This is a genomic window from Halomonas colorata, assembly GCF_014897985.1.
Lineage (GTDB): Bacteria > Pseudomonadota > Gammaproteobacteria > Pseudomonadales > Halomonadaceae > Vreelandella > Vreelandella colorata.
Genome location: NZ_JABUZA010000012.1, coordinates 1 through 57,671, shown reverse-complemented (window position 1 = coordinate 57,671; position 57,671 = coordinate 1). Strand labels below are relative to the sequence as shown.

At 54.7% G+C, this 57,671-nt stretch carries 44 protein-coding genes and 1 pseudogene; 20 read left to right on the top strand and 25 right to left on the bottom strand.

Annotation, left to right across the window (positions count from 1 at the left end):
* Nucleotides 1-44 precede the first annotated feature (44 nt).
* Both INT33_RS08465 and INT33_RS08460 read right to left on the bottom strand, forming a co-directional pair.
* Nucleotides 45-908 carry a DNA/RNA non-specific endonuclease gene (locus INT33_RS08465; RefSeq protein WP_193091639.1) on the bottom strand — a complete coding sequence of 288 codons (864 nt, stop codon included), beginning with the start codon at nucleotides 906-908 and terminating at the stop codon, nucleotides 45-47.
* 202 nt (nucleotides 909-1,110) lie between these two features.
* The gene (locus INT33_RS08460; RefSeq protein ID WP_018918618.1) at nucleotides 1,111-1,386 is read right to left on the bottom strand and encodes an Lrp/AsnC family transcriptional regulator; all 276 of its coding nucleotides are present in this window, start codon (nucleotides 1,384-1,386) and stop codon (nucleotides 1,111-1,113) included.
* A gap of 242 nt (nucleotides 1,387-1,628) precedes the next feature.
* Between INT33_RS08460 and INT33_RS08455 the strand changes: the two genes are divergently transcribed.
* Nucleotides 1,629-1,943, top strand: coding sequence for a high-potential iron-sulfur protein (locus tag INT33_RS08455; RefSeq protein ID WP_193091638.1), 315 nt, complete (start codon nucleotides 1,629-1,631; stop codon nucleotides 1,941-1,943).
* 88 nt (nucleotides 1,944-2,031) lie between these two features.
* Here INT33_RS08455 and INT33_RS08450 read toward each other — a convergent pair whose 3' ends face one another.
* The 5 genes from INT33_RS08450 to INT33_RS08430 form a co-directional block, all read right to left on the bottom strand.
* Nucleotides 2,032-3,594, bottom strand: a complete 1,563-nt coding sequence (locus INT33_RS08450) for a SpoVR family protein (RefSeq protein ID WP_193091637.1) — start codon at nucleotides 3,592-3,594, stop codon at nucleotides 2,032-2,034.
* A 21-nt stretch (nucleotides 3,595-3,615) separates the two neighbouring features.
* Nucleotides 3,616-4,905 (bottom strand): YeaH/YhbH family protein, encoded by a 1,290-nt coding sequence (locus tag INT33_RS08445; RefSeq protein ID WP_193091636.1) that lies wholly within the window; start codon nucleotides 4,903-4,905, stop codon nucleotides 3,616-3,618.
* A 32-nt stretch (nucleotides 4,906-4,937) separates the two neighbouring features.
* Nucleotides 4,938-6,860, bottom strand: a complete 1,923-nt coding sequence (locus tag INT33_RS08440) for a PrkA family serine protein kinase (protein ID WP_193091635.1) — start codon at nucleotides 6,858-6,860, stop codon at nucleotides 4,938-4,940.
* A gap of 361 nt (nucleotides 6,861-7,221) precedes the next feature.
* Nucleotides 7,222-8,277, bottom strand: a complete 1,056-nt coding sequence (locus INT33_RS08435; protein WP_193091634.1) for a threonine aldolase family protein — start codon at nucleotides 8,275-8,277, stop codon at nucleotides 7,222-7,224.
* A 160-nt stretch (nucleotides 8,278-8,437) separates the two neighbouring features.
* On the bottom strand, nucleotides 8,438-10,459 hold the full coding sequence (locus tag INT33_RS08430; RefSeq protein ID WP_193091633.1) for an NADPH-dependent 2,4-dienoyl-CoA reductase: 2,022 nt from the start codon (nucleotides 10,457-10,459) through the stop codon (nucleotides 8,438-8,440).
* 123 nt (nucleotides 10,460-10,582) lie between these two features.
* On the opposite strand from INT33_RS08430, the gene INT33_RS08425 reads away from it, so the two are divergent.
* Both INT33_RS08425 and INT33_RS08420 read left to right on the top strand, forming a co-directional pair.
* A complete protein-coding gene (locus INT33_RS08425) occupies nucleotides 10,583-11,500 on the top strand; it encodes a DMT family transporter (protein WP_193091632.1) in 918 nt (305 codons plus the stop codon).
* A gap of 41 nt (nucleotides 11,501-11,541) precedes the next feature.
* Nucleotides 11,542-13,110, top strand: coding sequence for a bifunctional GNAT family N-acetyltransferase/carbon-nitrogen hydrolase family protein (locus INT33_RS08420; protein ID WP_193091631.1), 1,569 nt, complete (start codon nucleotides 11,542-11,544; stop codon nucleotides 13,108-13,110).
* A 116-nt stretch (nucleotides 13,111-13,226) separates the two neighbouring features.
* On the opposite strand, the gene INT33_RS08415 is transcribed toward INT33_RS08420, so the two are convergent.
* From INT33_RS08415 to INT33_RS08400, 4 genes are all read right to left on the bottom strand, one after another.
* Nucleotides 13,227-13,526, bottom strand: a complete 300-nt coding sequence (locus INT33_RS08415; RefSeq protein WP_193091630.1) for an MGMT family protein — start codon at nucleotides 13,524-13,526, stop codon at nucleotides 13,227-13,229.
* 42 nt (nucleotides 13,527-13,568) lie between these two features.
* Nucleotides 13,569-14,177 (bottom strand): FMN-dependent NADH-azoreductase, encoded by a 609-nt coding sequence (locus tag INT33_RS08410; RefSeq protein ID WP_193091629.1) that lies wholly within the window; start codon nucleotides 14,175-14,177, stop codon nucleotides 13,569-13,571.
* 163 nt (nucleotides 14,178-14,340) lie between these two features.
* On the bottom strand, nucleotides 14,341-15,792 hold the full coding sequence (locus INT33_RS08405) for an alanine/glycine:cation symporter family protein (RefSeq protein WP_193091628.1): 1,452 nt from the start codon (nucleotides 15,790-15,792) through the stop codon (nucleotides 14,341-14,343).
* 102 nt (nucleotides 15,793-15,894) lie between these two features.
* Nucleotides 15,895-16,758, bottom strand: coding sequence for a LysR substrate-binding domain-containing protein (locus INT33_RS08400; protein WP_193091627.1), 864 nt, complete (start codon nucleotides 16,756-16,758; stop codon nucleotides 15,895-15,897).
* 126 nt (nucleotides 16,759-16,884) lie between these two features.
* Here INT33_RS08400 and INT33_RS08395 point away from each other — a divergent pair, with 126 nt between their 5' ends.
* The 3 genes from INT33_RS08395 (at nucleotide 16,885) to INT33_RS08385 (ending at nucleotide 19,841) form a co-directional block, all read left to right on the top strand.
* Nucleotides 16,885-18,057 carry a TauD/TfdA family dioxygenase gene (locus tag INT33_RS08395; protein ID WP_226940120.1) on the top strand — a complete coding sequence of 391 codons (1,173 nt, stop codon included), beginning with the start codon at nucleotides 16,885-16,887 and terminating at the stop codon, nucleotides 18,055-18,057.
* A gap of 43 nt (nucleotides 18,058-18,100) precedes the next feature.
* Nucleotides 18,101-19,039: an ABC transporter substrate-binding protein gene (locus INT33_RS08390; RefSeq protein WP_193091626.1), complete on the top strand. Its 939-nt coding sequence runs from the start codon at nucleotides 18,101-18,103 to the stop codon at nucleotides 19,037-19,039.
* A gap of 118 nt (nucleotides 19,040-19,157) precedes the next feature.
* Entirely contained in the window at nucleotides 19,158-19,841 is a 684-nt protein-coding gene (locus INT33_RS08385) for a TVP38/TMEM64 family protein (RefSeq protein ID WP_193091625.1), read from the top strand.
* Between the two features lie 2 nt (nucleotides 19,842-19,843).
* Here the strand turns inward: INT33_RS08385 and INT33_RS08380 are convergent, their stop codons facing one another.
* Nucleotides 19,844-22,102 (bottom strand): glycosyltransferase, encoded by a 2,259-nt coding sequence (locus tag INT33_RS08380; RefSeq protein ID WP_193091624.1) that lies wholly within the window; start codon nucleotides 22,100-22,102, stop codon nucleotides 19,844-19,846.
* A 52-nt stretch (nucleotides 22,103-22,154) separates the two neighbouring features.
* Entirely contained in the window at nucleotides 22,155-22,583 is a 429-nt protein-coding gene (locus tag INT33_RS08375) for a secondary thiamine-phosphate synthase enzyme YjbQ (RefSeq protein ID WP_193091623.1), read from the bottom strand.
* Between the two features lie 156 nt (nucleotides 22,584-22,739).
* Between INT33_RS08375 and INT33_RS08370 the strand changes: the two are divergent.
* Nucleotides 22,740-22,913: pseudogene (locus INT33_RS08370) on the top strand (lipocalin family protein); the annotation flags it as partial.
* Here INT33_RS08370 and INT33_RS08365 read toward each other — a convergent pair.
* On the bottom strand, nucleotides 22,910-23,845 hold the full coding sequence (locus INT33_RS08365; protein WP_193091622.1) for a LysR family transcriptional regulator: 936 nt from the start codon (nucleotides 23,843-23,845) through the stop codon (nucleotides 22,910-22,912). The pseudogene INT33_RS08370 and the gene INT33_RS08365 sit on opposite strands and share 4 nt — an antisense overlap.
* Nucleotides 23,846-23,996: 151 nt before the next feature.
* Here INT33_RS08365 and INT33_RS08360 point away from each other — a divergent pair, with 151 nt between their 5' ends.
* Nucleotides 23,997-25,070 carry a tartrate dehydrogenase gene (locus tag INT33_RS08360; RefSeq protein ID WP_193091621.1) on the top strand — a complete coding sequence of 358 codons (1,074 nt, stop codon included), beginning with the start codon at nucleotides 23,997-23,999 and terminating at the stop codon, nucleotides 25,068-25,070.
* Nucleotides 25,071-25,291: 221 nt separating this feature from the next.
* Complete coding sequence (locus tag INT33_RS08355) at nucleotides 25,292-26,320, top strand: SMP-30/gluconolactonase/LRE family protein (RefSeq protein ID WP_193091620.1); 1,029 nt, start codon at nucleotides 25,292-25,294, stop codon at nucleotides 26,318-26,320.
* 68 nt (nucleotides 26,321-26,388) lie between these two features.
* Here the strand turns inward: INT33_RS08355 and wrbA are convergent, their stop codons facing one another.
* Nucleotides 26,389-26,988 (bottom strand): NAD(P)H:quinone oxidoreductase, encoded by a 600-nt coding sequence (gene wrbA / locus INT33_RS08350; RefSeq protein WP_193091619.1) that lies wholly within the window; start codon nucleotides 26,986-26,988, stop codon nucleotides 26,389-26,391.
* Between the two features lie 249 nt (nucleotides 26,989-27,237).
* Between wrbA and INT33_RS08345 the strand changes: the two genes are divergently transcribed.
* The 7 genes from INT33_RS08345 to INT33_RS08315 all read left to right on the top strand — a co-directional run bounded on the left by INT33_RS08345 (nucleotide 27,238) and on the right by INT33_RS08315 (nucleotide 33,208).
* Complete coding sequence (locus INT33_RS08345) at nucleotides 27,238-27,678, top strand: hemerythrin domain-containing protein (protein ID WP_192538772.1); 441 nt, start codon at nucleotides 27,238-27,240, stop codon at nucleotides 27,676-27,678.
* Nucleotides 27,679-27,857: 179 nt separating this feature from the next.
* On the top strand, nucleotides 27,858-28,844 hold the full coding sequence (locus INT33_RS08340; RefSeq protein WP_193091618.1) for a succinylglutamate desuccinylase: 987 nt from the start codon (nucleotides 27,858-27,860) through the stop codon (nucleotides 28,842-28,844).
* Between the two features lie 219 nt (nucleotides 28,845-29,063).
* Entirely contained in the window at nucleotides 29,064-29,834 is a 771-nt protein-coding gene (locus INT33_RS08335; protein WP_407648051.1) for an ABC transporter ATP-binding protein, read from the top strand.
* Nucleotides 29,835-29,848: 14 nt separating this feature from the next.
* Entirely contained in the window at nucleotides 29,849-30,550 is a 702-nt protein-coding gene (locus INT33_RS08330; protein ID WP_018918638.1) for an ABC transporter permease, read from the top strand.
* A 1-nt stretch (nucleotide 30,551) separates the two neighbouring features.
* Nucleotides 30,552-31,283 carry an ABC transporter permease gene (locus tag INT33_RS08325; RefSeq protein WP_192538774.1) on the top strand — a complete coding sequence of 244 codons (732 nt, stop codon included), beginning with the start codon at nucleotides 30,552-30,554 and terminating at the stop codon, nucleotides 31,281-31,283.
* 132 nt (nucleotides 31,284-31,415) lie between these two features.
* A complete protein-coding gene (locus INT33_RS08320; RefSeq protein WP_193091617.1) occupies nucleotides 31,416-32,186 on the top strand; it encodes a transporter substrate-binding domain-containing protein in 771 nt (256 codons plus the stop codon).
* Between the two features lie 236 nt (nucleotides 32,187-32,422).
* On the top strand, nucleotides 32,423-33,208 hold the full coding sequence (locus tag INT33_RS08315; protein WP_193091616.1) for a TraX family protein: 786 nt from the start codon (nucleotides 32,423-32,425) through the stop codon (nucleotides 33,206-33,208).
* On the opposite strand, the gene INT33_RS08310 is transcribed toward INT33_RS08315, so the two are convergent.
* The 3 genes from INT33_RS08310 to purE all read right to left on the bottom strand — a co-directional run bounded on the left by INT33_RS08310 (nucleotide 33,205) and on the right by purE (nucleotide 36,610).
* On the bottom strand, nucleotides 33,205-34,812 hold the full coding sequence (locus tag INT33_RS08310) for a sensor domain-containing diguanylate cyclase (RefSeq protein WP_193091615.1): 1,608 nt from the start codon (nucleotides 34,810-34,812) through the stop codon (nucleotides 33,205-33,207). The genes INT33_RS08315 and INT33_RS08310 overlap by 4 nt on opposite strands.
* Before the next feature lie 149 nt (nucleotides 34,813-34,961).
* Entirely contained in the window at nucleotides 34,962-36,083 is a 1,122-nt protein-coding gene (locus INT33_RS08305) for a 5-(carboxyamino)imidazole ribonucleotide synthase (RefSeq protein ID WP_193091614.1), read from the bottom strand.
* Nucleotides 36,084-36,094: 11 nt separating this feature from the next.
* The gene (purE, locus tag INT33_RS08300; protein ID WP_192538779.1) at nucleotides 36,095-36,610 is read right to left on the bottom strand and encodes a 5-(carboxyamino)imidazole ribonucleotide mutase; all 516 of its coding nucleotides are present in this window, start codon (nucleotides 36,608-36,610) and stop codon (nucleotides 36,095-36,097) included.
* Nucleotides 36,611-36,822: 212 nt separating this feature from the next.
* Here purE and INT33_RS08295 point away from each other — a divergent pair, with 212 nt between their 5' ends.
* Nucleotides 36,823-37,095 (top strand): XRE family transcriptional regulator, encoded by a 273-nt coding sequence (locus tag INT33_RS08295; RefSeq protein WP_018918645.1) that lies wholly within the window; start codon nucleotides 36,823-36,825, stop codon nucleotides 37,093-37,095.
* An 82-nt stretch (nucleotides 37,096-37,177) separates the two neighbouring features.
* On the opposite strand, the gene INT33_RS08290 is transcribed toward INT33_RS08295, so the two are convergent.
* The 4 genes from INT33_RS08290 to ilvD all read right to left on the bottom strand — a co-directional run bounded on the left by INT33_RS08290 (nucleotide 37,178) and on the right by ilvD (nucleotide 44,205).
* Nucleotides 37,178-37,357: a hypothetical protein gene (locus INT33_RS08290; protein ID WP_193091613.1), complete on the bottom strand. Its 180-nt coding sequence runs from the start codon at nucleotides 37,355-37,357 to the stop codon at nucleotides 37,178-37,180.
* 109 nt (nucleotides 37,358-37,466) lie between these two features.
* A complete protein-coding gene (gene chrA, locus INT33_RS08285; RefSeq protein ID WP_192538780.1) occupies nucleotides 37,467-38,660 on the bottom strand; it encodes a chromate efflux transporter in 1,194 nt (397 codons plus the stop codon).
* Nucleotides 38,661-38,775: 115 nt separating this feature from the next.
* Nucleotides 38,776-42,318 carry a DUF4214 domain-containing protein gene (locus INT33_RS08280; RefSeq protein WP_193091612.1) on the bottom strand — a complete coding sequence of 1,181 codons (3,543 nt, stop codon included), beginning with the start codon at nucleotides 42,316-42,318 and terminating at the stop codon, nucleotides 38,776-38,778.
* A gap of 201 nt (nucleotides 42,319-42,519) precedes the next feature.
* Nucleotides 42,520-44,205, bottom strand: coding sequence for a dihydroxy-acid dehydratase (ilvD, locus tag INT33_RS08275; RefSeq protein WP_193091611.1), 1,686 nt, complete (start codon nucleotides 44,203-44,205; stop codon nucleotides 42,520-42,522).
* Between the two features lie 173 nt (nucleotides 44,206-44,378).
* Between ilvD and recC the strand changes: the two genes are divergently transcribed.
* Nucleotides 44,379-48,002: an exodeoxyribonuclease V subunit gamma gene (gene recC / locus INT33_RS08270; RefSeq protein WP_193091610.1), complete on the top strand. Its 3,624-nt coding sequence runs from the start codon at nucleotides 44,379-44,381 to the stop codon at nucleotides 48,000-48,002.
* Between the two features lie 29 nt (nucleotides 48,003-48,031).
* On the opposite strand, the gene pncB is transcribed toward recC, so the two are convergent.
* A complete protein-coding gene (pncB, locus tag INT33_RS08265) occupies nucleotides 48,032-49,210 on the bottom strand; it encodes a nicotinate phosphoribosyltransferase (RefSeq protein ID WP_192538784.1) in 1,179 nt (392 codons plus the stop codon).
* Nucleotides 49,211-49,456: 246 nt separating this feature from the next.
* On the opposite strand from pncB, the gene recB reads away from it, so the two are divergent.
* Both recB and recD read left to right on the top strand, forming a co-directional pair.
* Complete coding sequence (recB, locus tag INT33_RS08260) at nucleotides 49,457-53,218, top strand: exodeoxyribonuclease V subunit beta (protein ID WP_193091609.1); 3,762 nt, start codon at nucleotides 49,457-49,459, stop codon at nucleotides 53,216-53,218.
* Nucleotides 53,215-55,560: an exodeoxyribonuclease V subunit alpha gene (gene recD, locus INT33_RS08255; protein WP_193091608.1), complete on the top strand. Its 2,346-nt coding sequence runs from the start codon at nucleotides 53,215-53,217 to the stop codon at nucleotides 55,558-55,560. Before recB ends, recD begins: the two co-directional genes overlap by 4 nt.
* Before the next feature lie 131 nt (nucleotides 55,561-55,691).
* Here recD and INT33_RS21450 read toward each other — a convergent pair whose 3' ends face one another.
* Both INT33_RS21450 and INT33_RS08245 read right to left on the bottom strand, forming a co-directional pair.
* Nucleotides 55,692-56,843, bottom strand: coding sequence for an SH3 domain-containing protein (locus tag INT33_RS21450; RefSeq protein ID WP_193091607.1), 1,152 nt, complete (start codon nucleotides 56,841-56,843; stop codon nucleotides 55,692-55,694).
* A 237-nt stretch (nucleotides 56,844-57,080) separates the two neighbouring features.
* Nucleotides 57,081-57,620, bottom strand: a complete 540-nt coding sequence (locus tag INT33_RS08245; protein WP_226940119.1) for a hypothetical protein — start codon at nucleotides 57,618-57,620, stop codon at nucleotides 57,081-57,083.
* Nucleotides 57,621-57,671: the final 51 nt, after the last annotated feature.

Below are 57,671 nucleotides of genomic sequence, written 5' to 3'. Positions count from 1 at the left end.
AAGATCTTACTCCCGGTCATACGCTATTGCTTCTTTATTCAAGCTTACTGAAACCGCCCTGGGCGCCGGACTATCTCTTCTAACGCCCACCCTTGGGTATGCAGCTCACCTTCCAGTACAGCTTCTATCTCCGGCGCTAAGTCCGGAAAAAAGTTAAGCCCCGTACGCGTCTCTATTTCATCAATCGTCACCAGATAACCATCCAGCGGCTCATTGCCACGCACGTCCTGCGGCATAATAAACGCCAACGCCAACGGTGCTTCGTTATGTGGAGCAACGATAATTTTATAGAACGCCTCAGGCACTTCGACAAAGCCTACCCGGTTAAACACGTTATCCATAAAGTGCTCGGGAAAGATGGGGCCGGTAATAACCTGCAAACGGTCAAAGCGCGGTGCGAAGTGATCCATGACAGACTCTTCCAGACGCTGCCAGAGCTGACGATTGAGATTAGGTCGCTGCGGCGTCATGTTGCTCATTAAAAACGTATCTGTTTGAGCCTCACGCCCATGCACCGCCGCTATCGCGTAGTTGGGCGCCATATGCCCACGGTCATAGCCACTGCCTGAATAGCTATCCGTTTTAACTGGCCAAAGCGTTCGCCAATCGGCCTGAAAATTCGGCCGAGGGCCAATGCTCGTATCGTCATCAACGGCCGTTAGCTGATAGCTTACCCATAGCGGGTTGACACGCACATCGGACCACCCTACTAAGTAGCCGTTATTACTCAGTACGCGGTGAAACGTTGTAAATTGAAAGCCATCCCAGGTCGGCACACCCATCCAGGTATACTCATCCTGATACTGGCGCTCCTGAAACTCCCATAAGCCAGCCCCGGCGACAACAAACAGCACGGCAACGCCCAAACGTCGGCCTTGACGACGCAAGTGCAGAAGTGATCTTCCCAAGCTCCCCTACTCCCTACTCTTTAATTTTTCTATTCGCCTCGCCATTTAGCGCAACGATGACCGCAGCCAGCGCTCAAGGGCGTCATTCTTATAACGTCGGCATATGCAAAAGGGCATGCGCCGACCAAGGTGTGTCGACGCTTAAGCCCTCGCGAGTAAAGCCTCAACACACCCTAAATGTTATAAAGCGCTTAGTATCTGGTTACCAGCCCAGTGAAAACATGGTTTCCAGGTCATGGCGTGAGTGTACCTGCATGGCATTGAGCGTCTCTGTATCGCTAATGCCTTCAACTTCATTAAGGCGCTCGGTAACAAGCTCAGCGAGGCTTTCAAAATCCCGGGTGCGGGCAATCGCCACAAGATCGTAACGCCCGCAGGTCGAGTACACTTCGCTGATGCCTTCCACGTCCGCCAAACGCTCAGCCACTGCTTTGACCTGGCCTTTTTCGGTATTAATTAAAATAACTGCGTTTTGCATGGCGTCCTCACTAAGAATGTAAGTGATACGAAAAAGAGAGTGGAGTATAACAGGCCTAATGTAATCCGCAGCTCGGGCGGGCTATTCGACGAGTCGCGTATGACGTTACCATTGGCTAGCATGGCAGGGATAATCTCGCGGTAATAGCTGTCATAGGGAGGCTCAGCTAAAAAAGCTAACAAGAGGTGGCTTATCACCCGTTCCCCGTGACCTATTTGTGAGTGTGATCTACAGGAGAAATCATGGCTAACCAGAGCCGTCGTCATTTTATACGTAGCAGTGTGTTGGGTTTGATAAGCCTACCCTTGGGTATCGGTATTCTATCGAAAACGGCATTTGCTCAGACATTGCCGCGTCTTGACCCTTCCGCGCCCAGCGCCCAAGCGCTGAATTATGTCGAAGATGCCAGCAATGCCAGCGATCATCCCGCTTATGAAGCCGGTGAGCGTTGTGATAACTGCATGTTCTACACCGCCGACACCCAGGGCTGCCAACTTTTCCCTGAACATAGCGTTGCCCCAGGCGGCTGGTGTCAATCCTGGGTCGCTCAAGGCTAACGAACGCACCTGGAAATAACATAAGAACTGACTTAACAACGATGGATAGCTTAAGCACAGCCCTGCCCAATGCAGGGCTTGGTACCCATTAAGGTTTGTCTTTGCTTTCCTCTTCTACCGGCCAACGATAGCGATGCGTTACGCGCCCTTCGTCCATGGAAATCAATCGTACAGGAAAACCCCAAAGCTCATGCAAATGCCGGATTACAGGGTAAACGCTGCGACCGAGCGGGCGGCGGCTATCCTGTATATGGTGCAGCGTTAAGGAGCGATCACCCCGAATAGCCGCCTCAACCACCTGAATATTTGGCTCTTTGACTGACAGCGCATACTGAGAGGAAAGCGCGTCACGTACCCGGCGATAGCCCTGCTCGTTGTGAATAGCACCAACGACAAGCGTCTCGGCCTGGTCATCATCCACAATTAAAAACAGCTTAAGATCGCGCATTACTTTGGGGGATAAATACTGCTGAATAAACGATTCATCTTTGAAATTGCACATGGCAAATTCAAGCGTGCTTCGCCAGGGCGTACCGGCAATATCCGGAAACCACTGCCGGTCCTCCTCCGTCGGCGCCTCACAGATCCGTTTGATATCCATAAAAATGGCAAACCCCAACGCGTAGGGGTTAATCCCGTTGTAATAGGGGCTATCAAAATCGGGCTGGTTAATCACCGCCGCATGGGACTGCAAGAACTCCAGCATTAATCCTTCATCAACATCGCCCTCGTCATACAGGCGGTTCATCAGCGTGTAATGCCAGAAGCACGCCCAGCCCTCATTCATTACCTGGGTTTGGCGCTGGGGGTAAAAATACTGCGCTAGCTTGCGCACAATGCGCACCATCTCACGCTGCCAGGGAGCCAGTAGCGGCGCGTTTTTTTCAATAAAATACAGCAGGTTTTCCTGAGGTTCCGGCGGATAATTTCCACCGCTATGTAACCCCAGAGGGTCATCATCGCTATGCAGGCTACCGGGTAGCGGCGTTGCATTGCCGGGCAGTTCAGGAATCGTGCGCCACAGCATATTCACCTGCGTCTGCAGGTAGGCCTCGCGCTCATCCTGGCGCTTGGCTTCCTCTTCTGCGGAGATAGGCGAAGGACGCTTATAGCGGTCAACGCCGTAGTTTTGCAGCGCATGGCACGCATCCAACAGTTGCTCAACGGCATGCACGCCATGGCGCTCTTCGCACTGGGCAATGTATTGCCGTGCAAATACCAAGTAGTCAACGATAGACTCGGCATCGGTCCAGGTACGAAACAGGTAATTACCCTTGAAGAAGGAGTTATGCCCGTAGCACGCATGGGCCATCACCAACACCTGCATCATTAAGGTATTTTCTTCCATCAAGTAGGCGATACAGGGGTTGGAATTGATTACAAGCTCATAGGCCAGGCCCATCTGGCCACGCTTATAGGCCTGCTCGACGGCCAGGAACTGTTTACCAAACGACCAATGGTGATAGCCCACCGGCATGCCCACACTGGCGTAGGCATCCATCATTTGCTCAGTGGTAATCACTTCAATTTGATTGGGATAGGTGTTCAGACGGTACTCATCGGCAAGCGCGGCGAGCTTATCGTTAAAGCGCTCCAAGTCGTTGAAGTTCCAGTCAGAACCCGTCGCTATTGGCTTTTGGGACGCACTCATGGCGCACTCCTCAATACGCGGTTAACGCGCCTGATTTAAGCGGCGTTTAAACAGCTCACGAAACACGGGATAAATATCGCCGGCTCCGACAATTTGTTGCATCGCAAAGCGCTCTGGAAAGTGTTCCGCTACGCTCTGATACTCATGCCAAAGAGATTGATGGTCATGGGGGGTGATCTCCACATAGGCGTAGTACTGCAACTGCGGCATCAATTGTTTAATCAGCAAATCGCGGCAGGTATTGGAGTCATCGTCCCAATTATCTCCATCAGAGGCCTGCGCCACGTAAAGATTCCACTTCTCGGCAGGATAACGCGCCTGGATAATTTTATTCACCAGCGTCAGCGCGCTTGAGACAATCGTGCCTCCCGTTTCACGGGAATAGAAGAACTCCTCCTCGCTGACCTCTCTTGCGGCGGTATGGTGGCGCACAAACACCAGCTCCACTCTTTCATAATGTTTTTCCAGAAACAGGTACAGCAACAGGAAAAAGCGCTTGGCGATGTCTTTATGGTTTTGCGTCATTGAGCCGGATACGTCCATGACACAAAACATCACCGCCTGGCTTGAAGGTTGCGGTTGAGCGCTTAACTGGTGATAACGCAAATCGTAGGTATCAATAAACGGCACGGCCTCAATGCGCTTCTCCAAGCGCTCGATCTCGGCTTTCAGCTCGACAATACGCGCCGGATTACGCAGCACGGTGTCTTTACGTTCTTCTTCCTCCAAAGCTTGCTGGGCCTCTTTTAGTGCCCGTTTGATCGGTGCCCGCATGGCAATACGCCGTGCATAGGCTTCACGCATGGAGCGGGTAATACTGATACGCGCGGGCACGCCATCCCGGGAAAGCCCAGCACGCACCATTTTGATTTCTTCCAGCGATTTAAGCGGCTTGCGCTGTAAATGGGGAAGCTCCAAACCATCAAAGACAAACTCTAAAAACTCTTCCCGGCTAAGCGTAAACGCAAATTCGTCATCCCCCTCGCCCTGATTGGAAGCACTACCTTCACCAGCGCCGCCCCCGCCACCCTGCCCGCCAGGGCGACGAATTTTATCGCCTGGCAAAAACTCTTTATTACCCGGCGCGACAATATTGCGCGCCCCGCCAGGGCCATGCTGAAACACCGGCTCAGAGATATCCTTGGCTGGAATAGAGATTTTTTCACCACGCTCCATATCCGTAATCGAGCGCCGGTTAACCGCTTCCTCAACCGAGCGCTTGATATGCTTGCGATAGCGCTCCAAAAAGCGCTGCCGGTTAACCGCGCTTTTATGCTTTGCATTCGGCCTTCGATCAATAAAGTAGGTCATACGACCTCCCTAACCGCCAAGAGTCTTTGCTACTACTGAGACTTGCGTACGCGTAGATACCACTCGGAAAGCAAGCGTACCTGTTTCTCGGTATAGCCACGCTCGACCATGCGCTCTACAAAGTCTTCATGCTTATTCTGATCCGATTTAGACGCTTTGGCGTTAAACGAGATCACTGGCAGAAGCTCTTCGGTATTGGCAAACATCTTATGCTCAATCACGCCTTTGAGCTTCTCATAGGACTGCCAGCTAGGGTTCATGCCGTTATTCTGGGCACGCGCACGCAGTACAAAGTTGACCACTTCATGCCGGAAGTCTTTAGGGTTGGAGATACCCGCGGGCTTCTCGATTTTTTCAAGCTCTTCGTTGAGCGACTGACGGTTTAGCAGCTCGCCGGTTTCAGGGTCGCGGTACTCCTGATCCTGAATCCAGAAATCAGCGTAAGTGACATAGCGGTCAAAAATGTTCTGACCGTATTCACTATAGGATTCAAGGTAGGCCGTTTGAATCTCTTTACCGATAAACTCCACGTAGCGCGGCGCCAAAAACTCTTTAATAAAGCCCAGGTAGCGTTCGAACACTTCCGAGGGCAGTTGTTCGCGTTCAAGCGCTTGCTCAAGCACGTACAGCAGGTGTACCGGGTTGGCTGAGACTTCGGTACCGTCGAAGTTGAATACCTTTGAGAGAATCTTGAAGGCAAACCGGGTGGAAAGCCCCTGCATGCCTTCATCTACACCGGCGGCATCACGGTATTCCTGAATCGACTTGGCACGCGGGTCGGTATCCTTGAGGTTTTCACCGTCATAGACGCGCATTTTAGAGTAAATGCTCGAGTTCTCCGGCACTTTCAAGCGTGAGAGCACCGAGAACTGGGCCAGCATGCGCAGGGTATCCGGCGCACACGGGGCGGCATTGAGTGAAGAGTCTTCAAGGAGTTTCTGGTAGATCTTGATCTCTTCGGACACCCGCAGGCAGTAAGGCACCTTGACGATATATACCCGGTCTAAAAACGCCTCGTTGTTGCGGTTGTTACGAAACGCCTGCCATTCGGATTCATTGGAGTGGGCCAGAATCACGCCGTCAAACGGGATGGCGCCCATGCCTTCCGTCGGGTTGTAGTTGCCTTCCTGAGTCGCCGTTAACAGCGGATGAAGCACCTTGATCGGCGCTTTAAACATTTCAACGAACTCCATCAGCCCCTGGTTGGCGCGGCAAAGCCCGCCCGAGAAGCTGTAGGCGTCCGGATCATCCTGGGAATAAAGCTCAAGCTGGCGGATATCGACCTTACCTACCAAAGAAGAGATATCCTGGTTGTTCTCATCGCCCGGCTCCGTTTTAGAAATGGCAATTTGATGCAGCCGAGAGGGGTAAAGACGTACAACGCGGAATTGGGAAATATCCCCGCCGTACTCTTTTAAACGCTTGGCCGCCCATGGCGACATCACGCTTTTGAGATAGCGCGGTGCAATCCCATACTCTTTTTCAAGCAGCTCGCCGTCCTCTTCAGGCGAAAACAGTCCAAGCGGCGATTCATAAACCGGCGAGCCCTTAATAGCGTAAAAAGGGATGCGCTCCATCAGCAGTTTCAACCGTTCAGCAAGCGATGACTTACCGCCACCGACAGGCCCCAGCAGATAGAGAATCTGCTTGCGCTCTTCAAGCCCTTGGGCTGCATGACGGAAGTAGGCCACGATCTGCTCAATGGCGTCCTCCATACCGTGAAATTCCGCAAATACCGGATAGCGGCGTATCACTTTATTGGAAAAGATACGTGATAGACGGGGGTCTTTGGCGGTATCGATAACGCTAGGTTCGCCAATGGCTTCCAGCATGCGCTCGGAAGCGCTGGCATAGACCTTAGGGTCACGACGACACAGCGCCAGGTACTCTTCCAGGCTCATGTCTTCTTGCTGAACGCGGGCAAAACGGTCTTGAACGTGATCAAAGATGCTCATGGAACTCTCCTATGGCCATCCCCGGACAATCACCACCCAGACGAGTATTTTTGTTGTGGTGTGCCGAACGAGGTGTCGCTCTATTAGCGTAGCCAGCATTAGCAAAATGTGATGACTAAAACTTCAACGCAAGGCCACAACGTTCGTTCAAACAGTACCTCAAAGCCTAGTAATAAAACGATAGCATATTGATGCAAAAGACTTTTAAGACCCAAGCAGCCAATCTATAGCGTTTAACGCTTAAATTGTGATTAAGGCCTTACTTGAGTGAAAAACGCTACAAAAACGCCGCTACGAGAGTAGCGGCGTAAAAACCATAAGCGTAAAGACCCTGAGGGATAAGCACTTAGGAGCGCAGCGCTTATGAAGGGCTTTCTCCAAGCGCCACTTTGATGTCAGCGATCAGCAAATCGAGTAATTCAACGGTCGTGTTCCAGGCACACACAAAGCGTGCACCGCCCGCGCCGATAAAGGTATAAAAGGTCCACCCCTTAGCCTTCAACGCGCCGATCGCCTGGGCAGGCAATTCGACAAATACGCTGTTTGCCTGGGTGGGAAACATGAGCGATACGCCAGGCAGCGACTGCAAGCCTTCCGCTAAATACTGCGCCATTGCGTTGGCATGCTGAGCATTGGTGAGCCAAGCCCCGCTTTCCAGCAACCCAAGCCAGGGGGCTGAGATATAGCGCATCTTGGACGCCAGCTGACCGGCCTGCTTGCAGCGATACGAGAAATCTTCCGCCAATTCGCGGTTAAAAAACAAAATGGCCTCACCCATTGCCAGGCCATTTTTAGTGCCCGAAAAACATAGCGCATCGACGCCCACCTGCCAGGTTAGCTCGGCTGGCGTAGCATTTAGGCCGGCACAGGCGTTGGCAAAGCGCGCGCCGTCCATATGCAGGCGTAAATCATGCTTATCGGCAATCGCACGAATGGCCAGCAGCTCTTCGCGGGTATACACCGTACCGACTTCCGTCGCCTGGGTCAGCGAAACCACTTTAGGTTTGGGGTAGTGAATGTCGCTACGCCGTGTCACTAACGCTTCAATACCTTCAGGCGTCAGCTTGCCATTCGCCCCTGGCGAGGTCAGCAGTTTGGCTCCGTTGGAGAAGAACTCGGGACCGCCACACTCGTCCGTTTCAATATGCGCCAGCTCATGGCAGATCACGCTGTGGTAGCTACGCCCCATTGCCGACAGCGCCAGCGAATTGGCGGCGGTTCCGTTGAATACAAAAAACACATCACAGTCGTAGTCGAACATTTCGCGAAAGCGGTTCGCGGCACGCTCGGTCCAACGGTCATTGCCATACGCCAAATCATCGGCTTGATTTGCTTCCAGCAAATACTCCATGGCCTCCGGGCAGATACCGGAGGTGTTATCACTGGCTAAAAAACGGGGAGTACACTCCGAAGTCATGACGATTATCCTTTTCCCTGACATTGTCTTTTGCAAACACAGTTACGGCGCCAGCTGGGTGCCACTAGCGCCTTTAACATCACGTTATGCTTAATAAGGTGATGGATCAGCCAGTCTATCGCCATTCATGGATAAGCGTCATCCGCCATTATCAACGCGCCTATAGCTGGGCGGCCAAGCGCACCCCCTGGTCAATGGCGCGCTTGGCATCCAGTTCAGCCGCCTCATCGGCACCGCCAATGACATGCACTCGCTTACCCGACGCTTCTAACGGATCAATTAAATGGCGCACCGACTCCTGACCGGCACACACCACAATGCTGTCCACCTCCAGCACGCTGTCCTCATCATTGCGGCGGATATGCAGCCCGGCATCATCAATTTTGACGTACTCGCAGCCGGTTAGAGTGGTCACGCCCCGCGCTTTGAGCGAAGCCCGGTGCACCCAGCCGGTCGTTTTGCCCAGGTACTTGCCCGGCTTGGAGGTTTTGCGCTGTAACATAACAATCTCACGCGATACGGGCGGCGCTATAGTGGCCTTTAAACCACCACGTTCGCTAACGGCCAAATCAACGCCCCACTCGTCGCACCAGGTATCAATATCCAGCGCAGGGTGTTCCTGGTGAGCTAAAAGCTCAGAGACATCAAAACCGATCCCGCCGGCGCCAATTACTGCCACACGGCGGCCTACCTGCTGAGGAGATTCAATCGCTTCGGCATAGCTCATCACGCTTTGGTGTTCAGCGCCTGGCAGCGTCAGCGTTCTTGGGCGCACCCCGCTGGCCATAACAATGTGATCAAACTCGGCCAAGGCGTCTGGCGTAGCACGGGTACTTAAACGTACATCCACCGCGTACTTTTCCAACATCACGCGGTAATAGCGCAGGGTTTCGTTAAACTCCTCTTTGCCAGGAATCTTGCGGGCATAGTTAAACTGCCCCCCAAGCTCCGCACGCTGCTCAAACAGCACAACGTGATGGCCACGGCTGGCCGCGGTAACCGCCGTGGCAAGTCCTGCTGGCCCACCACCGACCACCGCAATTTTTTGGGGTATCGCGGCAGGTTCAATCACCAGCTCGGTTTCATGACAGGCGCGTGGGTTAACCAAGCAGGAGGTTAATTTGCCCGCAAAGGTGTGATCCAGACAGGCCTGGTTACAGGCAATACAGGTATTGATTTCATCAGCCTGTCCCGCTTCGGCTTTGCGCACCCACTCGGGGTCAGCCAGAAACGGGCGCGCCATGGACACCATGTCGGCATGGCCTTCGGCCAGCACCTGCTCGGCAATCTCCGGCATATTTATACGGTTGGTGGTGATCAGCGGGATCGAAAGCGCCGCTTTAATCCGCCGGGTCACTTCCGTAAACGCCGCGCGGGGTACGCTGGTCACAATGGTGGGTACCCTGGCTTCATGCCAGCCAATCCCGGTATTGATGATGTCGGCACCCGCCGCTTCAACCGCCTGACCAAGCGTGACGATCTCTTGCCACGTGCTGCCCTCCTCCACCAAATCAATCATCGACAGGCGGAAAATAACCACAAAGCGCTCACCCACCGCCGCTCGAATACGCCTAACAATTTCCAGCGGAAAGCGAATGCGGTTCTCAAATGGGCCGCCCCAGTCATCTTCGCGCTGATTGGTGCGCTGGCAGATAAACTGGTTAATCAGATAGCCTTCCGAGCCCATGATCTCGACACCGTCATAGCCCGCCTGCTGAGCAAGGCATGCACAGCGTACGTAATCAGCAATTTGCTGCTCAACGTCTGCGTGGCTTAGCTTCCGCGGCGTAAACGGGTTAATCGGCGCCTGAATGGCCGAGGGCGCCACCAACTCAGGTGAGTAGGCGTAGCGGCCCGCATGGAGAATCTGCATGCACAGGTGCCCGCCTTGCGCATGAACGGCATTTACCACTTGGCGATGTTCCGCCAGATGAGCTTCATCGGTTAGCGCATGGGCGCCCTGAAACACCGCTCCTTCGGCATTGGGCGCAATACCCCCAGTGACAATCAAACTTACCCCCGCCCGTGCCCGCTCAGCGTAAAAAGCCGCCAGGCGGGCAAAGCCATTGGGCGCCTCTTCCAGATTGGTATGCATGGAACCCATCAGAATGCGATTGGGCAGCGTTAAATGACCAATCGTAATCGGCTGGAAAAGATGCGGGTAAGCGGGCACACGGGTCATCACGGTTCTCCTTGGTATTATTCAAACAAGCGTATGACATCCTAGCCATCACGTACAGTCTTAGCGCTTGCTCCCAACGCTAAAGCACGTAACATTATCCGGCTAACGATAAGGGAAACCGCCATGCCGCTGATTTACTTTTTACCCCCACTTGCCACCGTACTGATCTGGTCAGGCAATATGACCATCAACCAGTTAACGGTGGGCGCCATTGCGCCCAGCAGTATCGCTTTTTTACGCTGGCTGCTGGCGCTTATCGTGATGACCCCATTTGTACTGCCAGCGGTCATTCGCCATCGCGATGAGATATGCCGCAACTGGCCCAAGCTGGCTTTGCTGGGTCTTTTAGGCATGGGGTTGTGGCAGGGCCTGGGGTATGTCGCCGCTGAAACCACCACCGCTACCAATATGGGAATTCTAGCCGCCATGGTGCCGCTGCTAACGGTGTTGCTCAGCGCGCTCATTTTACGCGAGCCACCAACGCGTGGGGGCGTCGCCGGCGGGGTGCTCGCGTTTATTGGCGTTACCGTTTTGCTGGGGCGCGGCAATCCCATATCACTTTTACATCTGGAAGTAGCCCAGGGAGATGCGTTGATGGTCATCGCCGCCATCTGCTATGCCCTGTATGGCGTAATGCTAAAGCGCTGGGCAATGAACTTACCGCCCTGGGTCATGCTCTATGCCCAGGTATGTTTTGCGGTACTGTTTTTGCTGCCCCCTTATTTGCTAGGGCCCATGACACCGGTAGACGACCAGAATATCTGGCTGATCTTATACGCAGGCATTCCCGCCTCCGTCATTACCACGTTTTTGTGGATGCGGGCCGTACGTCAGATTGGCGCCAACCAAGCGAGCATTTTCATCAACCTGATGCCGCTCTTTAGTGCCCTCATCGCCATGTTCATGCTGGGCGAACAGATAGCCAGCTTCCACTTTACCGGTGGGCTTCTAATTTTAGCCGGCGTCGTCATGGCGCAAACGCTGACCCGGCCATTGGTGCGTGGAGTAGCAGCAAAAAAGCCGAGCAGTGCCCGGCAATGATATAATAGGTTGTTTTCTTTTTACTGCAGGAACCCCCTGATATGTCCCTAGAAGAACTGCATCTAAATCTCCGCAACCTTACGAGCGACGATTACGATCAGCTCAAGGCATTGATGGACGCGGTCTACCACGATATCGGCGGAGCTTGGCCCAAGCACACTATTGATAAGCTGATCCAGGCGTTCCCTGACGGCCAGATTGCTATCGAAGATGATGGCGTGCTGGTCGGCGTGGCGCTCACCGTACAGGTGGATTACGACGAGTTTTCCAACCCGCACAAGTACGACGACCTGATTGGCCATCGCGAAATCATCCTCAATGATGAGAATGGTGATGCCATGTATGGGCTGGACGTGCTGATCCACCCCGACTACCGGGGTTACCGCCTGGGGCGGCGCCTTTACGAAGCCCGTAAAGAGCTGTGCCGCTCGCATAACCTGCGCGCCATTCTGGCGGGTGGGCGGATCCCCGAATACTGCCAGCATGCCGATGAGCTGACGCCCGCGCAGTACATCGAAAAAGTCTCCCGCAAAGAGATCTATGATCCGATTCTGTCGTTCCAGCTGGCTAACGACTTTCAGGTAAAACGCCTGCTACGCAAATACCTGCCGGAAGATGAGCAGTCCCGCGGCTATGCCACTTTGCTTGAGTGGAACAACATTCTGTTCGAGCCTGCCGAAAACGTGCTGGATACGCGCCCCACTCAGGTGCGCGTGGGTGCGGTGCAGTGGCAGATGCGCGAGTTCGACTCTGTGGAGGCCGCCCTCAAGCAGATCGAATACTTTGTCGATGCCCTTTCAGACTATCAAAGTGACTTTGCCGTTTTCCCCGAGCTCTTTTATGCGCCGCTGATGGGCCTTCAAGACCGGGCAGCCCAGCAGGATCAAATGGGTGCGATTCGCTTTTTGGCGGGCTTTACCGAGCGTTTTAAAGCAGAGCTTTCACGCATGGCCGTTTCCTACAATATCAATATTGTGGGTGGCTCGATGATTGAAGTCGGCGAAGATGACCGGCTGTATAACGTGGCTTACTTGTTCCACCGTGATGGCGATGTGGAAAAGCAGGCGAAGCTGCATATTACCCCACAAGAGCGCCGTGACTGGGTAATTGAAGGCGGCGATAGCCTGCAGGTCTTTGACACCGATGCTGGCCGTGTCGGCATTCTGATTTGCTACGACGTGGAGTTCCCGGAGCTTGGGCGCCTGCTGGCCGACCAGGATATGGACATTCTGTTTGTGCCCTTCTGGACGGACACCAAAAATGGTTACCTGCGCGTGCGTCACTGCAGCCAGGCCCGAGCCATTGAAAACGAGTGCTACGTAGTACTCTGCGGTAGCGTCGGCAACCTGCCATCAATCGAAAACCTGGATATCCAGTACGCGCAGTCAGCGGTGTTCTCACCCTCCGACTTCGCCTTCCCTCACGATGCGGTGCTCGCGGAAACCACGCCCAATACCGAGATGATTTTCTTCTCGGATTTGGATCTGACCCGACTGACCGTGGTTCGCGCCGAAGGCTCGGTGACCAATCTCAAAGACCGCCGTAAGGATCTGTTTGATCTGCGCTGGCGCGACTGGTCGCTCAAGTCCGGCGGCTCTACTGAAGGATAAACCGTAACCCGCCTCAGCAACACGCAACCAACGTAAAACGCCGCCCTATGACCTCATGAGGTCATAGGGCGGCGCTTTTGTATGCAAAGCAGCATTTATGTAGAGCAGCGTTAGCGTTAATCAGGCCAAACCAAATGGGCGGGTACTCGCCCTTTGGCATCAAACGCCACGCCTTCGTCACGCAGCTTTTGGTGCTGGCGGGCAGCGCCGCCGTGATCGGCAAGTTTTAACGATGACGCAATCACCCGATGCCAAGGCAACTGATGTCCAGCCGGCAAATGGCGCATAGCCGAGCCCACCATGCGCGGCGTAGCGCCTTCGGTCATGGCGGCAATCCGCCCGTAGGTGGTCACCCGCCCTGCCGGAATCTGATCGACAATCGTGTAAATCTGCTCAAGCAGTTCAGGGCGTGCCATTGTTAGGATCTCCGTTTCAACTTCAGGCCTTACGCCTCGGCCTTATAACGCGTCCACCTGCTGATCAATCGCCTGGAACGCTTCTTTAAGGGCAGCGCCACGCTTTGCTTCGCCCATGTTTAAACCTTCAGCGTAGACCACGTCGACATCCTTGATGCCCATCAGGCCCAACATGCTTTTTAGATGCGGCGTTTGGCTATCAAGCTCTGTACCGGCGTACATGCCACCGCGAGCCGCCAGAATGAGCGCACGCTTACCTTCAAGCAAGCCCTGAGGGCCATTTTCCGTGTAGCGGAAGGTTTCGCCAGCGCGCAGCACACGGTCAAACCAGGCTTTTAACTGCGAAGGAATGCCCAGGTTATACATCGGCACAGCAATCACCAGCACGTCGCTCGCACGCAGCTCCGCAATCAACTCATCAGAACGTGTAGCCAGCACCTTTTGCTCTTCGCTGCGCTCATCCGCCGGGGTTTGCCATGCGCCCAGCTCAGCGATATCCAGGTGGGGCAGCGCGTTGGTAATCACATTACGCGCAGTTACTTCAATCCCTTCGCGGGCCGCGGCACGCGTTTCAAAATGGCTTGCCAAGGCGTTGGACTGACCATTTTCGCCAAGTACAGAAGAGGTTATCAGCAGGGCACGAGTCGTCATGTAAATGCTCCAAAGACATAATAAATAAGAGGATTGGAGCTATTTTACGGTGATTCTGATTAATCAAAAGCGCAATGATCTGCGCGTTATATTCGATAAAATCGAATCGTTATACCACTCATAAAAAACCCCGCACGAGGCGGGGTCTTTAACTGGCTGGCTGCTACTGTTTTTTAGGCCACGCCTTGGGGTCGACCTTGTTGGCCAGCTTAGGGAACTTGCTGGGATCGAAGGTGGGCTCTTTACCCGCTTTTAACTGCTGCTCATAATCGCGGAACAGAGCGAAGGCAACGGGCGACAGCATCAAGATAGCCACCAGGTTAATAATCGCCATCATGCCCATGGAGAGATCGGCAAAGTTCCAGATCGCACCCAGGCTCGCCACCGAACCCACCATAATCATTGCCAATACCGCCAAGCGGTAAATAAACACGGCAACCGGCGCACGCCGACCGGCCAGATACTCAATGTTGGATTCACCATAAGAGTAATTGGCGATCACCGACGTGAAGGCGAACAGTAAAATCGCGACCGCAACGAACATCGCGCCCCAATCACCCACGTGGCTTGAGAGCGCCATCTGGGTCAACTGAATGCCGTTAGTCTCCTCGCCCGCCAACAGCTCCGGGCCTGCCATAATGATAATCGCCGCTGTCGCAGTACAAATCACCAGCGTATCCAGAAATACGCCCAGCATCTGGATAAAGCCCTGCGCCGCCGGGTGGTTTGGGCGTGTGCTCGCCGTGGCCGCCGCATTAGGCGCCGATCCCATACCCGCTTCGTTGGAGAACAAGCCGCGCTGAATACCATTCATGATCGCTTGCGAAATGGCATAGCCCACGGCGCCGCCAGCAGCCTGTTCAATACCAAAGGCGCTGCGGATAATCGTCATGATGGCGGCGGGGAAATCACCGATATTAAGCGCTACCACTACCAGCGCGAGGATCAAATACAGCAGCGCCATCAGCGGCACGACCAGCTCAGCAACCTTGGCGATGGACTTCAAACCACCGAAGATAATCGGCGTAACAACGACCACCAAGACTAACCCCATGGCCCAGGTGGGAACGGCAAATGCCTGCTCCATGGCCTGGGCGATGGAGTTGGCCTGTACGCTGTTAAACGCCAATCCAAACGCCACAATCAAACAGATAGAGAACAACACGGCCAGCCAGCGCAAACCCAGTCCACGTTCAATATAACGCGCTGGCCCGCCGCGGAACGTATTATCGCCATGGTCGGTTTTATAAGCCTGGGCCAGGGTGGACTCGATAAAGCTGGTCGCCATACCCACCATGGCCGTCATCCACATCCAGAAAATCGCGCCGGGGCCGCCAAAGTAAATCGCCACGGCCACGCCCGCCAAGTTACCGGTACCTACCCGGGCGGCCAAGCTGGTGGATAATGCCTGGAAAGAAGAGATGCCATCACCGGCGTCCCGGGAAGTGCGCAGCAGTTTGAACATATGACCGAAAAAACGCACCTGAACACCGCGCGTCATTATCGTAAAGTAAAGGCCTGCACCGATCAGTAGATAAATCAGCACACTGCCCCATAGCAGACCGTTGCCGCGATCAACGATCGCCGTCAACAGTTGAGGAAACGAAAAATCCATACCACACGCCTTTTTAAAATCATTTGAGGCGCTTCATTCTTCATGCCTGCACCAAAATGGCAAGAAAATTGGCGTATTTATTCCGACATTGCTCCCATAAACTTAAATTTCGCTTATTAACCATTGCCAAACCAAGGCGGCTTCCTCGCCTACCTGGCGGCGGCTTGGGCGCACCAGCCAAAAACGCTCATCGCTTGATACGCCTACTGAAAAAGGCATGACCAGGTCATTGCGCTTCCCTAACAAACGGCGATGGATTAACGCCACACCCGCCCCTTGGCTGGCTAACGCCAATGTCATCACCTGGTTGTCACAGGTGAGCGAGTGGCACTGCGCTTCCAGATGAGCAACCCTTGCCGCCTGAAGCCAGCCCGACCAACCGACCCCAAAACCTACGGTGTGAAGCAGCGTATGCCCACCTAAATCGTCAGGGGTTGTTAAGGTTTCGGCCAATGCGGGCGAACAGACAGGCAATAGCTGATCGTCACCCAAGGGGTGCATTTCTACGCCACTCCACTCGCCGCGCCCATAACGAATTTCAATATCCGCGCCCTCCGGCCTATAGTCATCGGGCCAGATAGCGCTGACCAAACGAAGGGATATTTGCGGGTACCGCTGATGAAAAGCCGCCAAGCGCGGAGCCAGCCACGATTGCTGAAAGATTGGCGTGGCACGTAGCGTTACCGGCTGCTCACTGGTCATGCCGAACACTTCGGATGTGCCTTCGCTAATACGCGAGAAAGCATCATGGATACTGGGTAGCCAAGCCTGTCCCACAGGCGTCAGGGTTAAGCTTCGCGCATGGCGTATAAAGAGTTTTTGCCCCAGGCGCTCCTCAAGCAGACGCACACGCTGGCTAATCGCTGCCTGGGTAACCGCTAATTCGTTTCCCGCAGCGGTAAAACTTAGCGTTCGTGCCGCCGATTCAAACGCCTGTAGCCATAATAAAGGTGGTAGCTGGCTCATGATAAACCTACCTATAAGTAAAACGGTGTCTTAGGGGCCAGATTAATCGTTTGTTTAACCCATGGCGACTGCGCATCCTAAGTGGCGGAATTTAAAACTTATTTCTAGCCACTTAACGAGGTAATAATGACAAGCGCCGTGTTTGCAGCAGAGAAGCGCCAAGTCCCTCAAATGGGCGAACTGACATCTTATGAGTCTGGCCCGCTAATCAGCGAGGCAACCTTGGCTGCAGATGGCGTATCGCTAACGTGGCAAACCGGTGACCGGACCACGCTACCGCTCCTTTGGCTTCGTGACCACTGCGCCTGTTCCGAATGCCGCCATCCACAAACCCGTGAACGGCTTTACCTTCCCCTGGCAGATATTGATGAACTTCCAGGTATTACCCTGGCAGAGGGACATCTGTATTTACAGTGGACAGACGGTCACGTCAGCGCTTTTCATAGCGGCTGGCTTCATCAACGCCGTCCAGAAGCGCGCCTGACATCCGCCGTTCCTGCGCCCATGCCCTGGGTCGATAACTTTTTCCCTGAGCGAATTCGCCATGCTGACTTTCTCACCCCAGAGGGTGAGAAAGCCTGGCTCACCGCCATGCTGCGCGACGGCTTGGCGCTGGTTGATGAAGCGCCGCTGATCGAAGAAGAGGTCAGCCGTTTAGCCGAGCGCATCGGGCCGCTGCGCTCAACCAATTTTGGTGCCCGTTTTGATGTACGCTCCAAACCCAACCCCAATAACGCGGCCTATACGGCGGTTGGCTTGCCTCTACATATCGACCTGCCTAATTGGCGCCAGCCGCCCGACATTCAGCTACTTTACTGCCTGCAAAACGAAGCCAGCGGTGGCGAATCACTGTTTGCCGACGGCATCCGGGTTATTAACGCGTTACGTCAGCAAGACCCCGAAGCGTTGGCGATTCTGAGCGAGACACCGATTGATTTTCGCTTTCAGGATGAAACTCACGATATTGCCTTTAAAGCGCCTGTGGTTACTCTCGACGGCCACGGCCACTTGGTAGAAATGCGCCTGAATAATTGGATACGGGACGCCCTCCACCTGCCCGCCGCACAGATGGACGCGTGGTATCGTGCCTATCGCCTGCTATGGCAACTGTTTCATAGCCAAGCACACCAGCTAGAGTTCGCGCTTCAGTCAGGGCAGATGATAGCCTTCGATAACCGCCGTGTTCTGCACGGGCGGCGTGAGTTCGACCCCAATAGCGGCGCCCGCCATCTTCAAGGCACCTATTTAGACCGCGACATGCTTGCCTCGCGCCTGCGTGTTTTGGCGCGCCATGCATAATTCGCCCCGCGCGATATAAATAAAAAACCTGCAAGGAGATCTTATGAATACCCGTCTACGCCTTTCAGTCAGCGCCGCCCTGACGGCCTCTGCGCTAGTAGCCACCGCCGCGCAAGGCGATGACCAGACGCTTGATTTCGGCGTTCCCGCCTGGCCCGGCATTACCGTTAAAACCGAAATCGCCGAACAGCTGTTAAACCCACTGGGGTATGAAACCCGCACCCAGGAAATTGGCCTGCAAGTGATTTATCAGGGCATGGAAAGCGGTGATATTGATGTCTTTTTAGGTGCCTGGCTGCCCGCGCAACGGGAAATGTTCACCCCGCGTAAAGAGTCGGGTGTGCTGATTGACGTGGCCAATAATGTCGATGGGGCACAAATGACGCTGGCCGTACCGGCGGATGTGTATAACAGCGGTATTCAGAGCTTTGCAGACCTGGATGAGCACCGTGACCAGTTCAATGGCCGAATCTATGGCTTTGGCGCAGGATCTGCTGCCAGTGAAATTCTTAACGAGGCCATTGATAGCGATGCCTGGGGTCTGGGTGACTGGAATCTGGTCGATACCAGCGAAGTTGCCATGCTGTCTGCGGCGCGTGACGCCATTTCCCGCGAAGAGGCAATCGTTTGGGTCGGCTGGACACCGCACTGGATGAATCTGGAGCTGCCCATGCGTTACCTGGATGACCCTGACAATCTGTTTGGCGAAAACAACGGTGAGAGCGATGTCCTCACCCTACTGCGCACCGATTATGCGGAGGCTAACCCCAATCTCACTATATTTTTTGAGCAGTTCAGTTTTACCGCGGATGAGCAGAGCTGGATGATTCAAGCATTTGGGCAGGAAGAGCGAGCGCTTTCAGAGGTTGCCACCCAATGGATTAACGAACACCCCGAGCGTATTGAAGCCATGCTCGCCGATGTCATGACCAGCGACGGCGATCCCGCCTGGCCAATAATTGAAGCGCAGCTTGAGCGTTAAATACTAACGCAAGATGCCTTGAATGAGCGCTGACAACGCCTCTTCATCCCACCGGCGGGCTCGCGTATGCTATGGCTTTCTTATTCGCCAGCGCCTTTTTTTACCGGTGGGAGACAGGATGTCACGTACATTATTGAAAGGGCTTGGCCTGCTGGTGGGTTTGCTGGCGCTCGCCATCATGTGGAGCTGGTTGCAGCAGACAGGTTTACTTACTCAGGCGCACCTTGCCGAACTGGCCGACCTCGTTAGCCAGTGGCAAACCGAGCCTTGGATGTTTGCCGCGGTGATTGCCGTTTACACCGGCACGCAGCTCATCATGTTCCCGCTCAGCCTACTGGTGGTCGTTACCGGGTTGCTGTTCGGGCCTGCGTGGGGGTTGGCGTATGCCACACTGGGCACGCTCAGTTCTTCGGTTGTTTCTTACTGGGTAGGCCATTGGCTGGGGCGCGAAGCGCTAATGCGCTATGGCGGCCGCCATCTGCGTGGGCTTTCGGGCTATCTATCCGGGCGCGGCATTCGCACCATGACGGTGATTAATCTCCTGCCGCTGGCACCGTTTACGTTAACCAATATGTTAGCGGGTGCGTTTCATCTCAACTTTCGGGATTACATGATTGGCTCAACCCTGGGGATTGTGCCAGGGCTTGCGGCGGTCATTCTGCTGGGCAGCCAGCTTGGCGCACTCTTTACCGCCACCTCGCCACAAGAGCTTATAATCGCTGGGCTTGGGCTGGTAGCGGGCATTGGTTTACTGTTTGTCCTCAAGCGCTATGCGGCCCGGCGAACGCCTGAGCCTAAATAGGCTTACCGAGACGCCGCATGATATTTGGCCAGTACATCTGCGTAAAAACCGCCCACCGTGGTGGCAAAGTTTTTGATATCGAAATCGGCGGCAAACTCGCGCGCCTGATTCCCAAGGGTCTGTCTTAGCGCTTCATCACCAGTCAGCTCGAGAATACGCCATCCCCATGCTTGGCGATTCTGGGGCGTTTTATAACCATTAAAACCTTCCCGCACCACGTCATCGATGCCGCTGGAACGCACGGCAACAACCGGCATACCGGCCGCCATTGCTTCAAGGATGACCATTCCCTGGGTTTCCGAGGTGGAGGCAAATACAAACACATCCCCCAGATGATAATAAAGCGCCATCTCCTCAGGGGGTACAGCGCCCGCCAGCGTAACGTCATCAACCAATCCCAAGCGTTCTATCTGCTGTTGTATCGTCTGGCGATCCGGTCCTTCACCTATCAGGAGTAGGTGTAAATCGTCATGGCCCTGCTGCTTGAGCTCCGCTAGCGCATCCAGCATAAAACCAATATTTTTTTCCTGGCTGATACGCGAAACGCTGACCAGTATTTTTTGCGCCGGCTGAATACCCAGCTGCTCACGCAGGGTGGCTAACGAAGATTCATCCACCTGCTGAAAACGAGCAAAGTCGATGCCCGTCGGCTGCACGAGTGTGGGCGTTTTAACCCCAATCATGCGCAAGTACTCTTCGGCTGAATAGGTAGGCACGATGACCCCCTGGCAGCCGTTTGAAAAACGCTTGATCAAATAGTGCGAGATCAAGTTACGAAACAAGATGCTGGGCAGGGGCACAAAATGCGCATAGTGCTCCAGGCGGGTGTGATAGGTGTACACCACCGGCACTTTTAACCGCCGCCCCATTAATAACCCCATTGACCCCAACCAAAACGGGTGATGGACATGGATGATATCTGGCTTAAAGGCACGCATGTAGCGGCGAAAACGAGCATTAAACGGGTTAGTTAAACGAAACTCACGCTTTTCACCAAAGGCCATCAACGTAGGAATGCGTTTGATTGCCGCATCGTCCTGCCATGCTTCGCGATAACGCGGTACATAAAGCTGAAGCGTATGGCCCAGCTCGCTCAGCCCACGGCGCAGGCGGTCAACCGACACTGATACGCCCGATACAAAAGGAAAATAGTTGTTGGATACCATAGCCACTCTTAGCGGCTTTCCCAAGTAAGGCGTTGGATCAATATCAAAGTCAGGATAGTAGTGCCGCTCTTCAAAAATCAGCTGATACAGCCGCATAGCCAGAAGGGTTAAAAGGCCTACGATCAATAAAAACCGCGGATAGCTGATATAGAAAAACGCATAAATAGTGGAGCCGATACTGCTTAGCATCCGCCACCAGCCGGGCAGATTCACGTTTAAGCGTATGGGAGTGACCGTGACATTTTCGCCGTTAACATCCACCACCACATAGTGGTGAAAACTGCTTTCGGCATTCATTAAAATGCCCCCCGCCCCACCGGTGGTGATGTAATTGACGCCATTAACGGTTTGATCAGAAAAAAGCGACAAGTTCGCTGAAAACACCGTATCCACCGCATAGCTTTCGGCGAGCCGCATAATGCCGTCGCTCAAAGCGGCATCGTTTAAATAGTTATCTGATTCAAATGGTGGCGCCTCATTAATCACGTTATGCAGCGGAAGGCCGACAAAAACAAACCGGTGCTGGACCTCTGACGCCGCAAGCTCACGCTCCAGCCAGTCCAACTGCCACGATGTTGACGACTTGCCGGTGCCGTCCAGAAAAATGAAGTGGCTGTTACCCGCCACAAACGAGTAAAAATGCGGGCCAAAATGCTCATAGAAAAGATAGCTGCCAAAATCACTGTCTTCGTTATCCCCATAGGTGAGCAGATAGGGGATATTGAGCTCCTCCATACTATCGTAAATGGCTTGGTAGCTCTCCTGCTGGCCACTGCTAACGGCGTTGCCCGCAGAAACCAGAAAGTCGATACCGCCCTGATTAATCTGGGGCACGATTTCATTGCGAAACACGCTCACCGAGTTGTTGATATTACCTACCACGGCAAATCGGTAGGCATCGCGTTCAGAAAGCGTGTCGCGGATGTCCGCAACCTCCAGGGTATGTACCGATTCAAACGTAGGCTCGGCCATGTAAAGCCATACCTGGTGAGTAACCAGAACAGCTACCAACGCCAGATTAAGCACAAAGAAAAGCCGTATCCAGCGCTTATGAGAACGTTGGAAAGCACGCAGGAAAGAGCGTTGAGAGGACATCTAGAACGGCTTACTCATGTGAATTAGACAAATAATATAACGGTATATGCATTTAGCGTGTTTCGCAGCCGTTGAGTGTCGCTAACAAGCGTCGAGGACCGCCGTGGTCGCGATGCTCGCCTAACCAAAGGCCTTGCCATGTACCCAGTGCTAACCGCCCATCGCGCACGGCAAGCGTTACCTGGGTGCCCAACAAACTGGCGGCCACATGCGCAGGCATATCATCGGGGCCTTCCAGCGTGTGTCGAAAGTAGCTCAGCCCTTCGGGTATCAGATTACCCATAAAAGCATTTAAATCATGCCGTACATCCGGGTCGGTATTTTCATTAAGAGTAAGCGACGCCGAAGTATGCATGAGCTGCAGGTGCAAAAGTCCCACGCAGCATTCCGACAAGCAAGGCAGTGCACGAGCCACCTCATCGGTAATCAAGTGAAATCCCCGTGCCAACTCAGCCAAGTGAATTTCCTGCTGATGCCACATAAAATACTCCTTTATTCGGCGCGCCTTTATTTTAAGGTCATGCTCACCGTAGCCGATTTATTAGCGCTTATCGTTTGGCCACGCGGATAAGATACCCATTTTATCCAATGGTTTCCGCCGTTAGGCGATGACTTCGTACATTAGCTAGATGATAACTATCAATGGGCACTGGTGGCAGGTCCTGATCGTGATTACCTATGGATTCTTTCGCGCACGCCCACGTTGGATAGCGACACTGAGCAACGCCTTCGTCAACGGGCTGCCGAGCTCGACTTCCCGACCGATGAGCTGATTAGGGTAGCTCATGGTGAAGAGTGTCCCCGCCATTAACGAAGCCTTTGTACCGCAGGTAGCGGTGGCACCCGCCCGGTAATCTCACGCTGCACGTAGTCGATAAACGCGCGTAACCGGGCAGGCACATGGCGGCGCTGCTCAAACACCGCGTAGAAATCCGCCCGCACGCCTTGCCATTGCGTCAATAACGGCTGCAGCGCTCCACTGGCAAGGTGCTCGTTCACATCCCACCAGGAACGCAGCATAACACCATGACCATCCAGCGCCATGCGGGTAATTACCTCACCATCATTACTGGCAAGCCGCCCACTGACTTTCACCGACTGAACGTGCTCCGGGTCATCGCAACGCTCAAAACGCCACAGCGGAAAATCCGTATCGTTTTCACGAATCAGCAAGCAGGTCTGGCGTGAAAGTTCCGCAGGTGTCGTCAATGCCGGCATTTGGGCAATATAGGCAGGTGCGGCACACAGCACCCGACGATTGGGCAAAATAGGCTTGGCGATTAAACGTGAATCGGGCGGCTCGCCAATCCGGATGCCCACATCAAAGCCGTGGTCGCTTAGGTTCAAAGGAAAATTGGTGAGCTCTAACCACCCTTCTACCTCGGCGTGGGCTTCGCAAAACGTGGATAGCAGCGGCGCGATATGCCGCCTCCCAAAGCCGAAGGTCGCATTGACCCGCAGCCGCCCACTGAGCCCATGGCGGTGCGTATCGGTAAGTGAATTTTCAAGCTCCCCCAGCTCATCCAAAATCAGCGCCCCGCGGGATAAATAGCGCTCGCCTTCCGCTGTCAGCGTTAGCCGCCGGGTGGTCCGTGCGGCAAGCTCTACGCCTAACCTTGCCTCTAACTGCTTGAGCCGTTTGCTTACCGCCGACAGCGAAAGCCCCAGCTCGCGTGCCGTTGTGGTTAAGCTTCCCGCACGGGCCAACGTCTGAAAAAACGCAAGGTCGTCTAATGCCGACATGGATTCTCTACTTTTAGGCAACAATAGTTTGCATAGTAGCCTGATTATTATCTTTCCCAAAGCCGCTACACTTTCCTAGCAACTGTTATTAAGAGCTGTTCTTAGCAACGATTTTTTAATAACGAGTCTTAACAACAAACCAGGAGTCCATATGGCCCACCGCATTGCAGTTATCGCTGGCGACGGCATTGGTACTGAAGTCATGCCCGAAGGTATCCGTGCCTTAGAGGCCGCCGCCAAACGCTTTAATATCGACCTTGAGTTCACGACGTTTGAGTTTGGCAGCTGCGACTACTACCTTGAGCATGGTCAGATGATGCCAGACGACTGGTTTGAACAGCTCAAAGATTTCGATGCACTGTTTTATGGTGCCGTGGGCTGGCCTGAAAAAGTCCCTGACCACATTTCCTTATGGGGATCGCTGCTCCAGTTCCGCCGCCGGTTCGATCAATACATTAATTTGCGCCCCTGCAAACTAATGCCCGGCATTAAAAGCCCCTTGGCCGGCCGTGAACCAGGCGATATCGACTTTTACGTGGTACGCGAGAATACCGAAGGCGAGTACTCAAGCATTGGCGGCAAGATGTTTGAAGGCACCGAGCGCGAAATCGTCATTCAGGAAACCGTGATGAGCCGCATAGGCGTTGACCGGGTGCTGAAGTACGCGTTTGACCTGGCACAAACCCGCCCGCGTAAAAAGCTCACCTCAGCGACCAAGTCCAACGGCATCTCCATCACCATGCCCTACTGGGATGAGCGGGTCTTGGAAATGGCCAAGCAGTACCCGGACATCAGCGTAGATAAATTCCATATCGATATTCTAACCGCCAACTTCGTGCTGCATCCGGACTGGTTCGACGTGGTCGTGGGTAGCAACCTGTTTGGCGACATTCTGTCCGACCTGGGTCCGGCGTGTACTGGCACCATCGGCATTGCCCCTTCGGCCAATATTAATCCGGAAGGCAAATTTCCCAGCCTGTTCGAGCCGGTACACGGCAGCGCCCCGGATATTGCAGGCAAGGGTATCGCCAACCCGATTGGCCAGATCTGGTCTGGCGCCATGATGCTAGAACATCTTGGCTATAAAGAAGCCGCTGATGCGATGGTCACGGCGATTGAAAACGTGCTTAGCGAAAGCGACAGCCAAGTGGTCACCCGCGATGTTGGCGGCCAGGGCACTACTGAAAGCCTGGGTCGCGCGATTGCTGACACCATTGCCAAGTAACGTTTATTCAGCCTAAAACCAGCTGCCCGAATGAAACATGTCGGGCAGCCGTATGCATGACTTATAGCAGCTTATGTTCTACCTTTTGTTTGAGACTGTACTTAAGATCGTATTTAAGACCGTACTTGAGACCGTACTTGAGACCGTACTTAAGACAGTATTTGAAACAGTTTCGGATTCGCTTCGCCAATAGCGCTAATAACAAAAGCTAGGACAATCCCATGAAACTTGGACGTCGCCAGTTCCTCTCGGCAACGGCTGCTTTAGCCGCTGTCGGCACCTCATCTCCGCTCTTTGCTTTCCAAACCTCACAGGGCGCCGTCCCTGATCGCTACCCTATTGATGCCTGGAAAGTCGAAGATCCACGATTCAATGATTACATGATTTTCAACAGCCCCTTGGAACGCCACTGGAGCGGTGGGCTATGGACTGAAGGACCGGCATGGAATGCCGTGGGACGCTACGTTGTCTTCAGTGATATCCCACGAGCCCTACAAATGCGCTGGGACGAAGCGACTGATCAGGTCAGCGTTTTAAGACACAATGTCGGGTACTCCAACGGCAACACGTTTGATCATCAAGGGCGTTTAATCTCCTGCGAGCACTACCCATCACGCGTGCTGCGCTACGAATGGGATGGCAGCACCACGGTGCTGGCCGAGCGCTATCAGGGTAAACCCCTGAACGCCCCTAACGATTTAGTGGCGCTGCCTTCGGGTGGCGTGATCTTCACCGATCCGGGATATGGCGCTCATTTTGACTACGAGGGTAAAAAGCGCGCTCTGGAGCTCGAAACAGCGATCTATTACGTCGACGATAGCCTTGATGAACCTATCAAGCTCACCGAAGATATCCACAAACCCAACGGAATCGTGCTGACACCGGATGGCCGTAGTTTCTATGCCAGCGATAGTGCCCCGACCCATTTTGAAGAGCCCGCCAGAATCATTCGCTGGACGCTTAGCGAGGACGGACGAAGCGTCAGCGACCGACAGGTAGTCGTCACCAGCGAAGATACGATTTTCGACGGCATGGCCTGCGACATCGACGGTAATATCTGGTCGAGTGCCAACGGTGGAGAAGGCATTGATGGCGTAGTGGTATTCTCGCCGGAAGGCGAGCTTTTGGGCCGCGTTTTATTACCCGAGGTTTGTTCCAACGTGTGCTTCGCCGGCCAGGGGCGTAACCGCCTGTTTATGACAGCTAGCCAATCCATTTACACCATTTACACGGCGACTCGCGGAGCGTAGCTATTGATAAAGCCTCACTGAATTTCATCAGTGAGGCTTGCGTTTTTCAGGCTAGGCTAAAGTAGCGGTTAACCCGCCAGCTTCGCGGCAATTTTTGCAACGTGCTCGCCCTGAAAACGGGCGAGTTTCAGCTCTCGCTCGCTGGGCTGGCGAGAGCCGTCGCTACCGGCAAGCGTTGCCGCGCCGTAGGGATTGCCGCCACTTACTTCTGAAATATCGAACTGCTCTTCAATGCCGTAGCCGATCGGCACGATCACCATGCCGTGATGGGCAAGCGTCGTCCAAGTAGACGTGACCGTCATCTCTTCGCCACCGCCGGTTCCGGTAGACGTAAACACGCTAGCCACTTTGCCACGCAGCGCGCCGCTTGCCCATAAGCCACCCGTTTGATCAAGGAAGGTTCGCATTTGGCCCGTCATATTGCCAAAACGGGTGGGGGTGCCAAAAATAATGGCGTCGTAATCGGCAAGTTCCTGAGGAGTTGCTTCCGGTGTATCGTAATCCTGCTTGCCCCCTGCGTTTTTGAAGGCTTCTTCCGGCATAGTTTCAGGTACGCGTTTGACGCTTACCTCCACCCCACTTACCTGCTTCGCCCCTTCAGCAACGGCTTTGGCCAAGGTATCAACATGGCCATACATGGAATAGTAAAGTACCAATACCTTTGTCATTGCTTACTCCTTTGAACTGTGTTTTTAACAACCAGGTTTTAGCTGCGTTAATGGCATCCCACAGGGGAATGACTACACCATAGCCTAGCGCGCTATAAGCAAAAGCGAATGTTTTCATCGGCTACTTTCGGTTTTCTCCACGGCTTTTACCTTGCGCAGATACACCGCGGTGACTAGCTTTTAACAGTTGAATTTAACAAATGAGTTTTTAACAAATGATTGTGCCGCGAACGACAAGGACCCCGTCAAATGACTATATTTGAAGCGCTACGCAAAGATCATGATCTACAGCGTGACCTGATGGAACGCTTAGTCAACACTCACGGTGACAGTGAAGAGCGCGATACGCTTTATCAGCAGGTTAAGCATGAGCTACAGCATCATGCTATCGCTGAAGAACGCGCGTTTTATATTCCGTTAATGGAATTGGACTTAACCCAGGAAAAAGCCCGCCACAGCGTCGCCGAGCACCATGAAATTGACGAGCTTCTTGAGCAGTTAGATAGCACCGACTATAGCGCGTCAAGCTGGCTGACCTATGCCAAGCAGCTACAGCATCTGGTCACTCACCATCTGGATGAAGAAGAGCAGGAAGTCTTCCAACTGGCAGGTCGTGGCCTGAAAGCGCCACAAAAAACCTCGCTTGCCGGTGAGTACGAAGAAGAAATGCAGCGTCTGCGTCAAGCCTAAGCTTTACAGAGAAGTTAGCCCCGCCCTTGTTAAACGCTCGCCTTTTGGCGAGCGTTTTAGGTTATCGTCTTACACGAGGGCACCCGCCATTTTCATAACCACGACGCCAATACTTGCTCCCACTCTTGAGCATGTTAAACATGACAAGTGAATTTTTAACTAATAACATGAGGCTGATGATGCTGGAGCACTGGCTTGACTGGACCCTGGATGACCGTCTGCCCACACGGCGAAGCGGCCGATTTGCCAGTGGCTCTTATACGTTTCACGCCCCTGGGGTGATGGAGCTTACCCCGAAGACGCCTCAACCCGATGCCCACTGCTGTATTTTTTCAGCCGCCATTCACGGCAATGAAACGGCCCCAGTCGAGCTGATAGGTGCTTGGCTGAGCGCTTTGGAAGCTGGAAGTATCACGCTTGGAGCGCCAGTACTGGTAATTCTGGGCAACATTCCTGCATTACGTGTCCAGCAGCGCTTTATCGAAACCAATCTTAACCGGCTCTTTAACCGCGATTTAAGCGACAGCGGTGTAGAACCTGACCGTGCCCGCGAACTAATGGCCGCCGTGGATAGGTTTTATACAGACCACGCCCAACGTCCCAAACTGCATTACGATTTGCATACCGCGATTCGTGACAGCCTTTTTCCACGTTTTGTCGTAGAACCATTTTCAAAAACAGCCACTACGGCCGATCAATGGCATTGGCTTGCCGCAGCTGGCATGCAGGCGGTACTTCATCAACATCAGACAAGCTGGACATTTTCTCACTACAGCAAGCACTATCATCAAGCGCAGGCGTTTACCTTTGAGCTGGGCCGGGTAGCGCCTTTCGGGCAAAATGATATGGCACCGCTTGCGCCCATGCAGGCGCTGTTAACCGCACTAAGTCAAGGTCAAACGCCCCCACGGCAGGTTCCGAACAAGATGACGTTTTTCCAGGTCCAGCATGAACTTATGCGTCAGGCGGAAGACTTTACTCTTTACTTTGCAAGCGACACGCCCAATTTCAGCTGCTTTGAGCCGGGGACCCGCCTGGCGTGGGATAGCGTAGCGGGCGATTTCATCGTGGGTGACACACCACTTTACGTGGTGTTCCCTAATGCTAATGTCGCTATCGGCGCTCGGGCGGCGCTTTTAGTATCACCGTCCCAAACAGTAAATTAGGCGGCAAAATCATCAATAGTTATTTAATAACAACAACCTAGGGGCGAATCAAAGCCATAATGCGGATAACTTGCGGCAGACTTCCTACATTTATCGTATAAGGAAAGCACGCAATTTCTGCTGGGCCTGATAGAATCGCCACTTTTTTCGCGCCAGCCGCATTCGACAACATACGCAAAATAAACGTGTTGCTACCGCGGCGACTTTGTACTGGAGCCTATGTTTATGGCCGCTACTCCCCTGGAAGTGCGTAATATTAAAAAGCGCTTCGGCGATACAGAAGTTTTAAAAGGCCTCTCACTTGAAGCTCAAAAAGGTGATGTGATCACGCTGATTGGCGCTTCAGGGTCAGGCAAGAGTACCTTTTTGCGTTGCATGAACCTGCTCGAGCAACCCGATGAAGGCGAGATTATCCTTCACGGCGACCCAATCCGCTTTAAGCAAACCCGGCATGGGCGTGAACCCGCCGATTGGAAGCAGGTCGTGCAAATGCGCGCCAAGCTTTCGATGGTGTTTCAGAACTTCAATCTGTGGGCGCATATGACGCTGCTTGAAAACATTATCGAAGCACCGGTTCATGTACTAGGCATCCCCAAGAAAGAAGCCATCGAACAAGCCAACGCCTTGCTTGAACGTGTGGGATTAACCGCTCGCGCCAATGCCTACCCTGTACAAATGTCGGGCGGCCAACAGCAGCGCGGCGCGATAGCCCGGGCGCTGGCCATGAATCCAGAAGTCATGCTGTTTGATGAACCGACCTCTGCGCTTGACCCTGAATTGGTCGGCGACGTGCTGAAAGTCATGCGCGATCTGGCCAATGAAGGGCGCACCATGGTGGTGGTCACCCACGAGATGAGCTTTGCCCGGGACGTTTCAAGCCAAGTGATCTACCTTCATCAAGGGCTGGTGGAAGAGGCCGGTAAGCCTGATGAGGTATTGGGCAACCCGCAGTCGTCTCGGCTTAAACAGTTTCTTACCCCCCACTACTGATCTGCGAGGCGACCATGCTGGATTTGCAAGGGTACGGCCCGCGTTTGATCGAAGGCGCTGGGGTTACCGTCCAACTAGCCGTTTTATCGCTTCTGTTAGCCGTTGCGCTAGGCTTGTTGACCGCCACAGCCAAGATGTCGCGTAACTGGTTTTTACATCGCACGGCCACGCTCTACACCACGCTCATTCGTGGTGTGCCTGACCTTGTGCTGATGATGCTGCTGTTTTACGGCGGCCAGATAGGCGTTAACGCCATTAGCGACATTCTTTATTACGATTTTGAGATTGATCTTTATATCAATTTCAACGCCTTCGCCGCAGGCGTGCTGACCATCGGGTTTATTTTCGGTGCTTATATGGGAGAAACCTTCCGTGGCGCCTTCATGGCCGTGGATAACGGCCAGATAGAAGCAGGTAAAGCCTACGGCATGAGCAGCGGCCTAGTTTTTCGACGCATTCGGTTTCCGCAGATGATGCGTCATGCCCTGCCTGGGCTTTCCAACAACTGGATGGTCCTGCTGAAAACCACCGCGCTTGTGTCGGTGATCGGCCTGACCGATATGGTTCGCGTGGCAGCAGAAGCCTCTCGCGCCACCCACGAGCCGTTTGTGTTTTTAATTCCTGTAGCGGTTGCCTACCTGTTGATTGCCAGCGTCTCCGAGTGGATTTTTGCCCGGTTACAAAAGCGCTACGACATCGGCTTCGGGGAGCATTGAAATGCCAGATATTTCCGCTTGGTTCAACGATCTTTTATCCGGCAATCTGATTTTCACGCCGACCACACTGGGCTATTACTGGACAGGGCTTGTGACCACCTCACAGCTGGTGTTCCTGTCGTTAGTGATCGGGCTGGCACTGGCGGTGCCGCTTGCCATCATGCGCAGCTCGCGGCGTAAATGGATCAGCCTGCCGGTGTATGTGTACACCTACGTGTTTCGCGGCACGCCGCTGCTGATCCAGCTGTACATTATTTACTACGGCGTGGTGTTTTTTGACGGTATTCAGGAAAGCTTTTTCTGGCCGATTTTCCGCGAGGCGTTCTATCCCGCGCTGATCGCCTTTACGCTTAATACCGCCGCCTACACGACCGAGATTTTCCGGGGTGCCATCAAGGCAACGTCCAAGGGCGAAATCGAAGCAGCGCGTGCTTACGGTATGTCTCAGGGGCTAATGATGCGGCGTATTATTATCCCCAGCGCCTTTCGCCGTGCCCTGCCCGCTTACGGCAATGAAGTAATTTTCATGCTACATGCCAGCGCCATTGCCAGCGTAGTCACCCTGATGGATCTGACCGGTGCGGCCCGCTATGTCTACTCACGGTTCTATACACCGTTTGAGCCATTTCTGTTCGTGGCGTTGATTTATCTTTGTCTTACGTTTGCCATCCTATTCTTCTTCCGTTTTCTGGAAAAGAAATTGCTGGCTCACCTTAAGCCGCAAACCCTTTGATCGATTAGGCTTAATAGTAAGCGTCAAACAAACGTTGGTTCACATAGCGTATTTCTCTTTTCGCCAACCTCAACCTGGGTTACGTTAAAGAGGATCACCTTGTGTGAACCTGTTTTACAACGGAGCTTAATAATGAAAAAACTGCTATCGGTTTCCTTGATCGGCTTGGCGGTGGCTGCGGCCTCTTCTGCACAGGCACGCGACTATGACCACGTGCGCATCGGCGTTGATGTTCCTTACGTTCCGATGGAATACCGCACTGCTGAAGGCGACCTAACCGGTTTTGATATTGACCTGGGTAACGCCATGTGTGAAGAAATCGGCGTTACCTGTGAATGGGTCGAGCAGGAATGGGACGGCATTATTCCGGGTCTTCTGTCACGTAACTATGATGCGGTCATGTCGTCCATGACGATTAACGATGAGCGTCGCCAGCAGGTGCTGTTCTCAGAGCCCTACATCACCATGCCGTCAGCCTGGTTTGCGGCAAGCGACCTGGATATCGATGAAGCCAACGAAAAGACCCTTGAAGGCCTGACCATCGGCGTTCAGCGCGGTACGCTTCAGGACAACTACGTCACCGACAACTACAGCAGTGTCGCCGATATCAGCCGCTACTCTACTGCCGATGATATGGTGCTGGATATGGACGCTCAGCGTCTGGATATCGTCTTCCTCGACTTCCCGATCGGCCAGTCCACTCTGGTTGAGAACGAAGATGGCGACTACACCATCGTGGGCGAGAAAATCTCCGAGCCTAAAGAGTACTTTGGCGACGGTTTTGGTATCGCCTTCCGCCAGCGTGACGAAGCGCTTGCCGAGAAATTCAACGAAGCGCTCGCCACTCTGAAAGAAGATGGCACCTACGACGAAATCCACGCCCGCTACTTCGGCGAAGAGTAATCGTCTCGTCTCCCCGGTTTATGCCGGGGAGAAGCCCCTGCTTAGCCTCTTCCATACTATTTCCTCGCCTCTTTTCTACTGCTGCCCCATGACGCCGTTCCGGGCATTTTTTTATCTTTAAACCTTGGCTTACATACAGCGCTTCCTCGAATTGCTACCAAGATGAGTAAATTCAGTGAACTAGCCGTGCTACTATCAGTCTCTCAAAGCAAGCTAGTGACCGACAGGGAGGTTTTATGGTTAATGCATCGTCACCGTTACGACCCTCTTCCCATTGGACGGGCTGGGGCCAGTGGCTCGCGTTGATCACCATGACGGTGGATCATCTTACCCGCTACGTACTTCCTTGGGATTTAAGCTGGGCAGGTTCTTCCATCGGTCGAATCGCTTTTCCGCTATTTGCCGCCATGGTGGCTTGGCATGGGTTGTTCAATACGCGTAATCCCTTACGCTACTCGCGGCGTATTCTAATTATCGGCCTGGTAGCACAAGTGCCCTACATGCTGATGCCGCGCGCCTCTGATGCGCTGATTCTTAACGTGTGTTTTACCCTGGCAAGTGGCCTGGCTCTGGGTACGCTGGTACGTCAGGGCTGGCAGCATTACCAACAGCAAACCCTGGGGTTTGGCTGGCTTCTGCTAGGTGCGGCGGTAGGCGTTACGCTTTGGTATCTGCTGGGCTTCTGGGTGGAGTATGGTCACAACGGCCTGCTGTTGATTCCTCTGCTCATGTTTGCCATGCATGCGCTAAGTCAGGCAGGGTCTCATTTTCAATCACGCTTATGGGCAGGCCTCGCGGCATTTCCGGTACTCTGGATCGCCGGTCAGATGAACGCCTCGGACATGGCTAAATCCTTCACGATAGCTACCTGCTTGGTTGTGCTGATACTCGCCTCAGGCGCTGCCCGGCGAGTCGCCCCCGTACAGCTTGCCATGCCGCGTAGGCTTTGGTTGGCCTGGTATCCCGGGCACTTTGCCTTAATAGCGCTGTGGCTGCTTGTCAGCGGTCAACTCGCCATTTAAACGTCTTGCTGAGAAGAGCCGGGCTGCGTAAAGTTTTCCTTAACGGCCTTACGCATCCACGGCTGGTAGCGTTTCATCTGATTGCGCCCCTCGGCTTTGGCTTGATACATGGCAATATCTGCCTGCTTTAACATTTCAGGAGCATCGCAATGCTCTGTTTCAAAGCAGGTGTAGCCTATGCTGGGCGTTACTTTCAGCCAACGGTTTTCCAAGCGGTAGGCGCCTGCAAGGATCTGCTCTAACCGCTGCATAAAATCCTGAACCTGCTGTTCGGCTATTGAGCTATTGGCTGTCTCGAACAATGCTAGCAGTACAAATTCATCACCACTCAAACGTGCGGCCATCCCCGTTTCACCTTTGCACTGCTCCAAGCGGCGAGCCACCTGTATTAACAAGTCATCCCCCGCAGCATGCCCCAAGCTATCGTTAATAAGCTTGAAACGATCCATATCCAAAAACACGATAAGTCCGGTTTTGAGCAATTTTTCATCGCTCAAGCGGTTCAAGCTATCAATAAACAGTCGGCGATTAGGAAGATCCGTCAACGCATCGTAATAAGCCTGTCGATAAATTATCGCTTCAGAGCGCTTTTGCTCGGTGAAATCTTCAATAATCGCAATACCGCCGATCTTATGATCACTTGCCGTACGCACCGCGTTGAAAAACGATCGCAGCGGCGTTCCCTGGTCATGGCGGGGTAGGTAAAAGGTACCCTCGTAATACCCCGTGCCTTTTTCCAGAGCATCAGCCACCGCTGTTGCTACCTTCTGATCTGCACGGTGATCCAGCATGCAGTACCCAAGCAATTGATCGCGTGTACCACCCAATATTTCCAGCAGCTTGTCATTGCAGTTGGTAATCACGCCTTGCGAATCAAAGTGCAGAACCCCCAGCGGGGAGTGTAAATAAATAGATTGATAACGATCTTCGCTCTCTTGAAGCAGGGCTTCTCTAGAGGCCATCTCCACACGTAGTGCGATGTTGTCGTGGATAATGTGGCTAAGCCTACGGCTGGTGACCAGTATCAGGCCCATGAAAAGCAGCACCAGCAAGCACATTTGTGATGAAAGTTGCCCGCCATAAAGCAAGAACTGAATGGGTAATGGCAGCAAGATTGGCATCACAAAAAGTATAGCCACCCACCATACCGACGACAGTGGTGTCACACCACCAGCGGCAATGCCCGCCATCACGATAGTGAGAATAGTCGTTTGTTTGGCGTACTCTGGGCTAAAAAACAGAATCGAGGCAGCCCCCCACACACAGCCAGCTAGAAAAGCGCTCTGAGAAAACCACAGCAACCAATCGGGATTTTTTTGATTATTAGCCGACGCATGATGATATCGATAAGCCAACCTCAAACGTAATATCGAAACCAGTATTAAGGCAGCCAACCAGCCCATCAATAATAGCGCGCTGACGATTGTCCACAGCGCCGCTACCAGCAGGCCACCTGCAAATATGCTAGTTAGCACTGGCTGCCATAGCTTTTCATAGAGCAGGCAGACTTTCTCTACCTGTAAACGGCAAGCCGCTTTTTGATGAGCGTACGGATGGCCGCCAAACCTGAACAGCTTGGCGTTCATCCTTGCAAGAGGCGGCATACTGACATCCTGATTATTAATCTTATTTTATATAATCGGCAGATATGCATATTTATTAAATCAATAGTTGGAATACTTTAAGGATACCAACCCTCTGCGCTAGCCCCTGGCGTGCAAAAACAAGAACGTTTTCTCGTACGCTGCTGGCGTTACAGCGACGACTCAAAACTCCACTCAACCGGCGGAGCATCTGGCAGTAATGCCTGGCAGGCGCGAACCTTTTCCAGAAGCTCTGTATGGGTAGTCGCCACCACGTTCACATGGGCTAGCTTGCGCCCTGCTCGCTCGGCTTTGTCGTAACGATGCAGGTGGGTATTGGCAAGCTTGAGCATGGCCACGTTATCGCCTTCCTGGCCGATCACATTGACCATGCAGGTGGGCGCAATGGCCATGGTGCTGCCCAGCGGCAATCCCTGAATCGCACGAAGGTGGTTCTCAAACTGGCTAGTGACCGCGCCATCCATTGTCCAGTGGCCGGAGTTATGCACTCGCGGCGCCATCTCGTTGGCCAGCAGGCTGCCATCGCGGGTCTGAAACAGCTCAAGCGCCAGCACGCCCACGTAATCCAGCTCGTCCAGCAAGGTGCGAATATACGTATCCGCGGTTTGCTGAACCTGAACGTCCAGATCCGGCAGCGGCGCCACCGAGTAGCGCAGAATGCCGCCCACGTGCTGGTTTTCCGCCATGGGGTAGAAAACCGCTTCGCCATCGCGGCCGCGCACGGCAATCATCGACACTTCACGGACAAAATCGACAAACGCTTCAACGATCAGCTGCGCATGGCCGATGCTCTGCCACGCCTCAGCCGCCTCTTCAGGGGCTTTTAACACCGCCTGGCCTTTACCGTCGTAACCTTCAGTGACGGATTTTGCTACCACCGGGCAGCCAAGCTCCCGGGCGGCCGCTTCAAGCTGCTCGGCACTTTCAACGACGCGATAAGCCGGTGTCGGAATATTTAAACGATCAAACAGGGCTTTCTCTTCAACCCGGTTTTGGCAAACCTCGATCGCCCGGCTGCTGGGATAAACCGGCTTATGTTTTTCGATCTCCTGCACAAGCGACACCGGCAGATGCTCGAATTCATAGGTGACCACGTCCACCTTGGCGAGAAACTCCGCCAAATGCTGATTATCTGGATCAACGATAACCTCGCCAATGCCAGCGCTGGGATTACCCGTGGTATCTAAAAAGGTAAACCGGTTGCCCAGCGGATAACCGGCGAGCGCCAGCATGCGGCCTAGCTGGCCTGCGCCTAGAACGCCAATGTTCATCGGGTGTCTCCTTATTCTGCATCCGGCGCAGGGCGCGGGTCCGGATTATCCAGCACCAGCTGGGTCTGCTCGGCGCGGAAGGCATCGACGGCATCACGTACCGCACTGTCCTGCAGGCCCACAATCTGAGCGGCCAGCAGGCCCGCATTGGTCGCGCCCGCTTTACCGATCGCCAGTGTACCCACCGCGATACCCCCCGGCATCTGGGCAATCGAAAGCAGTGAATCAAGCCCCTTCAAGGCTTTAGACTCAACCGGCACGCCCAACACCGGCAGCGGCGTTTGTGAGGCCACCATCCCCGGCAGGTGGGCAGCGCCCCCGGCACCGGCCACAATCACCTGCAGGCCACGCCCAGCGGCGCTTTTAGCATAGTCAAACAGCAGGTCGGGCGTGCGGTGGGCGGATACCACGCGCGTTTCATAGGCAACGCCTAAGCGCTCCAGCATCGTGACCGCATGCTCCATCACCGGCCAATCGGATTTGGACCCCATGATGACGCCCACTTTGGGTGCGCTATTCGACGACATGCCATTTCTCCCCGGCCAGTGGCCTTATAAAAAATGATAAAAGTGCCGCACGCCAGAAGCTGAAGCGCACGCTAAAATGAGGCGCATAGTTTACCAGAGCTGGGGCGCAAGCGGGTGTTCACAAATGTCGCTAAATTTTCATCAAATTAAATATTGAAAAGCATCTGCGTTGGCGGCATTGTGTATTCGTCATTTCAGACTTATGGAGTCACATGAGTACGGCATACTCGACTGCTCACGCAGAAACGCTGGATCCTCCGCGAAGCAGCCCTGACCTCGACGTCAGGGAATTAGAAAAACGCACGCGCCTAATGCGCATTATCACGCGTTTGATTGCAGTATCAGACCTAGGAAGTCGGGAGATTGCCCGCCAGGCAGGCCTTCCCGTACAGAAGATTAGCGATTTGCTCGCCGGCAGGCTTGAGCACCTGAACATTGACGAACTCAATGTTCTGCGCCGCACACTAGAACTGGAGGCGCCATAGCAGTAGCCCTCCCATCACCAAATCGACAAACGCCTCGCAAATGCGAGGCGTTTTTTTATGGCACCAATCAGCAGCTAGCCAGCTAGTCTTCGCGCTGCTCGAACGCTTCGGCGGCCTGAATCGCTTCTTTCTCAGAGGTATGTTCAGAAACCATCACCTCATTTTCCGGCTGGGATACATCCACGACTTGCCAGCCAGTAATGGTTTCTTTCAGATCAGAGACATCAAACACCGGGTCGATGCGGGCTTGTCGGGTAGACATTCTACTCTCCTTGGATTTACGACAATTGACGTATTACCAGCGTAGAAGACAAAACCGTCGAGGGAAAAGACGTTGGGCCGCTTTTGATTAATCGCAAAACCAGGCCTACCTATAACGTCGATATCAAAAGACCGCCCAACGCAATCACTATAACCACCGCCCAGGCAGGAAGTTTCCACACCGTCAGCAGCAAGAATCCTGTCAGTGCCAAGGCAAATTCATACGGCCCAATAATCGCGCTGGTCCATACCGGCTGATAGAGCGCCGCCCCCAGAATCCCGACCACCGCGGCATTGGCGCCGCGCATTAGCGCCTGAGCACTACCCCACTGGCGAAAGCGATTCCAAAATGGCAGTACGCCGACCAGCAGTAAAAAGCCCGGCACAAAAATTGCCAGCAGGGCCAATAGCGCCCCCGCCAGCCCATTAACCCCAGGCAGCAGCGCACCTAAATAAGCCGCAAAGGTAAATAGTGGCCCAGGAACGGCCTGCGCCGCCCCATAGCCGGTTAAAAACGCATCCGGCGTTACCCAGCCCGACTGCACCACTTCCGCTTCCAGTAGCGGCAGTACCACATGCCCACCGCCAAATACCAGCGCGCCCGAGCGGTAGAACGCATCGAGAATATCCAGCCATACGGCACTCCCCGCAAGCAGCGGCAGCACAATTAAAAACCCAGCAAATAATATCAGTGCGACAACGCCTGCTTGGCGCGAGATGGAGAAGTGGAGCTGTTCTGGTGTCGGCATCGACGCTTCACGGCAGAGTATTAAACCCGCTAATCCGCCTGCCACGATGGCACTGACCTGCCCCATCGGCCCGCTTAAGAAGCCCACGGTAAACACCGCCAGTAGCGCAATGCCTGTACGCGTTTTATCCGGGCACAGGTTGCGTGCCATGCCCCACACAGCGTGGGCCACAATCGCCACCGCAACGATCTTCAAACCGTGAATAAGGCCGCTGGCAACAGGGCCATCCAACACCGCTGCGCCCAACGCAAACAGCACCAGCACAATGGCCGAAGGCAGTGTAAAGGCAAGCCACGCCGCCGCCGCCCCCCAAGGCCCGGCGCGCATTAACCCCAGGGCGAAACCTACCTGGCTGCTAGCCGGTCCCGGCAAGAACTGACAGAGCGCGACCAGATCCGCATAGGCCGCTTCAGAAATCCATCGACGGCGCTCTACAAACTCGGTACGAAAGTAGCTCAGATGCGCCACCGGCCCACCAAAGGAGGTCAGGCCGAGCCATAGAAAAACGCTGAAGACTTCGCTGATACGTACTTGAGCTCCTGATTGCTTTGCCATGATACTTTTCTTGGTCCATAAAAAAGCGCAAGGATAAACCTTGCGCTTGACTGTTTAATGACAGGAATATAAATAATTCATATGCCAATCATACAACGGACGGTAAAAGCTACAATCAGGCAATAACCGATAAAGCGAAGTCACTCTCGCTCAAGCCAATCACATCCGCCACTTCATCCAGCGACTCAACAGCGGCGACCTGCTCGCGATCTTCAGTATCACTCCAATCAGCATCAAACCACAGTTCTGCCACGTTGTTATCACTGTTAAATACCACAACGTATGCTGAGACACTTTCATCCGAGAGCGTGTTAGCGATATCCGTTGAGGTAGCTTCTGTCTGTAAAACGATCACTCCCATATCGCTTGCCTCGATATCGGCCAGGCTATCACGTGTTACGTACCGTTCAGCACCAAGGGCCTCACCATCAGCCACTTCTTCTCCAAAGTTCAATAAGCCGGTGCTATCAAGTGCGATGATATCGCCCTCATCCACAGAGAAATCAGTTAGGGTAGTCACACCCCGCGACGAGCCGGAAAAGCCAATGACAAAGGTATCTGCGCCTTCACCACCCGTGAGCGTGTTATCCCCACCTAGCCCGTAGATCCAGTCATCACCCGCGCCACCATTGATCGTGTTATCCAGGCTGTTACCCGTGAGTTTATCGTCAAAATCAGTACCGATTACCTCTGCTATGAAATCAGCCTTATAATCCTCAAGACTCGTTGTGAGCACTTCGACCAGGTTGCTACTGTCAGAAGACAGCTCAATCACGGCACCAAATCCTAGTTGCTCGACAAGATCTTCGTAAATCGAAGTGGCATAAGACGTGACAGCAAAAATTGGATAAACACTGCTTGCCTCAAGCGCCTCTCTGACCTGCTCAATAGAGGGATAGTCCTCACCGGTGCCCATAGGGTCGCCATCAAGAATTCGATCGCCATTATTAGGCGGCAAATCGAGGTCAGACCAAAGTCCTTTTCCAGCGCCGTCACCGGCTACGTGATAGTCCGCATCGGTGAGCAGCACCAAAGTACGCAGCGCATCAGGACGATAACCTATGCCAGTGGCATCCATATCCACGCTGCCATCTTCTAGGTAAACCAGCGGATCCTCAGCACGAAGCGCAATTTGAAGCAGCGACGTCAACTGTGCCTCAGGGCCATCGGCACCAGATTTTATGATCATTTCCTCGTAAGCGCGGCGTAGGCCTTCTGGATCTAGCGATAATGGCGCATCAGTACGATACTCGTAATCACCTTCACTCCAAGCGCTAGGAGGAGCACCAAAAGGGCTTATCGGCTTATCAACGAAAGTTGCCACACCGAAGGTGCTGTTGGGCTGAATATTGCGCACTCCACTGATCAAGTCATCAATGAAACCTGTAGAGTTAATGGTATATAAGTCAGCGGAAAAAGAGCCTGAAAGATCTTGAGATAGCATGATATCGAGCGGCTGCAGGCCAGTAGCGCCTATACCGGTGCCCAGTAAAATAGTGGCGCCACCCTCTTCAGCACCACCATTTATTTTACCACCATCGATGAGGTCAACGACGGCAGGCCCTTCGGCTAAAGAAAGGTCTAATATGCTGTTGCGCCCACTATCGATGATAGTTTTCTCGCCAGAGCCAGAAATTCGGTAGGTATCCTTACCACCCAAGCCGACAAGCACATCATCTCCATCAAGGCCATCAATTATATCGTCACCAGCAGTGCCTCTCAGATAGTCATCACCATTGGTACCGAGAATTATGCCAGCTTCATCAATCTCTCGAGCCACGGAGTCAACACGGCGGGCTTCACTAGCATCAGTACCTTCGACCGTCAGGCTGTCCGTAAGGGTATAGCCTGCCATGCTGCCCAGATCAGATGTCGTGCTTAGCGTGCCATTACCGCTGATAATGCGCGCCCCGCCCATGGCATCCAGAGAATCAACTTCCAGGGTTACACCCTCCCCCAACTCAATCTCACCGAGATAGGCAAGTGTCACGCCTTCCCCCAAACTGAAAGTAGTGGGTTCATCGGCGCTTATGCGCAAGGTGCTACTGCCATCCCCGGTTAAAGAAATAAACTTTTCAAGTTGCTTGATACTAAATTCCACTGAGGAGCGAATTTCCACAGTGTTCACGCCCGTAATGTCGTAATTACTCAGGTCGGCTGTACCAATCACATAAAGCGTATCCGACCCGCCCCCGCCATCGATACGCCCTTTACCGCCATTATCATCTTCGTTGAACACTGTCCCGTTCAAATCGGTAATAGGGAAACCCAATGCTTTGGTGGTATCTGCACTTTCCACCTTTCCACCTGAAGACACATCACCGACCACTACAAAGGTATCATTACCTTCTCCACCCAACATGGTGTCGGTACCAGCGCCACCACGCAGAATAGCCCCCTCATCCCCGGCGCGGAGAACATCACTTCCCTCACCAGTTGATAAGAAACCATCACCTACAATGAACGTATCGCTAGTAATAATGCCGTTACCATCAGTTACCGATAGCGTCAGCTCGACTTTCTCACCATCTTCAAGTGAGCTACCTTCCTTTAGTTTGAGCATCGTGCCAACGTCAACATCGACATCAAGCTCAAAGCGCTCATCCCCTGATAGGCAAAAGTCGTAAACCACTTCAGCTGCGTCAGAAATCGCTTTCACAAGACCAATTTCTGCCCCAGGCTGACCAGCGTTGATAGCTGTACCATCAAACGTAATTTTGACGTCCTCTGGCTCCGGCTCTGGTTGCGGCTCTGGTTCTGGTTCTGGTTCTGGTTCTGGTTCTGGTTCTGGTTGCGGTTCTGGTTGCGGTTCTGGCTCTGGTTGCGGTTCTGGTTGCGGTTCTGGCTCTGGTTGCGGTTCTGGTTGCGGCTCTGGCTCTGGTTGCGGCTCTGGCTCTGGTTGCGGCTCTGGCTCTGGTTGCGGCTCTGGCTCATTGAGCAGAGCGATATTCTCTTCAAAAGCCTGCTTGTCTTCCGCGGCTGCAGACTGTGCCAGAGTAAAGGCTAGCGTAGAAAGCGTTAGTGAGCCGTTGTCCAGTTTTTCTGCCCAGTAAGTAGCACCTTCAGCATCAGGCTCACGATTGAACATATTGTCGTAGAGAGCTGTAATCTGCGCACGGCTATCCAGATCAGCATATTTCTCCATATATTCATCTGAATTACCAAAAGCCTCGACAATCAAGCCTAAATTTCCCTCGGCGGATTGCATTGCTTCAACCCAGTAGGCTTTTCCTTCTGCGTCTGGCGCGCGCCCGTAATAGCCCGCGTAGAGCATATCCATGAGATTACTGTAGGTTTGCGTGAGCGCGTCATTAACACGCTGTTCTAAAATACTTGCATCCTGGCCTGTGACAGCGTTAATGACGTAGCGCACGACATCAGCGAAAGTTTCGCCACTTTCAAGCCTCTCAGCCCAATAATTTTGCCCCTCAGGGTCTGCATCACGTCCGAGCAAATGTTGATACAACGCATTTATTTGATCATTGGCATCCAAGCCAGCATATAAATCCGCGAATTCAGGCGATTGCGTAAACGCTTGGCTAATTTCCTCAAAGCTATTGGTATTATGTTGACTCGCCCAATAGAGCAGCCCATCCCAATCAGCGGGACGGTTATAAATGGCTAAATAAAGTGCTTGAATAGTTGCATGGGTCGACATGATCATTCCCTTATTTTTTCATTTTGTCTTGATGCCATCATTAGCTAATAGGCTGTGGCTTAAAACTAAAGCCACAGCAAAATAGCTAAAAATAATTAACTTATTTGTATTATTTTGCAACCCAAAATGCAAAAACTTCTAATGACTATCTTCATAGATAGAAAGTCTTTCCTTAATAACGCTGTACTAAAAAATAACCTTTTACTCACTCTGATCAGTTACCGCACCGGTGCTAGCCGAGCTTACCAATCGCGCGTATTTGGCCAGCACACCGCGGGTATAGCGCGGCTCTGGGCGTTGCCAAGCGGCTTGGCGGCGCATTAACTCGTCGTCGGCCACGTGCATTTCGATGGTATCCGCCTCGGCATCGATGGTAATGCGGTCGCCATTTTCCACCAGCGCCAGCGGGCCGCCCTCAAACGCCTCGGGCGATACGTGACCAACCACAAAGCCGTGGCTGCCGCCGGAGAAGCGTCCATCGGTTATCAGTGCAACATCATTACCCAGGCCGCGGCCCATGATCGCGGAAGTAGGTGTGAGCATTTCACGCATGCCGGGGCCGCCTTTGGGGCCTTCGTAGCGGATGACCACAACATCGCCTGCTACGACGGTGCCGTCGTTAATCCGCGCCTGGGCTTCTTCTTCAGAACCAAATACCCGCGCCGTACCAGAGAAGCGCGTACCTTCCTTGCCAGTAATCTTCGCTACTGCACCTTCCGGCGCCAGGTTGCCGTACAGAATCCGCAGATGGCTTTCGGCTTTAATCGGCTTATCCAGCGGCGCGATGATCTGCTGGTCGTCAGGATAAGGCGCAACGTCCGCGAGGTTTTCCGCCAGCGTATTGCCAGTTACCGTTAAGCAGTCGCCATGTAACAGGCCAACGGCTAGCAGGTTTTTCATCAGCGGCTGAATGCCGCCCAGCGCCACAAGCTCACTCATCATGTAGTGGCCGCTGGGACGCAGATCCGCGACTACCGGCACTCGCTTGCCGATCTCGGTAAAGTCTTCAAGCGTCAGCTCAACGCCGATGGTCCGCGCCATACCGATAAGGTGCAGCACCGCATTGGTAGAGCCGCCCAGGGCAATCACCACGGTAATCGCATTCTCAAACGCCTTGCGGGTCATGATGTCCGAAGGCTTGATATCCCGCTCCAGCAGCTCAAGCACCGCCTCGCCTGCCGCTTTACAGTCGTCACGCTTTTCTTGGGAAATCGCGTTTTGCGCGGAGCTGCCCGGCAGGCTCATGCCCAAGGCCTCAATGGCCGACGCCATGGTGTTGGCGGTGTACATACCGCCACACGAACCTGGGCCAGGAATCGCGGTCTCTTCGATATTCTTGAGCTCGATCAGGTCTATATCGCCCCGCGAGTGAGCACCCATGGCCTCGAACACCGAGACGATATCGGTATGTCCTTTGCCCGGCATGATCGTGCCGCCATACACAAATACGCTGGGGCGATTCAAGCGCGCCAGCCCCATCACGCAGCCCGGCATATTCTTATCGCAGCCGCCAATCGCGACCAGACCATCAAAGCCTTCGCAGCCCGCCACGGTCTCGATAGAATCCGCGATCACCTCCCGCGAGACCAGCGAGTACTTCATGCCTTCGGTGCCGTTAGCAATGCCGTCAGAAATGGTGATGGTATTGAAAATAACCCCTTTACCGCCCGCGGCGTCGGCGCCATCGCGGGCCTGTTCGGCAAGCTCACCGATATGGCTGTTGCAGGGAGTCACCATGCTCCAGGTAGAGGCCACGCCTACCTGGGGCTTTTTGAAATCAGCATCGTTAAAGCCTACCGCGCGTAGCATGGCACGGCTGGCGGCTTTACCCACGCCATCCACAACTTGGGCGGAATGGCGTCGAGTATGGTTTGGTGTATCGGTCATTGGGGACTCTCTTGCGTTATTCACGGTTTAAGAAACACAGCTTGAGGGGTTATGCAGCATCTCGCAATACGTTTAACTTATGGCACCATAGTACTTGTCTTAAGTACTCGTCTTAAGTGCTGTGTCTTGAGCACTGTGCCTTATTGCTACTGCCGTGAAGGAAATACCGCTGCATGTCGTCACATTCGCTGCTTGCTAATACATCGTCTCTTACGCCGGGTTTTATGGTGGTGCATGCCAACCGCCTGGAAGACCTGCGCGGGCTGGCGGTGGAGTGGATGCGCCTTCACCCGTTAGGGCCGCTTGAGAACGAGACGATTCTGGTGCAGAGCAACGGCATTGGGCAGTGGTTGAAGCTGGCACTGGCGGAAGACCCGGCACAGGGCGGTGCGGGCATTGCGGCGGCGCTGAACGTTACCCTGCCTGCGCGCTTTTTATGGCAGGCCTACCGCACGGTGTTAACGCATATCACCGGCGACGCTCAGGCGGTGCCTGAAACCTCACCGTTTGATAAATCGCGCCTGGTTTGGCGCTTGCTGCGTTTACTGCCCAGCTTGGCTGAGAAGCCCGCCTTTGCCCCGTTGGCACGCTTTTTGGAAACCGACCGCGACCAGCGCAAGCACTATCAGTTGGCCGAGCGCCTGGCGGACTTATTCGACCAGTACCAGGTGTACCGCGCCGACTGGCTTGAGGCCTGGGCACGGGGCGAAGATGTACTCATTACCGCACGCGGCGAAGCGCGCCCGCTGGATGAACACCAGCGCTGGCAGCCGGAGCTATGGCGCGCCCTGCGCGATGACGTTGCCGCCACCCAGGGCGAGGCCGGGCTTAACAGCAGCCGCGCCCAGGTGCATAGCCGCTTCTTACAGGTCGCCGAACAGCTGGAAGGCCAGGCTTGCCCGCAGGGCTTGCCCAGGCGGCTGATTATTTTTGGTATTTCCTCACTGCCCCAGCAAACGCTGGAAGCTCTGGCCGCGCTTTCGCGCTGCTGCCAGATCGTGCTGTGCGTGCATAACCCCTGCCAGTTTTACTGGGCGGATATCATCGAACACAAAGATTTGCTGCGCGCCAGCCGCTACCGCCAACAGCGCAAAACGGGCATGCCCGAAGCGCTGGACGTACTCGGCGATGGCGATGTAGATAGCGCGCTGCACCTGCACGCCCAGCCGCTGTTGGCGGCGTGGGGCAAACAGGGGCGCGATTACCTGCGCCTGCTGGATGAGCACGATGATTCAGGCAACTACCAAACCCTGTTTGAGCAACAGGCGCTGCGTATTGATATGTTTGAACCGTTCAGCACGCCCGAGCACTCCTGCCTGCTCAGCCAGCTTCAGGATGATATCCGCGAGCTGCGCCCGGTAGCTGAAACTCAGACCATCTGGCCTGCGGTTGATGTAACCCAAGACGACTCGATTGTGTTTCATATCGCCCACGGCCCCCAGCGCGAAGTGGAGATTCTTCACGACCAGCTGTTAGCCGCGTTCAGTGCCGACCCCGAGCTGCGCCCGCGCGATATCATCGTTATGGTGCCGGACATTGACCGCTACGCGCCGCATATTGAAGCGGTATTTGGTCAGTACCGCTCAAGCTACCGCGCGGCTGGCCGCGACGACCCGCGCTATATTCCCTACACGCTTTCAGACCAGGCCAGCCGCCACCGCCTGCCGCTGATGATTGCCCTGGAAAAGTTGCTGCGCCTGCCGGAGCTGCGCCTGTCGGTAAGCGATCTGCTCGATCTACTGGATGTGCCCGCCCTGCGCGCCCGCTTTGGCATTGAAGAGAGTGATTTACCCACCCTGAACCGCTGGATTGAAGGTGCGGGTATCCGCTGGGGGCTAAACGCCCAGCAGCGCATGCAGCTTGATTTACCCCAAGGCTTGAGCCAGAACACTTGGGCGTTTGGCCTGCGCCGTTTGCTGTTGGGTTACACCGTGGGTGTGGCGGATGCGTGGCAGGGGATCGAGCCGTTTGATGACATCGGCGGGCTTGAAGCCTCGCTTGCCGGGCCGCTGGCAACGCTGCTTGAGAAGCTGGAAACCACCTGGGAAGTTTTCTGCAAGCCCACCACTGCCGCCAACTGGGTCATCCGGCTGCGCGAACTGCTGGAAACCTTCTTTCTTACCGACGACGCCGAAGAAAGCGTAATGCTGACCAAGCTGGAAGGCGCGCTTCAGCAGCTTTTTGACAGCACCGAAGAGGCCAAATTGAATGACGATTTGCCGCTTTCCATGGTGCGTGAACACTGGCTCTCGCAAATTGATGAGCACAGCCTTTCTCAGCGCTTTTTAGCCGGGGCAGTCAACTTCGCCACGTTAATGCCGATGCGCGCCATTCCCTTCAAGCGGGTGTGCCTGCTGGGCATGAATGACGGCGAATACCCGCGCTCCCAACCGCCGCTGGATTTTGACCTGATGGGCAGCGACTACCGCCCCGGCGACCGCTCGCGCCGGGAAGATGACCGCTACCTGTTTCTGGAGGCGCTGCTGTCAGCACGCCAGCAGCTCTATATCAGTTGGGTGGGCCGCAGCCAAATTGATAACAACCCCATGCCGCCTTCCGTGCTGGTCGGCCAACTACGCGATCACCTGGCGGCAGGCTGGGTAAGCCAATGCCAGGCTGACGAGCCACTGATTGAAGCGCTGACCACCGAGCATCCACTGCAACCGTTTAGCCATCGCTATTTTACCCAGCCCGGTAGTTCAGCCTCCCAGGCCCGGCTCTTTACCTATGTACACGAATGGCGCGATGCCCACGAACAGCACGCGCTGCTCGCCTCACAAAAGAGCAGCGATAAACAGCAAAGCGCCCTGCTCGAATTTAACCAGGAAGTGCCACTGACGCTTGCCCAGCTAGGCAGCTTTCTGCGCGAACCGGCCAAGGCGTTCTTCAACACCCGCCTGGGCGTGTATTTTGAGCAGGAAGTGCTGACCCAGCTGGACGTGGAACCGTTTGTCCTTAACGGCCTGCAACACTGGCAGTTGCAGGACCAACTGATTGCCGCCCAGCGTCACGCAGTCGATAACGGCGAGCCGCGTGAAGAAGCCATGTTTGCCGCGCTTGAGCGCATCAAGGGCCAAGGCGTGCTAGCGGTAGGCGCTTTTGGCGAGCGCATGAGCGAATCGCTGGCCGAGCCCATGCAAGCGCTGTTTGATGCCTATCGGGAAGCACTTGAAGAGTGGCCCATTGCAGTGGAAGCCCCCCAAGCGGTCGCATTTAACGCCCACGAACTTTCGATTAACGACTGGATTAACGAACTACGCACGGATGAGAACGGCAAGCGCTGCCGCCTGCTGCTGGTGAGTAACAGCTTGATTAGCAATGCGCGTGGCCGTGGGCAGTACCGTTGGCAGCATCTGCTGCGCCCTTGGGTGGCCCACCTGGCTGCCAATGCGGTGTCGCCGATGACCACCCAGCTGCTTTCCAAGGCGGGCCATGCGCGCTTTGAACCGCTAGCAGCGGATACCGCCCAAGGCCATCTAGCGACTATTGTGCAGTGTTGGAAAGCGGGAATGACCCTGCCGCTGCCGTTGGCCCCGCAGGCAGCGTTTGCCTGGCTGAGTAAAGCCGGAACGGTGGACAGCACGGCCGACAGCGACGCCTTTAGCGCAGCAGCAAGCACCTATGAAGGCGGGCGCTTTCAGACCGGCGAAGTCGCGCAAAGCGCCTACCTCGCCCGCCAATGGCCCCACTTTGAAGCGCTATTTAGCGAGGGTCAGGAAGCGGCTAACCCCGCCCTCCGCTTCGCCGCCCTGGCAGATGCCCTTTATCTGCCGCTCTACCGTGCGGTGAAAGAGTAGCACTGCTCGGTAAAGTAGGCGCGCTTCGCTTAATGCGGGTGGTTAACCAGGAGTATTCGATTGGCCAGCGAGATCATTTCAGGGTCGCCAGTGTTCTTTTCGGCCACATCAGAAAGCTTGATGACCGGCAGCCAACCCTGGCCTTCAGGACGCGCCTCGACCATCTTGATCACCATGTTCATGGGCTCCTCGCCCACATCGTTGGTGAAGTTGGTGCCAATACCAAATGCCATGCCGATACGGTCTTTGCAGAAGGCATGAATGCGCTCGATTTTTTCAGGGGTAAGTGCATCGGAAAAGATGATCGTCTTGCTCAGCGGGTCAATGCCCAGGCGCTCATAGTGCGCGATGGTTTGCGAGGCAAAGTCGATAGGGTCGCCGCTATCGTGGCGCACGCCATCAAACAGCTTGGCAAACTTCTTATCGAAGCTGTCGAAAAAGGCTTTTGATGTAAACGTATCGGTTAACGCAATGCCCAGGTCGCCCCGGTACACATCCACCCAATGCTCAAGGGCCAGGCTGTTGGCCATTTTGAAACCAAACCGGGCACCGTGGAACATGAACCACTCATGCGCGTGCGTACCAATCGGCTTCACATCGTGGCGCATCGCCAGCAGCACATTACTGGTACCGGTAAACGACTCGCCGCCGTGATGGCGAAGCGCGCCCACCACGCGGTCGTGAACATTAAATGAGAAACGCCGACGCGTACCAAATTCAGCGATTTTGAGCCCCATGCGTTGGTAAAGCTCGATTTTTTCCTGGGCGCTCTGCTCAATCATCGCATCTGCTTCCGGGGTAATCGTAATACCACGCAGTTGATACCAAAGCTCGCTGATCAGCGCCATCAACGGCACTTCCCAAAGAATGGTGCGATACCACGGGCCTTCAATTACCACGGAAAGGTCCGCCCCCTGCTGCTCGATAATGACCTCGCTGGGGTCATAACGAAACCCGGCCAGAAAATCGAGATAGGTAGGGTCCAGATAAGGGCAGGTCGTTTCGAGATAGCACTTCTCTTCGTCGTTTAAGCGAAGCGCCGCCATATTATCGACTTCGCGGCGTAACGCAGCGCCAAACCCTTCCGGAAAGGCATGCTCGCCACGATTGATAAAAGCGTAACGCGCATGGGCATACGGAAAGCGTTTAATCACGGCATTCTGCATCGTGATTTTGTAAAAGTCGTTATCCAGAAGCGAGGTCAGCATGGAGTCTCATCGTCAGCGTGAACAGAAGCCGCGGTAGCGTAAACAAGATCGCCCCAAGAGTGGCTAGCCGACAAGATTAGCAGGTGACGGCGCCGGCTCCCAGCCCAACCCGCTCGCTTGTGCCTTTTGCTCGCTGCTTTTTGCTCCCTAACGGGCATCGCGATATAGTTCTCCAGCCGCCTCTATTTGCCCCACTCGGGGCGTGTTGTTTTTGTGCCTGCTAGCGCCTGCTCCTGGAGACCAGTGATGAGCCACCCCGCCCCACTCAACCCCTTGAGCTTGCCCTTGCACGGCAGCCGCCTGATCGAGGCCAGCGCCGGTACCGGTAAAACCTTCACCATCGCGCTTTTATACGTGCGCCTGGTATTAGGCGGGCGTAGCAAAGAGGACGACGACGCCTTTATCCGCCCGCTCACGCCGCCCGAAATTCTGGTGGTCACGTTTACCAACGCCGCGACCCAGGAGCTGCGCGAGCGGATTCGTAACCGGCTGGTGGAAGCCGCTGAGGTTTTTCGCAGTGATGAAAACGTAGGCGACAAACTGCTGCTTGAGCTGCGCAGTGAGTACCCACCCTCGGCTTGGCCCGCCTGCGCACGGCGCCTGGCACTGGCTGCCGAGTGGATGGACGAAGCCGCCGTTTCCACCATTCACAGCTGGTGCTACCGCATGCTGCGCGAGCACGCTTTCGATAGCGGCAGCCTGTTTTCACTAAACCTGGAGAACGACCAGCGCGAGCTGGAGCAGGACGTTGTTCGCGACTACTGGCGCACTTTCTACTACTCGTTGGATGGGGACGCGCTGGGCAGCATTGTGAGCTACTGGCAGTCCCCCGACGACCTGCACGCCAGCTTGCAGCGCCTGCTACCCGAATGCGATGCCCTTGGCGAGCAACGCCCGGAGCCGGAGCAAACGCTTACTACCTGCCAGGCCGCCCGCGCCGCCAAGCTCAGCGAGTTAAAAGCCCCCTGGGCTGCCTGGCTGGATGGGCTGGTGCCTGCGCTGGAAGAGGCCGCCAAGCAGAAGGCCTTCAAAGGGCAAAGTTTTAACGCCAAAAGCCGCGCCAACTGGCTGGGGGCGCTGCGCGAATGGTGCACAGGCGACGCTGCCCGCCCCCAGCTTACCGATGCCGCCTGGCGGCGCATGACGCCTGAGGGCATGGCCGATATCTGGAAAGTGGGCACGCCGCCCTGCCCAGCGGTGTGGGAAGCGCTCGCCCACTTGCCCGGCGAGCTTAATGCCCTGCCCGAGCCGCGCAACGACCTGTTAATTCACGCCGTGCAGTGGTGCCGCCAGCGCCTGGAGCGCGAGCAGGAGCGCCGCGCTGAAATGGGTCCCAACGACCTGCTCACACACCTCGACCGCGCCCTGCAAGGCCCCAATAAAGAAGCGCTGGCTGCCCAAATAAAGCGCCAGTTCCCGGTCGCACTGATTGACGAATTTCAGGACACCGACCCAATCCAGTACCGCATTTTTAACGCGGTATATAACGTTGCTACACCGCGCCGCGACAGTGCCGTGATGCTGATTGGCGACCCCAAGCAGGCCATTTACGCCTTCCGTGGCGCGGATATTTTCACCTACCTGAAAGCCCGCCACCACACCGATGGCCGCCACGTTACGCTGGGCACTAACTTTCGCTCAAGTGCGGCGATGGTTAACGCGGTTAACCACTGCTTTAACTACGCCGACAAGCACGAAGCGGGCGCGTTTTTATTTCGTGAACAAGGCGGCGAGAACCCCCTGCCGTTTTTGCCGGTAGATGCCAAAGGCCGCGCCGACCAATTGGTGTTGAACGGCGCGCCGCTGCCCGCCATGACGCTGTGGCAAATGGCGGCTGACGAGCCGCTTTCCAAAACCGCCTACCAGCTTGAAATGGCCGAAGGCTGCGCTTCCCACATGACCGCCCTGCTCGAAGCGGGCCGCAAGCGGCAAGCGGGTTTTAAAACCGAGGGCGAACTTACGCCATTAAAACCTTCCGATATGGCGGTGCTGGTGAACGGCCTGCAGGAAGCTCGCGCTATTCGTTTGGCGCTTGCCAGCCGTGGGGTTAAAAGCGTTTATCTGTCGGATCACGACAAAGTATTCAGCTCATCTATCGCCCAGCAGGTGGAAACCTGCCTACGCGCCTGTGCGGAATCCCAGGCCAATTCACGCCAGGCGGAAGCCAAGCTGCGCGCAGCGCTGGCCACGCCGCTGCTAGGCGTGAGCCTTAGCGAGCTTGATCACCTTAACGAGAGCGAGCTTGCCTGGGAGGCCCGGGTAGAGCAGTTCAGCCGTTACCACCGCCTGTGGCAGCGCCAGGGCGTGCTGCCGCTGGTGCGCAAGCTAATGGTGGACTTCGATATTCCTGCCCGGCTGCTTGCGTTGACCGACGGTGAGCGCTTGCTAACCGATTTGCTTCACCTGGGCGAACTGCTTCAGCAAGCAAGCCAGGAACTGGATGGCGAACACGCGCTGATACGCTTTCTGGCGGAAGCGATTGCCGACCCGGAAAGCCACGGCGACAGCCACAAGCTGCGCCTGGAAAGCGATGCAGACCTGGTCAAGGTCGTGACCATCCATAAATCCAAGGGGCTTGAGTACCCGCTGGTATTTTTACCCTTTATTGCCAACCATCGCCCCACTAAAAAAGGCGATGTGCCGCTGCGCTGGCACGATGGCGAAGGCAATTTACAGCTAAGCCTAAGCGCCGATGCAGAAACGCTCGCCACCGCCGACCGCGAACGATTAGGCGAAGACTTACGCAAGCTTTACGTGGCACTTACCCGCGCCCGCCACGCCACCTGGTTGGGGCTTGCGCCGTTAAAGGAGGGCGAAGGCAGCGCCCTGGGTTACCTGCTTAACGGCGGTAACTACATTGCGCCCAACGAGTTCAGCGAAGCGCTTGCCGCGCTGGTCCATAAAAGCGACATCGCCCTGGAGCCTGCGCCAACACCTACCGCGCTGTGCTTTACGCCCGCCCAGCAGCAAGATGCTTTAGGGCAAGCCCGCACGCCCACACGCCCGGCCCGCGAGCAGTGGTGGATCGCCAGCTACTCGGCGCTGCGCACCACGGGCGGCATCTCAGGGCTGCTATCCACCGCTGCGCCCACGCCGGAACCCACCACGCCCCAGGAAGCCACCACGTTTGAAGTGCTGGATGAACCGCAAGACCTGCTGCAAGGTTCTCCATTAACCGGGCAGCCCACGGCGAGTGTAACCACTCACTCTCCTTTGCCAACTGACAGCGACCAGCCGAGTACAAACGCAAGCCACCTGCACCGTTTCCCTCGCGGCCCCGGCCCTGGCACCTTTCTACACGGCTTGTTGGAATGGGCAGGCCAACTGGGCTTTGCCAAGGCGCTTGAAGACGCCGCCGCCCGTGAAGACACTCTGCGCCGCCGCCTGCAACTGCGCGGTTGGCAAGCGTGGTATGAACCGCTGACAGGCTGGTTTGAGGATTTGCTCGGCACCCAGCTGCCGCTTCCCGGCCAGCAAAGTGCCGTGGCGCTTCAACAGCTAAGCGGTTATCAGGTTGAACTAGAGTTCTGGTTTGCTGCCCATCAGGTAGATACGCAAGCGCTGGATGCGCTGGTTAGCCAGCACTTACTTCCCGGCCTTGCCCGGCCCGCACTGGATGCCGACACCCTCAACGGTATGCTCAAAGGCTTTATTGATTTGGCGTTTGAATTTGATGGGCGTTTTTACGTACTGGACTGGAAATCCAACTACCTGGGTGCGGATGACAGCGCTTATAGTGCCGAGGCACTGAGTGCCGCGCTGCTGGAAAAACGCTACGACCTACAGGCCGCGCTGTACCTGCTGGCGCTGCACCGGCTGTTAAAAGCCCGCCTGCCCGACTACGACCCGCACGTCCATTTGGGCGGCTCATTGACCGTATTTTTGCGCGGCAGCCGTACGCCTGGACGCGGCGTACACCCCGAACCCGCCCCGGTGGCGCTAATTGAAGCGTTGGATGCATTATTTGCAGGCACGGCCAACGGCGCTGGCCTTAAGGAAACGGCATGAAAGATTCACACACCCTGGACCTGTTCGGCGAAAACGAGCCTGCGCCTGCCACACCGCGTAACAGCACAGTAGCACCTGACCACCAACGGCACCCTGCGCTGAACGATACGGGCACTTTAATGGCGCTTTGCGAGCGCTGGGTCGCCAGAGGTTGGCTGCGCGACCTGGACCGCGCGCTGGTCAGCTTCTTCGCCCGCGAGGGAGGCCAGGTGCCGCCGCTGCTTCTGCTGGCCACTGCGCTTGCCAGCCACCAGCTGGGCCGAGGCCATGTGTGCCTGGACTTAAACGCCACGCTGAACGCACCAGACTTCGCCCTTTCGCTACCACCCGAAGGTGATGACCTAAGCGACCCGCCGCCGCTACCCAGCGAGGTATTAGCCACGCTAACGCTTGCCGAGTGGCAGGCCGCGCTTGAGCACCCAACGCTGATCAGCAACGGCCACGGCAACACACCGCTGGTGCGCGCTGACACCCCGCACACCACCCGGCTTTACCTGCGCCGCTACTGGCAGTACGAACAAACTCTGCACCAGGAAATCGCCGCTCGGCTGGCACTAGAAGACGATGCTGCACTAAGCAGCTCTTGTGGGAGCCCAGTTCACTGGTGGTCCGACACATCGGCGAAGGGTGACGCTAGTCACCCCTTACTCCAACAAGCCCTGAACACCCTGTTCCCCGACAACGGCACCCTAGACTGGCAAAAGGTCGCCTGCGCGCTGGCGGCGCGCAGCCACTTTGCGATTATTACCGGCGGCCCCGGCACCGGCAAAACCACCACCGTTGTGCGCCTGCTCGCCCTGCTGCAAACCCTGCAACTGGCCCACTCGCCAACGCAAGCGCTGCGCATTCGCTTAGCCGCCCCCACCGGCAAAGCCGCCGCCCGCCTGAATGAATCCATCGCCGGGCAGGTAAGCCAGTTGCCTACGCAGTCGCTGGCCACTCTGTTGAAACAAAATTCATTGCAGGAGCCCGATTCATTGTGGGAGCCCAATTCATTGGGCGAAGATTCAAGCACTGAACAGCTACAAGCCTCCATCCCCACAGAAGTCACCACCCTGCACCGGCTACTAGGCGCCAGGCCCGACACCCGCCACTTCCGCCACAACCCCAACAATCCGTTGGCGTTGGACGTACTGGTGATCGACGAAGCCTCCATGGTGGATATCGAAATGATGACTGCCGTGTTAAGCGCCCTGCCCGCCCACGCCAAGCTGGTGCTGCTGGGCGATAAAGACCAGCTCGCTTCTGTGGAAGCCGGTGCCGTACTCGGTGATTTATGCCGCCGTGCCGAGGCCGCCCACTACACGCCAGAAACCGCCAAATGGCTTGCCACTCTCACCAGTCACCCGCTGCCCGAAGCGCTAACCTGCCCCAACGGCCAAGCGCTTGACCAGGCAATTACCATGCTGCGAGTAAGCCACCGTTTTGACGCCGCCAGCGGCATTGGTCAGTTGGCCGAGGCGATTAACCAACCGTTAAGCGCCACGCTTAACGAGCGCAATAAACAGAACGCCGTACACAGCGCCCTGCGCGCTGGCTATGCCGACCTACATCATTTGGTGCTGGGTGGTGAAGACGACAACGCCCTGGAGCGTTTAGTCGTCACCGGCTCCCCGGAGCGCTTCCCCAATGCAGGTAAAGGCCGTATGGATAAGAGAAGTAACCAAGAGCTGGCCCCGCCCACCGGCTACCTGCATTACCTGACGACGTTAAAAAAACAGCGCCCAGATGCAACGCTAACGTTTGAAGATAACCGCGCCACCTATAACGCCTGGGCCAGCGATGTACTAAAAGCCTATGGCCACTTCCAACTGCTCTGCGCATTGCGCAAAGGGCCGTGGGGCGTAGAAGGCTTAAACTTGCGCATCGCCAAGGTACTGCGCCGCGAGAAATTACTGAGCGCAAGCGATATCGAGTTGGAAAAAGGCTGGTATGAAGGCCGCCCGGTGCTGGTCACGCAAAACGACTACAGCATGGGGCTAATGAACGGTGATATCGGCATTACACTGACGGTGCCCGACCCGCGCACGTCGGGGCGGTTATTACATCGAGTCGCCTTTCCAACCAGCGACCCGGAGAACTCCATCCGCTGGGTACTGCCTTCCCGCTTACATTCAGTGGAAACCGTGTTCGCGATGACGGTGCACAAATCCCAGGGCTCGGAGTTCTTGCACACGGCGCTGTTGCTACCCCAAACGCCCAACCCTATTCTAACGCGGGAACTGGTGTATACAGGCATTACCCGTGCTCGCGAATGGCTTACCTTGGTGGAAGCCAAACGGGGGATTTTGAATGATGCGGTGGTTAGGGAGGTTATGCGGGTTAGTGGGATGGGGGATTAATTAAATTTTACATCACCGGTTCTAGCATTGTCAGCTAACGGTCAAGAAGGGACGTTTAGCAGACACTTACATAACAATATCAACCACTAGCTACAGCAGGAAGTAAGAAAGTGGCCGAACCCACCCGTAAATTACCTGAATTTCGTAGTGTATCTACGCGAAACCCACCCCTCAATACGTTCATCTTCAATGTCCACTTCTACGAGAAGCCATGCCCGCTCCGAAGAATCCAGCACTACTATAAGTTTTCCCAACGGTAGGTTAGCCATGACTTCAGCTTTCATACTTGGCCCTGATCTGAGCCGCAGAGAGCCACCTGTCACTACGCGGCACCCAGCGAATATCTCCTTCTCTAATTCACTGCTACACCGCGCCAGCTTCTTTGCTTCGCGGGGTGTAGTAACACTTTCGCTGAGAATTGTTCTTTCACTGAATCGTTCCAACGCCATGGTTGCCGCGATGTTCATCAGGAACGGCAAAACGATCCAATAAAAAAGCCAAACTAAAGTGCGGCGACCGCTTTCGGAGAGAGAGAAAAAATCAAGTCTGCCTTGGCCTAAGCGCTTCAGTTCATCCTCTACGGCTGCAAGTTCCTGTGATGCTTCCTCATGATCAAGTTGTTGTCGATTACCGGCATGTTGAGCAATAGCAACAGCTTGACTTATGAGTGCAGGATCGAAGGGCATTCCCGTAAGACGGGGTAATGCACCCATCAAAGAAGAAGATTCCAACCCAAGCAACCCTTGCATAACAGAAAAGTCTTGGAGATCGCGCGCTATCTGAAACGCGGTTGAACCTTGAAACTCTCGAGCCATACGTATCAACGGAGACTCTTGAAGCTCGCACGCCACCTGAGCCGCTGTCGACCCTTGAAACTCCCGAGCAATACTCATCACCGAAGATCCATGAAGCTCACGCGCCACCTGATCCGCAGTCGACCCTTGAAACTCTCGAGCAATACTCATCACCGAAGATTCGTGAAGCTCACGGGCCACCTGAGCCGCTGTCGACCCTTGAAACTCCCGAGCAATACTCATCACCGAAGATTCATGAAGCTCACGCGCCACCTGAGCCGCAGTCGACCCTTGAAACTCCCGAGCAATACTCATCACCGAAGATTCATGAAGCTCACGTGCCATCTGAGCCACAGTCGACTCTTGAAACTCCCGAGCCATGCGAGTGGCCGGACTGCGCAAAGTGTAATCAGGAAAATTTAGGTAATAAAGCTGATCTTTTAGATCAAAATGCTTGCTAATGACACTAACCTCTTTGTTAATTTCCACTTAATTATTTACACTGCGATGGCGGATATTGCCTAAACAAATAAGTGCTCGACAGTAACCATGCATGCCTGAAAAAAATGAATGTCCGAAGACGCTGCCTTTTCTGTTAAGGCCTCTTGTGGATGTAAGCTAGCGCAGCCATTCAATTAGCATAGATTAACGTCCCCAATAGGCCACCAGTATCTGCTCCCACCAGACAAGGGCGTTTCAAGTAAACTTATGGCAACGGTTGAAAGTTTACGGAATCGCTACAACTTCCCCTTCATTGAACCAGCCGCTGTCCTTAATACTTACTAAAGCTGCTGCGGGATCGGACGACCAAAGCACAAGGGCAAGTGACTCCTCAGCACGGCTGCAAGTAACGTACAATAAGCGCAGTGTTCTATCGATGGTCGTTTCCTTGCCGTTTTCTAGGTTCTCTGTGTCCGTCTTGCTCAGCTTAGTACCGCCAAAAATCTTGTCATAGGAAATCTGATTGCCTCCAGCTAATTTATCGTCCATCACGACCATGACATGAAGGAATTCAGAGCCCTTAACGACTTGGTGGGTTGCCAGTGCTGAATGTCCAGAAAGATAGGAGCGATACTTTTGCAGCTGATTCCAGGGAGAAGCGAACAGTGCGCACCAGCCACGACGCATCCGGTCCTTCTTGGACTCATCTTCACCCCTACCGGGGGCTGGTGGTGAAGGTGATTTATCCATAAAAGCAGATAAAAGACGATCATCAACCCCGAACAGTCTTGCTGTTAAGTGAATCGCCCCGGATATTCTAGACACCCGTTAGGCTCTTAAAGTAACGCCTTTCATACTCAACCGGTGACAAGTTAT

Bases quoted from the DNA above. Each gene is read 5' to 3' on its own strand.
- INT33_RS08390 (WP_193091626.1), top strand. From the start codon at position 18,101: ATGAATACCCGTCTACGCCTTTCAGTCAGCGCCGCCCTGACGGCCTCT.
- INT33_RS08365 (WP_193091622.1), bottom strand. From the start codon at position 23,845: ATGTCGGCATTAGACGACCTTGCGTTTTTTCAGACGTTGGCCCGTGCG.
- INT33_RS08405 (WP_193091628.1), bottom strand. From the start codon at position 15,792: ATGGATTTTTCGTTTCCTCAACTGTTGACGGCGATCGTTGATCGCGGC.
- INT33_RS08385 (WP_193091625.1), top strand. From the start codon at position 19,158: ATGTCACGTACATTATTGAAAGGGCTTGGCCTGCTGGTGGGTTTGCTG.
- pncB (WP_192538784.1), bottom strand. From the start codon at position 49,210: ATGCTGACCTCGCTTCTGGATAACGACTTTTACAAAATCACGATGCAG.
- INT33_RS08450 (WP_193091637.1), bottom strand. From the start codon at position 3,594: ATGAGTGCGTCCCAAAAGCCAATAGCGACGGGTTCTGACTGGAACTTC.
- INT33_RS08340 (WP_193091618.1), top strand. From the start codon at position 27,858: ATGCTGGAGCACTGGCTTGACTGGACCCTGGATGACCGTCTGCCCACA.
- INT33_RS08280 (WP_193091612.1), bottom strand. From the start codon at position 42,318: ATGTCGACCCATGCAACTATTCAAGCACTTTATTTAGCCATTTATAAC.
- INT33_RS08330 (WP_018918638.1), top strand. From the start codon at position 29,849: ATGCTGGATTTGCAAGGGTACGGCCCGCGTTTGATCGAAGGCGCTGGG.
- INT33_RS08440 (WP_193091635.1), bottom strand. From the start codon at position 6,860: ATGAGCATCTTTGATCACGTTCAAGACCGTTTTGCCCGCGTTCAGCAA.
- INT33_RS08375 (WP_193091623.1), bottom strand. From the start codon at position 22,583: ATGTGGCATCAGCAGGAAATTCACTTGGCTGAGTTGGCACGGGGATTT.
- INT33_RS08325 (WP_192538774.1), top strand. From the start codon at position 30,552: ATGCCAGATATTTCCGCTTGGTTCAACGATCTTTTATCCGGCAATCTG.
- INT33_RS08400 (WP_193091627.1), bottom strand. From the start codon at position 16,758: ATGAGCCAGCTACCACCTTTATTATGGCTACAGGCGTTTGAATCGGCG.
- recC (WP_193091610.1), top strand. From the start codon at position 44,379: ATGTCGTCACATTCGCTGCTTGCTAATACATCGTCTCTTACGCCGGGT.
- wrbA (WP_193091619.1), bottom strand. From the start codon at position 26,988: ATGACAAAGGTATTGGTACTTTACTATTCCATGTATGGCCATGTTGAT.
- INT33_RS08295 (WP_018918645.1), top strand. From the start codon at position 36,823: ATGAGTACGGCATACTCGACTGCTCACGCAGAAACGCTGGATCCTCCG.
- recB (WP_193091609.1), top strand. From the start codon at position 49,457: ATGAGCCACCCCGCCCCACTCAACCCCTTGAGCTTGCCCTTGCACGGC.
- INT33_RS08380 (WP_193091624.1), bottom strand. From the start codon at position 22,102: ATGTCCTCTCAACGCTCTTTCCTGCGTGCTTTCCAACGTTCTCATAAG.
- INT33_RS08290 (WP_193091613.1), bottom strand. From the start codon at position 37,357: ATGTCTACCCGACAAGCCCGCATCGACCCGGTGTTTGATGTCTCTGAT.
- INT33_RS08460 (WP_018918618.1), bottom strand. From the start codon at position 1,386: ATGCAAAACGCAGTTATTTTAATTAATACCGAAAAAGGCCAGGTCAAA.
- INT33_RS08345 (WP_192538772.1), top strand. From the start codon at position 27,238: ATGACTATATTTGAAGCGCTACGCAAAGATCATGATCTACAGCGTGAC.
- INT33_RS08445 (WP_193091636.1), bottom strand. From the start codon at position 4,905: ATGACCTACTTTATTGATCGAAGGCCGAATGCAAAGCATAAAAGCGCG.
- INT33_RS08310 (WP_193091615.1), bottom strand. From the start codon at position 34,812: ATGCCGCCTCTTGCAAGGATGAACGCCAAGCTGTTCAGGTTTGGCGGC.
- INT33_RS08305 (WP_193091614.1), bottom strand. From the start codon at position 36,083: ATGAACATTGGCGTTCTAGGCGCAGGCCAGCTAGGCCGCATGCTGGCG.
- INT33_RS08315 (WP_193091616.1), top strand. From the start codon at position 32,423: ATGGTTAATGCATCGTCACCGTTACGACCCTCTTCCCATTGGACGGGC.
- INT33_RS08320 (WP_193091617.1), top strand. From the start codon at position 31,416: ATGAAAAAACTGCTATCGGTTTCCTTGATCGGCTTGGCGGTGGCTGCG.
- INT33_RS08425 (WP_193091632.1), top strand. From the start codon at position 10,583: ATGCCGCTGATTTACTTTTTACCCCCACTTGCCACCGTACTGATCTGG.
- ilvD (WP_193091611.1), bottom strand. From the start codon at position 44,205: ATGACCGATACACCAAACCATACTCGACGCCATTCCGCCCAAGTTGTG.
- INT33_RS08395 (WP_226940120.1), top strand. From the start codon at position 16,885: ATGACAAGCGCCGTGTTTGCAGCAGAGAAGCGCCAAGTCCCTCAAATG.
- INT33_RS08335 (WP_407648051.1), top strand. From the start codon at position 29,064: ATGTTTATGGCCGCTACTCCCCTGGAAGTGCGTAATATTAAAAAGCGC.
- INT33_RS08455 (WP_193091638.1), top strand. From the start codon at position 1,629: ATGGCTAACCAGAGCCGTCGTCATTTTATACGTAGCAGTGTGTTGGGT.
- recD (WP_193091608.1), top strand. From the start codon at position 53,215: ATGAAAGATTCACACACCCTGGACCTGTTCGGCGAAAACGAGCCTGCG.
- INT33_RS08360 (WP_193091621.1), top strand. From the start codon at position 23,997: ATGGCCCACCGCATTGCAGTTATCGCTGGCGACGGCATTGGTACTGAA.
- INT33_RS08420 (WP_193091631.1), top strand. From the start codon at position 11,542: ATGTCCCTAGAAGAACTGCATCTAAATCTCCGCAACCTTACGAGCGAC.
- purE (WP_192538779.1), bottom strand. From the start codon at position 36,610: ATGTCGTCGAATAGCGCACCCAAAGTGGGCGTCATCATGGGGTCCAAA.
- INT33_RS08430 (WP_193091633.1), bottom strand. From the start codon at position 10,459: ATGACCCGTGTGCCCGCTTACCCGCATCTTTTCCAGCCGATTACGATT.
- chrA (WP_192538780.1), bottom strand. From the start codon at position 38,660: ATGGCAAAGCAATCAGGAGCTCAAGTACGTATCAGCGAAGTCTTCAGC.
- INT33_RS08410 (WP_193091629.1), bottom strand. From the start codon at position 14,177: ATGACGACTCGTGCCCTGCTGATAACCTCTTCTGTACTTGGCGAAAAT.
- INT33_RS08415 (WP_193091630.1), bottom strand. From the start codon at position 13,526: ATGGCACGCCCTGAACTGCTTGAGCAGATTTACACGATTGTCGATCAG.
- INT33_RS08355 (WP_193091620.1), top strand. From the start codon at position 25,292: ATGAAACTTGGACGTCGCCAGTTCCTCTCGGCAACGGCTGCTTTAGCC.
- INT33_RS08435 (WP_193091634.1), bottom strand. From the start codon at position 8,277: ATGACTTCGGAGTGTACTCCCCGTTTTTTAGCCAGTGATAACACCTCC.